This window comes from Ferruginibacter sp., from assembly GCF_028288465.1.
Classification (GTDB): domain Bacteria; phylum Bacteroidota; class Bacteroidia; order Chitinophagales; family Chitinophagaceae; genus Ferruginibacter.
Map to the genome: position 1 here is coordinate 1 of NZ_JAQBNR010000073.1, position 57671 is coordinate 57671.

Here is a 57671-nt window from a genome sequence, read left to right on the forward strand (position 1 = left end):
GGATGACAAGTCCATTACATGATTGGCGGTTGATGGGCATACCTATAGCCGTAGGTCCTGATGCAGTGATTAATCCTTTTCTTGGCATTATGTTTATGACTGCACAGCAGGCAAATCCAAAGGAAAACCTGACAAGAGAACAAGCAGTTATTGCGTATACAAAAGGGTCTGCTTATGCTGAATTTGCTGAAAACGATAAAGGAAGGCTTACTAAAGGAATGTTGGCAGACCTGGCTGTTTTATCACAGGATATATTCACTGTACCTGCTCAGCAGTTGGCAGCTACTTATAGTTTAATGACTATTATTGACGGAAAAATTAAGTACCAGCAAGCCAAAAGCACCGGTTCATTCAATGGCAAACCTTTGCACAATAACAAGGTTCTAATGAAGTGAAATCTTTGTTGGTGTAAGGGTGTTGGGTAGGAAAGGCTAATAGCCAGGAAACTTTGCTGCGTACAACAAAAGTCATCTGTCCTATTATTGCAGGTGAGCTTTTGGAAAAGGCTGTTTATAGTAGATGAAAATATTAACCCTTTCTGATATTGCCTGGCGGTATTTAAAACCATAGCAAAGCGGAAACAAGATGCTTATTCGCACAAAGATTAAATAATATAATTTCAAACCGGGCACCACCAACAATTTCATTCCGTATTTGCTAATATCACATAATTTTGTATGTCCTGCAGACCCGTTTAGCACCTGAACACTTTTTAAATTCCACTTTAAATATCTTAAAATGTCCGACAAAAACCAACTGATAAAAGAGCTGATAGAACACAATGATGAACTGGAAAATTATTTTAGAAATACCATCATTCCACAATTGTATATAGATGGCGAATTGAAACTGCAAAAGTTTACACCCCCTGCAATGAAGCAATTCAGCCTCACCGCCAGCGATATTGGCAAACCCATAGCGGATGTTAAGGATAATTTGCGGTTCCCATCCATTTTAGACAATATTGAGCAGGTTATTGAAAGCAATGAAATTCTTGAAAAAGAAATTCAAACTACCGACCTGCGCTGGTACCAGATGAATATTATCCCTTATGTAAAAAGAAGAGATAAGACAACGGATGGGGTTATTATAACTTTTGTTGAAATTACCAGGCGGATAAAAGATTTACAGGAACAGGAAAAACTGATAGCTGACCATGAAATTTTATTAGACACAATTTCTCATGACATAAGAAGTCCACTTACTAGTTTAGTAATGGCTATAGAATTATTTAAAGAAGTATCCCCGAATGAGGAAAAGCAATTTCAATCCCTTTTAAAAGTGGTTGACAGTGCGGTAACAACAATGCACAAACTTATTGGGGAATTAACAGAAATAAGAAAAGAGACCCATAAATACCAAACCCAGGAGGAATTGCTCAATTTTGAGCACATATTAGAAGATGTTCGCCTTACGCTGTACAATAACATAATTGCCGCAAACGCCATCCTTACCAGTGAAATTAATGTGTCTGAAATTGCTTTTTCTAGGAGGAAACTAAGAACCATCATTTATAACCTGGTAAACAACGCCGTAAAATTTAAATCTCCGGAAAGACAACCTGAAATTGTTATTACTACTAACAGGGAGGATGATTATATAATCATATCGGTAAAAGATAATGGTATTGGTGTTGACGAAAGAAAATTTGAAGCAATATTTTCAAAATATTACAGGGTAGAAAATGCCATTGAGGGTTCGGGCATAGGGTTATACCTGGTAAAAGAAATTGTTAACAATGCCGGCGGAAAGGTAGTATTAGAAAGCCAGTTGGGCAAGGGGTCGGAATTTAAGGTCTATTTAAAAATAGAATAGGTTGTTGGACAATATGCATCTGTAGAAGTTAATAAAACGAATAGTTTATTAAGCAAGGGATGAAGCAACTATCAATGTTGGGGATGCAGCCTCATACCAAACGAATAATAAATCAACTAAATTGGTACTTGATACCTTGATCCCTTTTCATTCTTTCCCCTTTTTCAATCCATATCACATTTACGTCGTCCCAAAGGCACGCCAAGGGCAATCAGAAGAATAAGCAAAAGAATTACAGTTGTGAGTTACGATTCAGCAGCAGATCAAACGTTTAGGCCTATGTGGTTTATTTTTAGCCTGAATTTTTAATTAACCCAAGTTGATAGGTATGTAAAAAAAGGAAGTGAACATAGATAAGAAGTATTTTTGAGTTGCCACACTTAAAATATAACCGCTATGCGCACTGAAGCTAAAGTTATAAGAATTTACTGTATAGTAAATGATATTTTAAAATCAATAGGTCCTACTGACGACAGCAGACGCAAAGTATGTGACAGTGAGATAATCACAAATGAATTGGCATCTGCTGCTTATTTCTGCGGCCATTTAGATAATGGCCGAGGTTTATGAAAATGACAAATTTGTTCCTGCGATGTTGGATAAAAGTCGCTTTAACCGGCGGCTCCGTCAGTTAAGCGACCTGCTTTTTTCTATGTTCTATCAAATTGGTCATTATCTTAAAAGCATGGCCAGGGCGTCACGATAGGTGATCGATTGTTTGCCGGTCGATGTTTGTGATAACATCCGGATCAGCCGCTGTAAAATATTAAAAAAAAGCAGTGGAGGGTAAACAATGTAGTATGCGGCGGTAATTTTATGGCGTCAAAGTAAAGGTGCTTGTCAATGGTTGTGGCATTCCTGTTGAGTTTGGTTGTGAAAGCGATGTGCAGGCATTAAAAAAATTAACGCTTGCTGTAGCAGCGGAAAGTAAAATTCATACAAATAAAACAACTGTCCTGTGAATGCGGTTGCAGATGATTACATTGAAAAACCCTTTGTTATAACAGATACGATGAATAAATTGTCTAAGTGGACCTGAATGTAGGTAAAAACTAACCAGTAGATTTCGGCTTTGCCATGGTCTTTTTGGGCTTGATATATATAAGTTTCAATACCCTGGTAACGGGCCGTGTTTTCTCATCCCCTTTAGCTGGCAATTGCATGGTATCAAAGATCCACTATAAAAGGCCTTCCATTTGTCGGGGGATGAACGTCAATACCAGGAAGCGACTGGTGGCATAGGGATTTCTAGTCGTCCTGAAACAGAACATTGCCACGAATATTTGCCGAAAGATCCGGCTGCCTATTGATATACAATTTTACCATCAATCATAGTCAGCACACTTGTAGTTGCAGGGAGTTGTTGAATTGGTACCGTGAATATGTCCTGCGATAAAACAGTTAAGTCTGCCAACATTCCCTTTACCAGCATACCTTTTTCTTTTTCTTTAAACTCGGCAAATGCATTGGTCTTTGTATAGGCAATAACAGCTTGCTCCATACTGAGATTTTCATCTGGGTTTGCCTGTTGGCTGGTAATTACCGTAATATCCCAAAAAGGATTTGTGGTGCCGTCGGGTGATATGCCGACTAATATTCCTTCGTCAAGCAAAGAACGTATCGGGCTGTTGAAGGCAAACTTAGGTGTATGCATAATCAGAATACCATAGTCTTTTATAATCTTTCGCTGCTCTTTTGTGGGATTGCCAGCGGTATTGTGTTCTACCCTAACTCTCAATGGCCGCCATTGCTCTGGTGTTCCGGATTCTTTAATCAGATGGAGAACAATTCCAAAACTACTGTCGGCAGTAATGTGCATCAACAACTGGCGTTTGCTTGTTAAGGCTTCCTTCAGCATTTGACGTATGGTATGAGCCGGATAGTTCAAACGCCCATTTCCATTCCCCCTGCTGTGATATGGCTTGCTGCTCAAGGCGTTTCCCTCTAAAGGCGTGCCATCAATACAATATTTAATTCCCGAAATGGTACTTGTTGGAGTTGGATGTGTTTGGGCAACTGGCCATTCAGAGATCTGCCTGCCCTCAGGTGTCGACCTTGGCCAGGCAACAATGCGTAAACGTTGTGGAATGTTTGCGTGCTGCAGCGTTGTTGTAGCCAATGAATGCGTAAATCCGGTACCCATAAAAAGGGTTGAAGTAATGCCTCCTCTTAATTGCTCCCGGGCAAAACTCTCAATTAGAGGAATGATTGCTTCAGGATAAGCCAAATTGATGGCTATTCTAAAAGGCTCTTCTGCATTTTGCTGAACACTAGAAATGTTCCCATCGCTGTTTCTATCGTACCAGCCGCCAACCGGATCTTTTGCGGCGTCACTTAACCCTGCTGCGTATAATGCATTCTTGTTAGTAACAACCCCGTGTCCCCACTGCACCTGGAGTAACACAGGATTGTCAGGAGCTATGCTGTCAAGCGATCTGCGCATACTGGTATCAAAAAAGACAGTTGTTCCTATTTTACCTTCAATCCACTCACCGGGCTTTGCATTGACCAATAATCTTGCAACAGAATCAAGTACGGCAGCTTTACCGAGTCCCGGTACGCTGAATTCAACATGGTCAAAAGTGAGCGGTGCGGCACTAAAAGCGAAAGCGAAATGGTCATGCTGATCATTGAAACCGGGTACCACAGTCTTTCCTTCCAGGTCAATTTTTTTTGTATTGCCAGCAGCAAGTTTTTCGATTGCCGCAGTGGTTCCGGTTGCCAAAATTTTATTGTCCCTGATGGCTAACGCCTGCACGTAAAGTTGCTGTTGATTAGCGGTAAATATTTTTCCGTTGGTTAAAATGATATCGGCTGATTGAGCAAATCCATATAACCCAATACATGTTACGAAAGCCAGCAAGAAAACGCGGCGGCAGATATTTTTAAGTCTCATTTTTTTTATTTAATGATTAGAAAATAGCGATACACTGCTAGCCGAAACCGAAGGCACATTCCCTGGTCAGGTTTTATGTAAATGATTACTCAGGTAAAGATATCTTGAAGAGAAGGCCAAAACATAGTACAAAACCGACATTTTGGGCCATTAAATTCCCTTCGATACCCCGATCCCCCATTTAACGTACAGGGTAGATCTAATGGGTTATCACCTGTTATACAATAACATCTGTGCTGATTCAATATCTGATTCAATATGCGAAGGATTAACACCAGCAAATTCCTGGAAATCGCGTATGAGATGCATCTGGTCGAAATACCCGCAGTCATGAGCAATTTTTATCCAACTGATGCCCGGCTGTTGTTCTTTAATTATCCAGGCCTGTGCAAATCTTACTAAACGTGAGAACAGTTTTGGCGGTAATCCTATACGTTGCTGGAATACCCGTTCAAATTGTCTTGCACTAAGGCAGGCATGAGATGCCAGTTGGTCTATTTTTATCAATCCACGTTCCTTTATAAGCAAGAGAAACACCTGGTCAATGGGTAAAGCCTCTTTTAATTTGCCTGAACGTTTAATCAAAAAATCTTCAATAATTGTTTTCATTTCCATAAAAGAAACGGCGTCTTTTAATTTATCATTTACTTCCTTTACCTCCTGTCCTAGGAGCTCTGTACAGTCAAACGAATTTTTACATAAAAGTTCGTTCATAGGTATTCCTAAAAGTCGATACAGCCCACCTGGCTGGAAGCCAACTTTAATCATTAAATGATTGAACCCGGGTGTCATGATATGCCTGTTCGTGTGTGGACCAACGATGATTGAAGATGAATGTGTTTCCTTATGATTTGTAGCCGTATTTTGTGCATCTATACTATCTCTTACATAAAAGAATAAGCTTTGTTCGGGAAGCGGGGGGACCGAGAAATTGAATTTAGGTTTCCCTGAATCAAATTCTATTTGATGTATCATAATATTGTTTACAAATCCTTTTAAGGCTGGATGCGGTTGGTAGATTTGTTGAAACATGAGACGTGTTTAGAATTAGTTTTAGGAGGCAAAGCATTACCGCCTCTTAATATTTACCAACCAAGGCCACCGGATTGACGATATTTAAAAATGGCCCGGTATGCAACCACTGCTGGGTAAAGCTACTCATTTTGGTAATACACCTGCATTTCGGGCATTTGCTAAAATTAAATAATCCGGAAGGATTTGTATTTCCGGTACTTGTTGTTACTGGATTCATAATCAATGATGACGAAGAGACTATCCATTTTCGACTATTAATACAATGCTGTGAATGTATGCAGCCAGAAAGAAGGTTTTTTATTTTCCACCGTTTGCTTTCAGATCGTTCATACAATGATCGTCCAGCAATGGTATGGGGTTATTCATTGATCCAGCATTGGTTTCAATGCCATAAAACATCAGGCAGGCGGGGTTGATGCAATGGGCGCCGTTATCCGGATCCTTGTGGGGCGACTGCATGGGTGATCCCTGGTTTACCAGTCCCAGCAAATGCCCCATTTCGTGCTGAAGCACTGTACTGAGCAGTTTTGACCTTGGTACCAGCCCTTGGCTGCCCGAGTTATCATTGATGGCCTGCCCAAAAATGCAGATAGAGGTGTTCCAGTAAGAAGTGGCAAAGGTGTTGGTTGAAGTGAAATATCCATCAGTAATTAAAATGTCTAAGGTTATTGTGTTAAGCCCGGTAAAAAAAATCCGGTTGTTCCGTTCGATTTTTACAATGTCTGTAAGGCTTAATGCCGCTTTGCCACTTGCCGCAATTGGTCGTTGCAATACCGTGATACCGCCGGGCTTATTGGTGTATGCATTTATAAAAGTAGTGAGATTGCCGATGACAGCATTATCCGGCGCAAAGCCGGGCATGTAATCTATTTGGATTTGTAATGTTGTGTACGGTGCCGCGGTTAATAAGTCCCGGGCCGAAACACCCAGTGTCCTGTATTCGTAATTGCCGCGGAGGTCTTCTTTTTGGCAGGCGCATAACAACAACAGGCAGGCAGCTAGTAAATACAAACCATTTTTTTTAACTGGCATATCGGTTTAGAACATTGAAGTATAAAAATAGCTTACTAACCGGTAGCAACCAATTTGTTTGGTGAACAAACCGTGCTCTGTGGGAAGCAGGAAGACAGAACCGCTGATCAAAGGGGTTGATACGGATGAAAGCCGGTGTTGATTTATCGCAGAAAAAATGCCCGGCGAATCCTGTTGATTTTGAAGTTCTTAAAACTTAGTTGCTCCACTTTTAGTGATGATAGTATACATAAAACAGCCTTTTTATCCTGCTTTCCTCTGCTATATCATCGTTTCTTTCTCTTATAAAAAACCTGCTCAGGCAGGTTTGGATAAATGATTACTTAGACAATTGAGTACTGTTTACGTCTTAAATCCCGCCTCTTATTGTTCTGTTTAATCTTTAGAGGCTTTTACCGACTTAGCTTAAACTGTTGGGAAAAAACGGGATTTAAAAGAATAAACGGGGAATAAGACACCACGGTATTTTTGAATATACCAATATTAAAAAGATGGTTTGCAATTTGTTAAATAATATTTAAAAAAAAATGTCAAAAAGTAAATCTTTCTGAATTAAAATTTCGTAAACATATATTATCCATCATTTAAAAAACAATGTTATGCCACATGATCAGTCAAAAGCATCCGCTTTAATTCAAACACCAGTCGAGGCACCCATGCCCCGGCGAAAATTTTTAACCTATGCAGGATTATCTGCAGGTGCAATGTTATTTGCAGCTTCCTGTAAAAAAGAATCCAGCCAGGATCCCTCTCTTACATCCGACATCCGCTCGCTGGGCGGCGGTAAGGATGGAGGGAAAGCCGTGGTAAGTCTGGGTTCGGGGGATATTGGCATTCTTAATTATGCCTATGCATTGGAACAACTGGAAGCGGCCTTTTATATCCGTGCGCTGCAAACGCCGTATGCAGGCATTTCGGATAAGGAAATGGAATATTTAAGCGATGTGAGAGATCATGAAATAGCACACCGGGAATGGTTTAAAAATGTACTGGGTGATAACCGTATTGGCGGTGTAATCGTAAATTTTAGTTCTATTAATTTTGACAGCCGGGAAAGTGTATTGGGTACGGCAAAGGCTTTGGAAGACGTGGGAGTATCCGCTTACAATGGTGCCGGCGAACTGCTGCAGAGTGCGACTTACCTGTTGTTTGCAGGTAAAATCGTTTCAGTGGAAGCCCGCCATGCAGCAGCCTTAAGGGACATGCTGAACTACGGAAGCTTTGCAGACAACACAGCAGTTGATATGAATGGCCTCGACCTTGTTCGTACGCCTGCTGAAGTACTGGCCATTGCCAGCGGTTTCATATCTACAAAAATTATTTCAAAAGATTTACCAACCTCTTAAAATTTATTCTCATGAATTTTTCAAATATAATAGAAGAAATAGAAAAAGTTGATCCGGAAGTGTACGAAAAACTGAACGGACGACGCAGTGCAATGAAAAATTTTCTGAACTTTTCAGGAAAGGTTACCGCCGCTGCTTTACCTGTTGCAATCGGCAGTATGTTTAACAAGGCATACGCGGGCAGCCCAACCAGCACCATTACTGACGTACTTAATTTTGCACTTACGCTGGAATACATTGAATGGGAATTTTACAAACAGGTCGTTGCATCGGGCATTATACCCAGCGCTGCAGCCATCGGCGCATTAACCACTATCCGGGATCATGAGGCGGAACACGTGGCGCTGTTGACTTCCGTCATCACTTCACTGGGTGCTACCCCTGTTTATTTTACAGCAGCCTCTTTTGATTATACCGCTAAAGGGTTGTTTCCAACCGTATTTACAGATTATGGTGTACTACTGGCAGTAGCGCAAACATTTGAAGACACTGGCGTAAGGGCCTATAAAGGACAGGCAGGCAACCTGATATCCAGCAACGAAATATTAAGGGCGGCTTTACAAATACATTCTGTTGAAGCCAGGCATGCGGCTCATGTACGCGAAATGCGCAGGCGCTATGGTGCTCTTGTACCACCGGGCGTATTGTTGCAACCGTGGATAACATTGAACCAAAGTGGTATTGCCACACCTGCCGTGGATGCAAGTTATGCAGGTGAAGAGCTAACCAACCAGGCTGGTGTAAACGTGGTGGGCATTAATGGTTTCGCCATTACAGCAGAAGATGCCAGTGAGGCGTTTGATGAGCCGCTTACCAAAGAGCAGGTGGTATCCATCGTTACACCCTTTTTTGCGTAAGTAAATTTAAAAAATAAAATTAAAAGCTTAAACCAGGAATTCCGGATACGGTGTTCCTGGTTTTTTAAATCAAAACACTTCTTCTCTCTGCGTTGGTATAACAAAATATGCAGCACATAAAAATTACAAACCTGGTTGATCAGCGCATGTTAGAATATCAGGCATGTATATTGGGAATATCATGGTAACCAAAAAAAATACAGTGCGCGTACATTACTCAATGCTTCAAAAAACAATCGCAGCGGGCATTTCTTTGCTGGTATTGCTTACCTCCTGCGGAAATAATGCTACTACCGATAAAAGTACCGCAACAGACAGCACTGTTTTACAAACTGAAAAAAATAATCCGGATAAAATGAGTAAAGCGGAAAAGCTTACACCAGCCGGAGCGAAACCAGCCTGGGGAAAAGATATGACCGATCCGATGACTGTGGTAATTGAAAAATTAAGCAGCTTTGGTGCGCCGCCTTTAACAACGCTTTCCGCTCCCGAAGCCCGCAAACAGCCTTCGGCCGCTGACGCAGCTATGGGTGTTATAAAGGACCATAACATTTTAGTACCTCCGGATAATACAGATACAACAGGTAAGGATATCGCTGTAGCCGGAGGAACCATACATGCAAGAATTTACACCCCTAAAACTGGCAAAAGCATCTACCCTGTGATTGTATATTATCATGGCGGTGGCTGGGTTATTGCCGATTTAAATACCTATGGTGCATCAGCGCAGGGTATGGCGGAGCAGGCAGATGCAGTAGTGGTGTCAGTAGCTTACAGGCAGGCACCCGAGCATAAATTTCCAACAGCACACAATGACTGCTATGCCGCATATGAATGGACTGTAAAAAACGCTGCCTCTATAAAAGGAGATTCAAAACGAATTGCTTTAGTGGGGGAAAGTGCAGGTGGTAATCTTGCAGCGGCGGTAAGTATGATGGCGAGGGATAAAAAATTCCAGATGCCGGTGCATGAAGTATTGGTATATCCGATTGCAGGATATGATTTTGCAACAGCATCCTATAAAGAAAGCGACAGTACAAAACCGTTGAGTTCAGGACTGATGAAATGGTTTTTTCAACAATACCTCAATACCCCGGCGGATGGTAAAAACCCAATGATCTCCCTGGTAACAGCCAACGTAACCGGGTTACCACCAACTACTATTATTGGTGCAGAATATGATCCATTAAGAAGCGAGGGTGAGTTACTGAGGGACAATTTTAAGAAGGCCGGCGTTACCACAAACTATAAAATGTACAGAGGTGTAACGCATGAGTTTTTCGGTATGGCGGCTGTTTTGCCAGAGGCAAAAGATGCACAGGAATTTGCCGCAGGCGAATTAAAAAAGGCTTTTTATAAATAAATTTTACAAGCGGAATTCGGTGCAGAAGGGATGTTGAAAGGTCGTTGTCAGACAGGTTGTTGCTACAGATCCCGATGGATTAAAACCTTTAACACAAATTTAAATAACCAGCAGTTGATGATTGCAACCCGGATATTTAGACTTTCGTATTTAACTGAGATATATTTTTGTTAACCGGTGATACCAGCTTCGCTGACAACACCACAAACTTGCATGTATGAAAAAATTGCTAATTATTGCTATTGCTTTTACTTTAGGAGGCACTGCCTTCGCACAGGAAAAAATGGACAAGATGGATCATAAGATGAGTCATAAAATGGGTTTGAAAAAAGACTGCGTGATGATGAAGGACGGAAAAATGATGATGATGAAAAACGGGAAAATGATGGCCATGGACAAAGACATGACCATGCATGATGGTACTGTCTGTATGATGGATGGCACCTGTAAAATGAAGGATGGAACAACCATGATGATGAAGGAAGGAGAAACCTGTGATATGGACGGAAAGATGAGCCACATGAAAATGGGTAAGGGAATGAAGCACAAAATGTAATTTCGATGCTGACAGCAAAAAACTCCCAAATTAATGGGAGTTTTTTAATATTTTTATTATAGGTGAACGCAATGCGAACCGTTGGGGTCAGCTGCTTTTAAAGCTTTCGGTAACTTTCCTTTATATACTGTATATTTTTTGTCGATAACTGGTTTCTTCGCTTTTTAAAACCCTTAGATTAATTCTCATAGAACAATCCTTGCCGACCAATGACGGCTTGGGGTTTATTTTAGACTTGAAATTGTTTTTCTTGATTAAAATTGTTTCAGTTCTTATTAAAAGGAATACAGATTTTAAAAGTTGAAACTGTATTTTTTTCAGAAGTAACCATTATTTTACCTCCGCATGTTTCCAATATGTTTTTTACCGATGCAAGACCAATACCTGTTCCAGTATTACCAAACCTGTCAATTTTATTAAGTGTTTGTCTTTCTTTAAAGATTTTAGCTAAATCCTGCTTTTCCATTCCTGAACCATTATCAGAAATTTGAAAATAATGGAAAGAATTATCACTCATACAAGTAATATTAATTTCACCCTTTTCTTTGTCATTGTATTTAATCGCATTAGTGATTAGATTTTGAAATACCTGTTGCAATGAAATTTTATTCATTGGCACTTTTGGAAATTCGCCTTTTAAATTTATTTCAATATCTGCTGGCGGAGCCACTAAATCAATTACTTTAATTAAGACGGAGTGAGAATCTATTAACGTTTCAGACCTTCGTGCATCTTTATTTATGTTCTCAGATTGGATTAGTATCTCATCAATAAATACTAAAAGTTCCTTTGCACTTTTATCAATTAGGTCAAAATACGGAACAGCATTTTCATCAAAATACTGTTCATAATTTTTTTTGAAAGAACGTGAAACTAATAAAATATTTGCCAGGGGAGTTTTCATGTCATGTGAAACGATATGAGCAAAGCTTTTTAGATTCTTATTTGCTTCCTTTAATTTCTTTTGTATGAGATTGAGTTCCTTTATTTTTTTTTGCAATTCTAGTCTGGTAACAACTTGTTGAGCTAAACCTTTTAAAGCATCAAATTGTTCATCAGTAAGATTATTAATTTTTCCATCTAATACGCAAATAGACCCTAAAACAAAACCATCTGGAGTAATAAGAGGGGCGCCAGCATAAAAAACTGCATTGGGCTCGCCTGTAACCAATGGGTTTTGGTAAAATCTCTCATCTACTCTTAAATCCGGAACTACAAGTACTTTATCAGGATCAATTATAGTATAATTACAAAATGAAAGTTCACGAGGGGTTTCTTTTATACTTATGCCTAAATGAGATTTAAACCACTGCCTGTCTTTATCCAAAAAAGTTATTAACGAAGCAGGTACATTGCATATTTGTGCGGCTATTTTCGTAATAGAGTCGTATTCTTTTTCAGAAAGCGTGTCAAGAATACCATAATCATACAAGGCTTGTAACCGTTGTTTTTCATTTTTAGGTAATGGATATAGTTGCATAATTTTTATTACAGCTAACGTATAAATCGTGTAAAAATTGCTATAAAATAAATTACAAACCAAGGCATACAAAGACAGTTTCTAAAATACCCCGCTCTAAATAAATGTAATGATTCATGCTATAGATTAATGTGTGGCGCTATTAAAAATATTTGTAGCCAGAACAGTTGCCTGCTATAAAAACCATACAAGAGCCGAAACCGCAGCTCTATAATCCCTTGCCACTACAGGGATGGGAAGAAACAGCAAAAAATATATTGGAATGCGTGGCGTAAAAAAGCAACTGCTATCTGCAGACTGCAGCAGCTATGGCGTAATAAAAAATTAAGTAAGCTTTTGAAGATGTTGTCAGCAGATATTTAAATAATCAACTACTAAAGAGTGTTCGTCGCAAAACCATGCTGTTATAATCCGGCTTACTTAAAAGCAACGCCACCAAAATAGCAAACGCTTTTCTACTCAAAAAACATAGCCTGAATAAAGGCATACCGGTTACGTACAACATGGGACTTCATCGCCGGCACTCCGTTTCGTACGAAGTCTTGATTGTTAGCTGCATTGTTTTATGCGATGTAAATCTGTAAAAATTAATTTAACTAATTTGTGTTTTGGTAAATTTGTTTTCTCTGAAGCAATACAAATAGTTATCCTTAGAAGTTGTATAAAAACAGTATGGTTATTTTCTGTCATTACATTTATTTGAAAATATGATCGGAATGTTTGTATCAGTATTTCTTCCGCTTGTTCAGTGTTGTGTGAGATCCCCCAGATGAGCCCATATAAAGGCGCACTATAATTATCATAGATGTTTTCAAAGAAGGATTCTTTTTTTTTATCGGGGAATGAAGTCATAAAAGTTTTTAACTTACTAATGACAACATTAGTTACAAAGTTTAACCCAATTGTTTTGTTTAACTTTAATTATTTATATCTCCTTATTCAATTCACAAAGCTTCATTTAATGTAATTTCAAAATAATTGCTGAGAATAGTAATCTACACAATGAGAATAAAATAGATGAAAAACTAAATTACCGGGTGACTATTTGCAGCTAACGGGAGGTTGTGAAAAAACTTTGCAGTAAAACCAATATAAAATGTAAATAGCTGAAATGGCGTATGGTTTTAACGCTTAACAGCATGCAGTTTATATAAGGAAACGACCGGCATCGAACTTGCTTAATTCCGCCGGATGGCCCGGGTATGTGCTTAAATTGCAATAACGCTGATGGACGCATTTATAGAGAAACTTGATTTTCAAAAATGAGGTTTTACGGGTATTCTTCACAAAAGCGAAGGCCGTCCATGGTAAGCACCCGGGGTGCTTTTAAAATTTTGTCTGTATATCTCAACAAAATCCGCACCAGCCGAAAGCTGGAAAAAGAATGCAGCCGCAACATTGAACCGCCTTCATCATTTTAGTTTTTTCATTTGACGGCAAATCTCGTTTAAATCAAGAAAGCAGCCTGAACCCAAAAGCATTAGATTTATGTACCAAAATAATAACTGGCTCAAAAGTGAATTATAAAAAACGATCAAAACATCAAAACATAAAAACACAACAGTAAAATTCGTCGCAATGTCCAGGGCTTTATAATCTTGGGATAAATACTTCATTCTTACCTCACTAATACTTTTGCTAGCTGAATACCATACAATGCAATAATTTTCGCAACATTTGTGAGTTTATACTCGTTCTTCTTTAAAAATCAATTATAATAAGCTCATTAACTAATTCCACTTTATTCTGTTTAGATGAAACTTTCGAGCTATTTTTTGTTACTATTGAAACTTTATTATTATGCGTTCAGTTTGCCTTAATCTTTAAATTGTTAAGGAGTGCATAATACACAATACCTTTTTATGTAAAATACTTTGTGAGCAAATCAATTTACAAAGTATTCGTACTGATAACAATATAACACGTTTAGAAGTTGGTAGAGTAATTAAGCAACAATTGGCTGTTAACCGGAGCGATTCTGAATAAGCATTTGATTTATTCAAAGTTGTTTAGCGGGTTTGTGTTACTGTATGATTTTGTTTAGAGGATACAAGTCATGATTTATCAGGGCAGGAGGCAGGTAATAAAATGTATTTTTTATTAGAAAAATTCCGGCACAATATTTAATATCTTTAATGTTATAAAGAACAATATCTTATTACGAACAAAGAAATTTAAAAGGGGGGAGTAGGAAAACCGCCCTGGAAGTTTTTACGAAGGTTTCCGTTTGCAAACCGGTTTCAATTTCAGCCTGCGCATAAAGCCAAATATGTAATCCAAGCTTAAACATATTATTTGAATGAGTATTAATACTACGGGACATTATTTTCTTATGGGCGGAGGAGAAATGGGGCAACTGATAAGGGCAAAGGATTGGAGCAAAACACCTTTGGGAGACCCTGCAACCTGGCCGCAAAGCCTTCGCACAATGGTTGCCGTAATGCTTGACAATCCTTTTGGCATGTATATAGCATGGGGAGATGAATATACCCAGTTATACAACGACGGATACCGCCCCATTCTTGGTGCTACCAAACATCCCGCCGCTTTGGGGATTGGCACACGCCAGACGTTTGAAGAAGTATGGTATATCATAGGGCCAATGTTTGACGGAGTAATGAAAGGAAAAGCGGTTGGCTTTCCGGATTTTATGTTACCGTTAAACAGGAACGGTTTTGTAGAAGAATGTTATTTCGATTTTTCATACAGCCCCATCAGAAAAGACAATGGAGAAGTAGGTGGGGTGCTGGTGACCGTTATTGAAACCACCAACAAAAAAAAAGCAGAAGAAGCTTTAACAGAAAGTGAACAACGTTTCAGGGACACAGTTAAACAAGCTCCTGTCGGCATAACTATTTTGAGGGGTAGAGAATTTACAGTGGAAATGGCAAATGATGCATACCTGCAATTGCTGGATAGAAATGAAAGGGAATTTGTAGGCAATCCTTTATTTCATTCATTGCCTGAAGTAAAAGAAGTTGTCCATCCTTTACTGGACAGTGTTCTGAATACAGGGGTGCCCTACCATGGTAATGAAGTTCCTATTCCCGTAAATCGGTACGGGAAGCACGAAATATCTTATTTCGATTTTTTATATCATCCGCTGAAAGAAAAAGATGGAACTATTTCGGGTATTATAGTTACTGTTACCGAGGTGAGTGAAAAAGTAACTTCAAGAAAAAATATAGAGGCAAGTGAAGAACAGTTCAGCACGCTGGCTGAAAATATGGAAAACCTTGCCTGGCTTGCTGATGGTGAGGGTTTCATTTACTGGTACAATAAACGTTGGTATGATTATACCGGAACCACGCTGGAAGACATTAAAGGCTGGGGATGGCAAAAAGTGCATCATCCGGATCATGTGGACAGGATACTGAATTTTGTAAAAGAAGCCTGGCATAAAAACGAACCGTTTGAACTTACTTTTCCCCTGCGTGGAAAGGATGGTGAATACAGATGGTTCCTCACCCGTGCCTACCCCATTGCTGATGAGCAGGGGAGAGTGATGCGATGGATTGGAACCAACACCAATATTGATGAACAGCAAAAGGCAGCAGAAGAAATAAAATACCGCAAAGCCCTTTTAGAAGCACACAATGAATCGAGCGCCGATGGTATTTTGCTCACCAATGATAAAGGGAAAATTATTTCTTTCAACAAGCGTTACACTGAAATATGGAACATGCCACATCATATTGCCGATACTTTAGATGATGAAGCCATTGTAAATTATACCTTATCGCAACTGGAAGATCCGGGTCCGTTAATTGAACTGAATAAATACATTTTTCAGCATCCGTTGGAACCCGGCAGCATACAACTAAAGTTTAAAGATGGCAAAATAGTAGAACAGCATAACTATGCAGTGATAGGTGAAGACGGAAGTTTTTACGGCGTATCACTTACCTACCGGGATATTACCGAACAGAAATCTGCACAATTGATGCTTGAATACCGCAAAGCATTGCTGGAAGCTCACAATGAGTCCAGTTTTGATGGACTTTTATTGGTAGATGCAAAGGGAAAAATAATTTCTTACAATCACCGCTTTGTTGAAATATGGGATATGCCCCAGTACATTGTGGAACAAAAAAATGATGAAGCTGCCCTTGCTTTTGCTATCACACAATTGGTAAAACCGCAGCAGTTTATTGAAAAAGTAAAATGGCTGTATAACCACCCTGATGAAACCAGTACGGACATACTTGAATTTAAGGATGGTAAAATGGTAGAGCGGCATGGTTACCCCGTTACAGCCAAAAATGGCAGTTATTATGCCTGGAGCTGGACCTTCAGGGATATAACAGAAATAAAAAAAGCGGAAATTATTTTAAAGGAAAGTGAAGCGCACTTCAGGCAACTGGCTGAATTGATGCCGGATAAAGTAATTTCTGCCGATCCTTCGGGCATGGTAACTTTTTACAGCAGGAACTGGGAATATTATACAGGTATTTCGAGGGAACGGTTGTATAGTGAAGGTTATAGTATGCTGATCCATCCTGATGAAGTTGATAGGTTAGCAAAACGCTGGCAGCAGTCCGTGGAAACGGGTGATGATTTTGAAATGGAATTGCGGATACGCAATAGTGCCGGCACCTATCAATGGCACCTTGGCCGTGCCAGTGCTGTAAAAGATGAACACGGTAATATTATTAAGTGGATTGGCAGCATGACGGATATACAAAAACTGAAAGAAGAAGAGCAAAGAAAAGGGGATTTTATAGGCATGGTAAGCCATGAATTAAAAACACCGGTTACCTCCATAAAAGGGTATGTACAAATGTTGATGAGTATGCTGGAAAATGTACCTGACACTCAGTTAGGAGGTTTACCGCTTGAGTCTTTTTTAAACAGGATAGACAGCCAGATAATAAGTTTAACCAGGTTAATTACAGAAATGCTGGACCTTACAAGGCTTGAAACAGGTAAACTGGAATTAAGAAAAGAATTGTTCAGCCTGGATCAACTCGTGAACAAAACAATTCAGGACATCATGTTCATTAATACTAAGTATGTTATTCGCCTGCAAGTAGATTTTATGGGAAACGTATACGGAGATGAAGACCGCATAGCACAGGTGCTGATCAATCTGATCAATAATGCTATTAAATATTCAGATGACATGAATCCGGTAGATGTATACATTCACCAATCCCCGCCTGACCAGATATCAGTAAGTATAAAGGACTACGGAATTGGGATCGGTAAGGCGGAACAGGAAAAAATATTTGAACGTTTTTACCGTGCGGTAGGCGAAAGCGAATACACTTATCCTGGTTTTGGTATAGGTTTATTTATCGCCAAAGAGATTATGGAACGGCATCATGGTTCTGTATCGGTTGAGAGTGAAAAAGGAAAAGGATCAGTATTTACCATTACATTGCCCTTGGCTACGGAAAATAAAATGTAAGAGCTGTATACTAAGTGAGCTACTGAACATTTGAATGAGTATAACCAAAAACAATCATTGTGTAAAGATAGATGTAACACTTCAACATTATTAATTGAGCTAGTCAATATTTAATCTGACAATTGCGATTAATTTTAAGTTGCCACGCTTGCATTCAGGCGCTTATAAAACATTTATTATCCCTGTCGAAGCCCAGGTTATTGCCATGGAAGCCAAGAAAGAAAAGAGACAAGCCTTCGGTAAAAGAGAAACCGGAAATCCAGGTTATCCTGGTTCACAAGACATTTACTGCTGGGCAATATCAAAGGAGTTGGCCGTATCTAGCAGCAGACGTTTATTGATACGTGTAGCCGTATTGCTTTGCCAAATTTTACCAAAATCAAGCATGCCATCACCTCAGCAGACGTGCTCAACGACCGGTTGTTACCTTTCTTGAAGAACAACAAATTCCACTGCTCAGAATCCTTATTGACCGCGGTGCCAGTGAAGATATTTTTTGTGTAAGTTTTTGAATTGTTTATTAAAAGAAACTATGTTGAGAATTAGATGGACCAAAATAAAAGATTTGAGGATGTTATCTATTAGCAGGTAAACACCCTGTTCAGCTTTCTTTCGTGCTGCTATATTAATCATGGTAGTGCAGCATATGGTTGACTGTTTCATTATGGAAAATCAGAGATGAAAGTTCAACGAGTATCCAATAATACCCTGACGGCCAAGTTGCTTCAGTTCATTTTCTTTATAGCAAATAGTTTACAGACGGCCTTATTGGCTTTGATAAAGGTGAAAATGGTTTTAGTTCTTAAACTGAATAACGCAAGATAAGTTTGAGGTTACTTGCTGAAATCGGTTTTTGCACGTTGCAATAAATCAATTTGCAAATTCATTACCAAAGGCTACTTTTGCTGCTAATTGGTTCCGATGCATTCACAATGCAAAGGATTAAAAGGGAATCCGGTGTAAATCCGGAGCTATCCCCGTAGCTGTAAGCTCCTTAAAAGGTTGTTCAATCTTCACGCCACTGTCCGAAAAAGACGGGAAGGCTTTGAACAATGGAGTAAGTCAGAAGACCTGCCGGTTAAATTAACAATCATTCAGCTTTCGGGTGAAAGGCAGGAGATGTAATAGCCGTGGGGCATTTATATTTCTATCTTTTTTATTTACCGGAAGCAGTCACAACAAAAACATTTTCTGTAAAATGAAAAGAAAATTTTTAGTTATGGCTGCTGTCATCATCAGCAGTCAACTACAGGCGCAGGATTCTACCTCCACCAAACAATTGGATGAGCTAATCGTAACCGCCACCAAATTTCAGCAAAAGCAACATACTACAGGCAAAGTAGTAACAGTCATTGACCAGGCCACATTGCAACGCAATGCCGGTAAAACAATTACTGAAATTATCAACTACCAAACAGGTGTTTTCATCAATGGTGCAAATAATAATTTAGGTACCAACCAGGATGTCTATTTCCGTGGGGCAGGTACGGGCAACACGTTGATATTAATAGATGGTGTACCTGTTGGAGATCCGTCACAAATAGACAACAGTTTCGATTTAAATAATATTGCTGTTGACGAGGTAGAACGCATTGAAGTTTTAAAGGGCGCTCAAAGTACCTTGTGGGGAAGCGATGCTGTAGCAGGTGTCATTAATATCATCACTAAGAAGGGAGGTAAAAATAAAATCTCACCTTCAGCAATGCTTGGTTATGGTAGTTACAATACGATTCGTGGTAATGCAGGTATTGGTGGTACCATTGAAAAATTCAGCTACAATTTGGGATATAATTTTACCAACAGCAAAGGCTTCTCTTCGGCTTATGACAGCACGGGAACGAAAGATTTTGAAAAAGATAAATTTGCCCAGCATAACATACAAGCCAACCTTGGCTATAAAATAAATAACCGTCTTTCAGCAAAAGGATACTATAGTTTTACAAAATATAAAGCCAGCATTGATGCCGGCCCGTTTCAGGATGACAAAGATGATGTGTTTGATAATAAAAATAGCATCAGCAACCTGGAGCTGGCATACACTGTTTCAAAACTGCAGCTACATTTATCGCAAAGCTTTGTAAAAGCGCAAAGGGTTTATACAGACGACAGCGCCAGTGTCGGCGGTTTCGCTAAATATTCAAAAGGTCATTTTAATGGCAATTCCAACATTACTGAATTATTTGACAACATCACATTGGCTAAAAAACTGTCCCTGGTGTCGGGTGTGCAATACATCAGCCAGAAAACCAGGCAGGATTATTTAAGTATCAGCGATTATGGCGTGTATAAAACAGCACTGGGAGACAGCACTAAAACAAACACTTTTTCTGCTTACAATTCTTTAGTATTAACGGATGTTAGCGGCTTTAATCTGGAAGCAGGTTTTCGTTACAATCACCATGACATCTATGGAAACAATACAACCTATACATTCAATCCTTCTTACAATATTGATGACAACACAAAACTGTTTATAAATATTTCTTCCGCCTATAAAATTCCATCGCTTTATCAATTATACAGTGAGTATGGCAACAAGGATTTAAAACCCGAAACAAGTAACAACTACGAGATGGGTGTGCAAACATTCAGTAACAATAAAAGAAACTCTTTCAGGATCGTTGGGTTTAAAAGGGATATTAAAGACCTGATTATTTTTTATACCGACCCAGCAACTTATGCAAGTCTATACATTAATCGTGATGAACAGCATGATTACGGGTTTGAACTGGAAAGTAGCATTGCCATTGGCAAAAAGGGGAACTGGACAAATAATTTTACTTATGTAGATGGTGAGGGAATGAACAATGCTGTGAAAGTAAAGAACCTTTACCGCCGCCCCAATTTTACCATGAATAGTTTGCTTACACTACAACCCACAAAAGGCTTTACATTAATGCCTTCTTTCCGTTTTATAGGTACAAGATTAAAAGGAGAATATGATTTAGGGCCGGCACAAATGCCACAGTATTATACCATTGATTGTTATTTGGGTTATCAATTTACAAAACAGTTCACGGTATTTGCTGACCTTCGAAATATTACCAATCAGCAATATTTTGACGTAGTTGGGTACAATAGCAAAAAGTTTAATGTAATGACAGGCTTAAGTTTTTCTTTATAATATTTACAGCAGGTGGCTAACTGCTGTCTGCTTCATTTTAAAAACGCTCATTATGACAACAGAAAAAATCAATCCCCGTTTTGCAGTGCTTGCAATATTTATGCTTGCAGTGGCAGCCATGCGTATTCCAAACGCGGCACAGCTTACACCGTGGGCAAACTTTACGCCGATCGGTGCAATGGGTTTGTTTGGCGGTACTTATTTTACCAAACAATGGAAAGCCATATTGTTTCCGTTACTTACACTTTTTGCAAGCGATTTAATGATCCAGGCATTTATATTCAACGGCAAATACGGCATTATGTACAGCGGATGGTACTGGATTTATGGCATCTTTATATTCATCACCTTTATTGGCAAATGGCTGATAAAAAAAGTAACTGTAAAAAATGTACTGCTTGCAGCGGTAACCGCTTCGCTTACCCATTGGCTTCTTGCCGACTTTACAGTCTGGGGCGGTGGTGGAACAGATTTAAGAACCATGCTGCCGCTAAGCAGAGATTGGGCGGGGCTTCAGCAGTGTTACATCCAGGGGTTCCCTTTTATGAGAAATTTTCTGGCAGGCACATTGGTATATAGTGGTATTATGTTCGGTGCATTTGAGTGGATGAAAGTGAAAAATACTTCGTTGCAGTTAAATGCAGTATAGTTTTTTTGAGTCAGACCGTTCGCTGCTATTAAGCATGGTGCCGCCTAACGATATGCTCTGGTATGTTCTGTTCTTTCTGAGCAGGAAGGCAATAAAAGTTTTATTTCATATAATTTAAGATATGCAACCGACTGTAAACAATCTTAATGAATCCCTTTCTGGGGATGGGGATATGATTGCTTGTTCCTTTCTTCCCGCTGCCACCCAAATGATATACGATATGGGCTTGCAGCATTTGCTGCAGGGTGTTACATTTGAATGCCCATCGACAGCATTAACAGAAAAACAAAAAGTGGTACGCTGTGTAATGGAAGGGAAAAACTACAGCAGTGCGGAAATTGATAAAATATTTACTGCCAGCAAAGCGCAAGGTAAGAGTTTGTATTATGTGGATGAAGCATTACTGGAGCAAATACAACCCGATATTATTTTTACACAAGATACCTGCGAGGTTTGCCAGATAGACACAAAATGTACCACAGCAGCCGTGGCTAAATTAAAAAGGCAGCCACAGATTATTCCGCTTACGCCAGGTAATTTACAAGACGTATACCAAACAGCCGTAATCATCGCTACTGCGCTAGGGCATGAAGCGGCAGCCTATACCTATTTAGCTGCTTTACAAAAAAGAACGGCAGCTATTTTAAATACACTCCGCCTTCATCAAATGCCACTCAAAAGAGTAATGCTGATGGAATGGATTGAACCCATTTATAATTGCGGTCACTGGATACCATTTCAAATAGCACAGGCAGGCGGTATAGATATGCTTAGTAATCCTGCAGGCTACAGCATTGTAACGCCATGGGAAAAAATTGTACAATACAATCCTGAAATACTGGTAATTGCGCCATGCGGTTTCCATATTGAAAGAGCGAAAGAAGAAATGCACCTGCTTACCCAAAAAGATAATTGGGATACCATTGAAGCAGTAAAAACAAAACAGGTGTACCTGGCTGACTTTGACTTATTCACGCAACCATCAGCTTCCACACTGGTGGATGGGGTAGAATTACTGGCCGCATTGTTTCACCCGTCTTTGTTTTCGGTACCGAAGCATTTGGAAGATAAAGCGCAACAATTTTTTACACAATATTCCTTTGCCAGTTAAGCGTAATGATAACCAATAAAACATGCAGCAGGTGCAACACCGTGTTTCAATGCGGAGCAACGGAAGCCAATGGTCACTGCTGGTGCAATAATTATCCGCCATTATTCAAACCTGATCCGCTTATCAACTGTATGTGTAAAGACTGTTTGCACAATGCTACACTCGAAAAGGTGAATAATTATGTGGCAGAAATGACAACAGAAAAAGCGCTGAATAATAACATTGCGAAAGATTTACCTAAAACAAATTATTTTATTGAGGGTATTGATTTTTATTTGGAAAAGACGTTCTCTGTATTCACTGCCTGGTATCATTTAAAAAGGGGCTATTGTTGTAACAACGGATGCAGGCATTGTCCTTACGGATTTAAAAAAGATACGCTATGATAACATTTGTAACAGGTGGTGCGAGGAGTGGTAAAAGCAGCTATGCACAGCAAATGGCGTTGTCGCTTAGTGATAACCCCGTGTATGTTGCTACCGCAAAAGTATGGGATGATGATTTTGAAATGCGGGTGAAACGGCACCAAAATGAAAGAGATGAACGATGGACAAATTATGAAGAACAAAGAAATGTAGGCCAGCTCCCCATCCAAAACAAAGTTTGCGTTATTGATTGTGTAACACTCTGGCTCACCAATTTTTTTATTGACTGTAAAAATGACATCGGGGCTTCACTTATTTTGTTTAAAGAACAAATTAACGCGTTGGATAAAATGCCGGGAACTTTTATCATCATCAGTAACGAAATCGGAATGGGAGTACATGCTGAAACGGAAGTCGGCAGAAAGTTTACCGACCTGCAGGGATGGGCCAATCAGTATGCAGCAGCAAAAGCAACTAAAGTAATACTAATGGTGAGCGGTATACCTCTTACAATAAAAGAAAATAACAATGGATAAAATACCAGCCATATTCAGTTGGAGCGGAGGCAAAGACAGCAGCTATGCATTGCACAAAATATTAAAAGAGGGATTGTATGATGTAAAATATTTGCTAAGTACCATCAATGGAAATTTTAAACGCCTTAGCATGCATGGTGTAAAGGAAGAACTGATAGAAGCCCAGGCTGACAGTATTGGCATCCCTTTGCTGAAAGCTTATGTGTATGAAGCAAGTAATGCCGAATATGAAAAACAAATGCAGGAAATACTGTTGCAGGCAAGAGCTGAAAATATTCATCATGTAATTTTTGGTGATATATTTTTAGAAGACCTGAGGCAATACCGGGAGCAAAAAATGGCAGCGTTAGATATGCAATGCGTTTTTCCAATCTGGAAAACAGATACCAAATGGATGGTACATGACTTTATTAGCAAAGGATTTAAAACAATTACCTGCTGTATCAATGACGGTTACTTAAATGAAAGCTGGTGCGGCAGACTGATTGATGAATCTTTTATTGATGACCTTCCGCAAACTGTTGACCCTTGTGGTGAAAACGGTGAGTTTCATAGTTATTGTTTTGAAGCGCCCATTTTTAAAAAGAAAATAAATATTGTTACGGGCGCCAAAACTTACAAAGCATTAGAAATAAAATTTGCTGATCACCCCACACTTATAAAAGAAACAGATACTAAAGGTTTTTGGTTTTGTGATTTATTAAATCAAGAAGCGTAATATGCAGTTGCAGGAAGTAATTGATAAGCGAAGGGATACCCGGCATTTTCTGTCCGATGAGGAAGTGCCGGCGCATGTTCTACAGGCCGCACTGGAAGCCGCACACAAGGCGCCATCCGTAGGTTTGACAGAAGCTGCGAGGTTTTATATCATCCGTAAAAAAGAATTAAGGCAGCAGATTTATGAACTATTTGTAAAAAAACAACAAGATAATTTTACGGAAATAGACGATAATGAAAAATTAAATAAATACAAACAATTAAAATTAGAAGGAATACTGGAAGCTCCAATAGGGCTTATTATGACGACTGATTTTAGTGTATTGAAGGACTTTGCTATTGGTGTAACAGGCACAGCCAGCACACTGGAATGGAGCAGTGTTTGTGCATTACAGAATTTATGGCTTTCCCTTACCGAAAACGGCTATTCGCTTGGTTGGGTTTCTATTATGGATTACAACGGGCTTTCCGGTTTACTTAATTTGCCATCCCATGAAAAGGCACTTGGTTATTTTTGTATTGGCAAACCTGCTACTGATTACAATAACCAACCGATGTTGCAGCAGCAAAACTGGAAACAAAAAAATAGCGGGCCTGCAATAAAAGAAATAGCCGCTTTTTATCCCTTACCCGCCATGCCAATTGAAATAGACAAGGATGAAACTGCATCGATACCAATAACTGACCTAAAAGATGCTATACAATTTGCCATTGATAATAAAACAAAGCCCAGAGGCTCCCTGGGATTGCTGGAGCAGGTAGCATTTAGAGTTGCTGAAGTACAAAACACCATTTCTCCCGTTATTAATAACCCGCATATTATTGTATTTGCGGCGGACCATGGCATAGCTAAAACAGGCTTGGTTAATCCTTACCCGCAGGAAGTAACTGCTCAAATGGTAACCAATTTTTTAAATGGTGGCGCTGCCATCAATGTATTTTGTAACCAAAACAATATTAAAATTAAAATCGTAGATGCGGGCGTATGCACTTACTGGCAAAATAATGACAGGTATAAAGATTTGATAAATGCAAAAGTTGGATACGGAACGAAAAATTATATGGAAGAAGATGCCATGACAGATCGGGAAGCTATTTATGCTATAGAAAAGGGAAAAGAAATTTTGCTGCAAGTAGTTGCAACGGGTTGCAATAGCATTGGCTTTGGTGAAATGGGTATTGGCAATACTTCCTCAGCTGCTTTAATAATGAGCTGCGTGCTAAAAGTACCAATAACAGAATGCACGGGCAAAGGAACGGGGGCCAGCAGTGAGCAATTAAAAACAAAAACAGCAATTTTAGAAAAAGTATTTCAGCTTCATCAGCTACATACACTAAGCGATAACCCTATTGGACTCTTGCAAAAAATTGGTGGTTTTGAAATAGCCATGATGACTGGTGCATACCTTGAAGCTGCAAAGCGGAAAATGATTATAGTGGTAGATGGTTTTATCGCAACGGCCGCTTTACTAATTGCACATAAAATGAACGATGCAGTTTTATCTAATTGCATATTCGCACACACCAGTGGTGAACAGGGGCACGAAAAAATGCTGCATTACCTGCAGGCAAAACCGCTGTTGCAATTGGGAATGCGTTTGGGTGAGGGTACAGGGGCGGCAATTGCTATTCCCTTAATCAGGAGTGCAGTAAATTTTCTAAATGAGATGGCAAGTTTTGAAACCGCTGGTGTAACCAATAAAGTCTGATGAAAAAAGAATTGCAGATATTTTTAACTGCTATCATGTTTTATACCCGTATCCCCGTTCCACGCTGGGTAAACCATGATGCGCAGTATTTAAACAAAGCCACTAAATATTTTCCGTTAATTGGTTGGATAGCTGGTACATTGGCTGCGCTGGTTTTTATGGGAGCCAATTATTTATTCAGCCCCTCAGTTGCCATTATACTTTCGATGGTAGTTTCAGTATTATTGACAGGCGCTTTTCATGAAGATGGTTTTGCGGATGTATGTGATGGCTTTGGTGGTGGATGGACAAAGGAAAAAATATTACTGATCATGAAAGACAGCAGGGTAGGGGCTTATGGCGTAATCGGATTGATATTTATGCTGTCGACAAAATTTTATTTGCTGTCCTCATTTGCCGGAACAAAATTACCTTTTGTTTTACTAGCAGCTCATGCAATATCCAGATGGGCAGCAGCTTCTTTCATACTTACCCACCAGTATGTAAGAGAGAATGAAGACAGTAAAGCAAAGCCTGTCGCTAAACAATTTTTAGTTTCTCATTTTTTAATCGCTTCACTTTTTGGTATCCTTCCTTTGTTGTTATTTAAAAATGTGTATGTCTTCTTACTGATCATTCCAGTTTATACAATGAAAATATATTTAGGCTGGTATTTTAAAAAATGGATTGGAGGTTATACGGGCGACTGCCTGGGAGCAACACAGCAATTGTGTGAAATTATTTTTTATTTATCCCTGTTGGCATTATGGAAATTTATTTAGTACGTCATACCAAACCGTTAATAGACAAAGATATTTGTTATGGACAAACTGATATAGTTGTTGATGATGCAGGATTTCCAGAGTCAGCTAAACTCATAACAAGTTTATTGCCTGAAAAAATTGACGCCATTTACAGCAGTCCTTTAATTCGCTGCGGTGTTCTCGCAGAATTTATTAAGCAGGAGAAATATCCTTCCCTGGATATTGCTTACAGCCATTTATTGAAAGAGATTAATTTTGGAGAATGGGAAAATAAAAAATGGGATGATATTAATCAAATTCATTTAAGTAAATGGATGAATGATTTTGTAAATGAACCTGTACCTGGCGGAGAAAGTTTTAACCAGCTTTATCAGCGAGTAAAACTGTTTATTACAGCTGTAATTAATTCAAGTCATTCGGCTGCATTAATTATAACACATGCAGGGGTTATCCGGGCCGCAACCACCTATATTCAGCAAAGTGGACTTAAAGATGCTTTCGCGATCAGTTGCGAATATGGCTGTGTAACAAAATTTGAATTGAATGATCTGGCGGAACAGGTGAATATTCTTCGTTAAGAAAAAATATTGTACGCCTTGAAAATCAATATTGCAGTTTTTATTTTTACAATAAGTACCGGATAAAATATTTCCCCCTCCCGCAAATAGATCTAAGCAGCTATATTTATTTTAATCATACTGAATTCAAGAAAGTTAAAAAGTAATAAACCATCATTGCTATACTTATCTAATATAATTTGAATGGTGGTGCCAGCCATGTAAATACCAATTATGCCGGGAACAAAACCCAGCACACCAATTTCACTGCAGCTTGGTACATCTTCAGGGTTGGGTGGTTCGGGATAAATATCCCTTAAGTTTTTACTATCCTTGTAATTAAACACCGCCAACTGTCCTTCAAATTTTAAAATGCTTCCATATACCAGGAGCTTGTTCAGTTGTAAGCAAACATCGTTTACCAGGTAGCGGGTCAAAAAATTATCCGAACCATCCACTACAATATCAAACTGTGCAATAATATTTGCTGCATTTGATTCCTCTAAGCGTTCTTTAAAAACAATGCAGGACACATTTGGATTGGAAGCATTGATTTTTTGTGCTGCTGCTGGCGCTTTGTATTTACCAATATCTTCAGCAGTATATAATATCTGGCGATGAAGGTTATGTATCTCTACCTTATCAAAGTCAATGATACCAATGGTTCCAACGCCTGCCGCTGCCAGGTATTGCAGCACAGGGCAGCCCAGTCCGCCTGCTCCTATTACCAACACCTTTGCCTGTTTGATTTTTATTTGCCCTTCAGCGCCAACCTCCTCCAGCATCAATTGCCTGCTGTACCTTTTTATTTCTTCTATTGTGAAATCTGCCATTATTAAAATATTTTATCCCAGTCTTTCCAAACAGGTTGGTATCCATTTGCTGTAATAACAGCGGCTACTTCGGCAGGGGTACGTTCATCACTTATTTCAAATTGTTCTAACGAATCTTCATCCACGCTATAACCACCGGGATTTGTCTTAGAACCTGCGCTCATAGTAGTAGTCCCGAGTTTCATAATATTATTCCGGAATATTTCAGTTTCCCGGGTAGATATTGATATCTCTACATCCTCATTCAATAACCGGTAGGCACTTAATAACTGCACCAGTTCTTTATCATTGATATGGTAGTTAGCAATATCCACTCCTTCTGCCGGACGTATGCGTGGAAATGCAATCGAGTATTTTGTTTGCCAGTATGTTTTTTGTAAATAATCTAAATGCAAGGCACAAAAAAACGAGTCGGTGCGCCAGTCTTCCAACCCTAACAAAACGGCCAGTCCAATTTTGTGCATACCTGCCAACCCAATTCTGTCGGGGGTTTCAAGGCGGTAATAAAAATTTGATTTTTTACCCTTCACATGATAGTCCTTGTATTTTTCTTTGTGATAAGTTTCCTGGTACACTAAAACAGAATATACACCGGCACCCTGCAATTGTGCATATTCATCCTGCGACAACGGTTGCACTTCAATGGAAATATTTGCAAAATGTGGTTTAATAATTTCAATGGCTTTCAAAAAGTAATCAACATGCACGGTATGGTTCGACTCGCCGGTGACCAGTAAAATATGGTTAAACCCATGTTGTTTGATAACGTTGATCTCCTGTAAAATTTCGGCAGCCGTTAATGTTTTGCGTTTTATTTTATTATCCAGGCTAAAACCGCAATAGGTACAAATATTATTGCACTCGTTGCTCAAATACATGGGGGCAAATAGCTGGATGGTTTTACCAAAACGTTTTTGTGTAATCCGGTGACTTAGCTGTGCCATCTCTTCTACATAAGGTGTCGCTGCAGGTGAAATCAATGCTTTAAAATCTTCCAGTGTTCTGTGGGTGGAAGCCAATGCAGCTTCTACATCTTTGGAAGTTTTTGCGAGGATAGAAGCCTTCACTTCATCCCAGGAATATTGATCGTAAATGTCTCTAAACTGTTTCATGTGTTCCTATTAATTGTTTTTTGCCACATGTAATTCGCCATTAAAAATGATAACAGTCTCTGTAAAAGTTACCTATCGTTTATTGGCTCATTTCATGTAAAAATTGTGTTAACGGGCTTGATGCAATGGCATGATTAACTTTAGCTCCAAGCCTGCTTTCAAAGGCTATACGGCCCGCCTCCACAGCGAGTTTAAAGGCAATGGCCATTTGTAAAGGATTGCCGGCAATGGCGATGGCTGTATTTACCAACACTGCATCGGCACCCATTTCCATAGCAACGGCGGCATCAGAAGGAGCACCAATGCCTGCATCAATAATTACGGGTACATTGCTTTGCTCGATGATGATTTGTAAAAAATCGAATGTCTTTAATCCTTTGTTGCTTCCTATCGGAGAACCTAAAGGCATTACAGCGGCGGTGCCTGCTTCTTCCAGTCGTTTGCATAAAACAGGGTCGGCATGAATGTAGGGCAATACAATAAACCCAAGCTTTGCCAGTTCTTCTGTAGCCTTCAATGTTTCAATAGCGTCGGGCATCAGGTATTTTGGATCAGGATGAATTTCTAATTTCACCCAGTTTGTTTCCAATGCCTCTCTTGCCAGTTGCGCCGCCAGCACTGCTTCTTTGGCGGTACGAACACCGGAAGTGTTGGGCAATAAATTGATGTGGGGATGTTGCAGGTGTGTCAGCAACAAATCAGTATCTGTTTCCAGGTCGACCCGTTTTAATGCTACCGTTACCATCTCTGATCCGGATGCCAACACGGCTTCTTCCATTTGCAAAGAAGAACCAAATTTTCCGGTTCCCAAAAACAGACGGGATTGAAATAGCTTATTCGCTATCGTTAACTGTTTCATATAAAAGGGTGTTTAATTGTTGCAGTAATAATTTTTTATCAGAATGATGTGTAATGATGCCAGACAGCGCCACACCATAAGCACCTGTTTGCATGATGGCTGCTATGTCTTCCAACACAATACCTCCAATGGCATAAACAGGAACCTTCATTTGACGCTGGTTCAATCCTTCCATAATTTTACTATATCCTTCCAAACCCAATACCGGGCTTAATTTTTCTTTGGTTGTTGTAAAACGAAAAGGTCCCAGTCCAATGTAGCTGCAGCCTTCATCAATACGTTTCAACACATCGTCCAACGTGTTGGCAGTACCGCCAATTATTTTATCGCCTGTAATTTTCCTTGCATCAGTAACGGGCATATCCTGTAAGCCAAGATGTACACCATCAGCGGATATTTCCTTTGCAATCTGCGGATGGTCGTTGATGATAAACGTTGCGTTACAGGAAGCGCAAATTTCTTTCACTTGTGCTGCCAACGCGTTTATTGCTGCCGGTGTGGCGTTTTTAAAACGAAGTTGTATCCAGTTGCAACCTGCATCCAGCGCCTGTTGAATATTATTTAATTGTTTAACTTCGGTAGTGCCTTGTGATATGTATTGTAGTTTGCTAAACATGGTGGTACCCTAATAGTGTTTTATTACTTGATAAAAATTGTTCAATGTATTTTTTTGCTTTGCTACAGGAAGTCAATAAATCAACACTCAGGGCAAGGTTGGCAGTAATGGCTGCGGACAATACACAACCGGAACCATGCTTGGCATACATTTCGTCATTATTGCCTTCCAGTCTTTCTATATCGTTTTGCGTGTATAAATAATCAATGCCCAATTCTTCTTTGTTGTGGCCACCTTTCAATAATACATTGCAATAAGCGGATAATTTCTTTGCTGATTCTTTTGCATTGGATGAAGGCATCAGTTGTAACACTTCATTGTAATTGGGTGTTATTAAAAATATTTTAGACAAAATTTCAATCAATGATGCTTCCTGCATTTGCTCATTCCAAAAGTTAAACCCGCTGCTCGATTTTATAACTGTATCCACCACAATTTTTATAGTAGTATCTTTTTGATGGACATATGAAATAATACTGTTCAATACGCTTATATTTTCTATAATTCCAATTTTTAAAGCCTTTACATTGTACTGTGACAGCATGGTTTCAAGCGATTGTAAAATACTGTTTTCATCCTCCCAACGGATGGAAATAAAATCATTTTCTGTTTGTAAAGTCCGGGCAGTGTTAATGCCTACACCATATACTTTGTGCTGTTCAAATGTTTTGATATCTGCCAGTATCCCTGCACCGGCACAGGGATCAAACCCCGCTATGCTTAACACTACCGGTCTGTTTGCTTCCATGCTTTTTGTATTGCTTTAAATTGCTGAATACTTTCTCCGGGCTTTTGCCAGATTGCACCCAATATCGCTGCACCATTGAATTGCATCTGCTTTACTTGCTGAATATTTGTTACATCAATACCACCAATGGCAATCACTTTTGAAAGGTTTTTTTTAACAGGAAATAGGAAATCAGCTGGCATCGATGATGTATATTCCTGCTTGGAAATGCTGTTGAACACCGGACCGAAAAAAGTATACATAAAAGAAGCCGGCAAATCTTTATACGCCTCCTCCTGGTGAATGGAAGTGGATAAAATATGATTTGCCATTTTCAACCGTATCAATGCTTCTTCACTCATTTGTTTTCTGCCCGCTTCTGTAAAATGTAGCCGTTTTATTCCATACCCAGTTGCAATTTCATGATGTTGATGCAAGGCAATTTGGTGGTGATATTTTGAGTCTATCTTTTCAATTAAGCTGCTAATCTCATCAACAGTAGCGCCGGGTTTTCTCATATGCAATATTTCCAATCCTTCTTCAAACAATACATTGATGATATCGGTTTCACCGACTACAGCAGTTGAATTAGAAATTAGCACTAACATTTATTGATAAATTTCTTTTCCGCTATCAATAAATTCTTCACTTTTTTCCTGCATACCTTTTTCCGCAAAATCACGTATCTGTTGAGTTATTTCCATGGAACAAAATTTTGGTCCGCACATGCTGCAGAAGTGTGCAATTTTTGCTCCATCCGCCGGCAACGTTTCATCGTGAAATTCACGGGCTGTGTCTGGGTCGAGCGATAAATTAAACTGGTCATCCCAGCGAAATTCAAATCTTGCTTTACTCAATGCATTATCCCTGTATTGTGCGCCGGGATGGCCTTTCGCAAGGTCGGCCGCATGTGCCGCGATCTTGTAGGTAATTACCCCATCCTTTACATCTTTTTTATTGGGCAGTCCCAAATGCTCTTTGGGTGTTACGTAACAAAGCATTGCAGTACCATACCAGCCAATCATGGCGGCTCCAATTGCAGAAGTGATATGATCGTAGCCAGGGGCAATATCGGTTGTTAAGGGACCTAAAGTATAAAAAGGCGCCTCTTTACAATATTCCAGTTGCTTTTCCATATTCTCTTTTATCAGGTGCATGGGTACGTGGCCCGGGCCTTCGTTCATTACCTGCACATCATGTTTCCAGGCAATTCTATTAAGTTCACCCTGTGTTTGTAATTCAGCAAACTGCGCTTCATCATTTGCATCCGCAATACTTCCCGGGCGCAATCCATCGCCCAGAGAAAATGATACGTCATACTGCTTCATGATCTGGCATATGTCTTCAAAATGGGTGTACAGAAAATTCTCTTTATGATGTGCCAGGCACCATTTGGCCATAATGGAACCGCCACGGCTAACAATGCCGGTCATACGCTTTGCAGTCATAGGAATGTACCGCAACAATACACCGGCATGAATGGTAAAATAATCAACGCCCTGCTCTGCCTGCTCAATTAATGTATCCCGGTAAATTTCCCAGGTTAGGTTTTCCGGACGGCCATCTACTTTTTCCAATGCCTGGTAAATAGGTACCGTTCCAATAGGCACAGGAGAGTTACGGATGATCCATTCCCTGGTTTCGTGAATGTTTTTACCGGTAGAAAGATCCATGATATTATCAGCGCCCCAACGGCAGGCCCACACTGCTTTTTCCACTTCTTCTTCAATGCTGCTGCTAACAGCACTGTTTCCAATGTTGGCATTAATTTTTACCAAAAAATTTCTGCCAATAATCATCGGTTCCAGCTCAGGGTGATTGATATTAGCAGGAATGATGGCACGGCAGGCAGCCACTTCATCCTTAACAAACTCAGGCGTAATAATGCCTTTGGGGGTATTGGCTCCAAAACTATTACCAGCATGTTGCTGCGTCAGTAATTCGTACTGCCCGTTCAGTTTATGTTTAAGGCCATCAATGCGCTGGTTTTCACGTATGGCAATGTATTCCATCTCCGGGGTGATGATGCCTTTTTTGGCATAGTGCAACTGGGAAACATTGCCGCCTGATTTTGCACGCAAAGGCGCTTTGATGTGTTCAAAACGAAGTGCATTTAGGGAGGCATCTTCTTTACGTTCCCTGCCATAGGTAGAAGATACTTCTTTCAATTGCTCCACATCCTGTCTGTCCAGTATCCATTGCTCACGCAAACGGGGCAGGCCTTTTTTTATATCAATCCTTGCCTGTTCATCTGTGTAAGGGCCGCTGGTATCGTACACAATCACGGGGGCATTATCCTCCATTTTTCCACTGGTCAATTTGGTGGGAGAAAGGGTTATTTCCCTCATAGCCACTTTAATATTTTTATGCAGTGAACCTGCTACATAAATTTTTTTTGAACCTGCAAACGGTGTACAGGAAATGGTTTCCTGTACAGGTGCATTATCTGGTTTTTTCATACAAGTATTTTTAAATGAATTAATTTTTTTGACCAAAAGGCAGCTGCCTATTCAATAGCACCCTGATACTATTGATTGCTCTTTAAGGGTAGGGGATTATCCACCCTGCGTTGCTTTTATTACCAATACTTTATCACCAGTCTGCAGTACATAACTATCCCATTGCGTTTTTGGAACAACGGTTTCATTAACTGCTACGGCAATACCTTTTTGCTTTTCGCCAATCAAATCATTTAATATAATTTGAATGGAAGAACGCTCCTGAATTTGCTGTGTGTGATTGTTGAAAGTGATTTCCATTCCTTTTATAGATTTAATAACAAACTTTAGGAATGGCAGAATGTGGAAGTATATTTCTACTTTTCCCTTCGGCAGCATTATCTGCATCAGGTTCGCAGGGTATAATCTCAGCCTTAACGGCACCCCTAAAGTCAGTGTAAAGGTAAATTTTAAAAACAAACGGAAATGCACTACTTACTAACATAGTTTATTTTAGTCATTAATAAGGAGCTAGCTTTCTAATTACTTTGCATTGACCAGCTTATAATTATTGATTGGGTGCTCATTGTTCCCAGCCTGCGCCTGCCGCGTGACTTTTATAAGATCCATTTTAAAAGCGAAAGTTCAGGTCCGTTTCTGCCTGCCACCTGTCAATTATAGCAACTGAACGATGAAATAACTGGAAAAGTAAACTACATATTACACGGAATGTTATACTAAGTATACGTATGGAGCCATATCAAAGGACAGTTATTTTGTGAAATGAACCAGCCACAAGTTTAATGAAGCCGGATACTAAAAATTTGAATCTGCTTAAAATTTTATGTTTATATTCATAAATAATTAACGATTCCCAATAATTAGCAGCTTTTATCCGTCCCTATCTAATCTCTTGCACTTTTATTCCGAAGAAAATCAAGTCAAATTTTTTAACTTCAAAAAAGTAAACATGAAAAAAGTAAACCGTTTGCATTGCCTTGTGGTGATGCTGTCTCTTCTGAGTTTTACAGCTTGCCAAAAAGAAAAGAAAGATCCGGGCGTACAACAACAAATCGATCTAAACCCTTCAGAAAAAGTAACACTGCCCTCTGCCAATACACTTAGCAGCCGGGAAATCCCGAATGACTACAATACATTTTATGGTGCGGAAGTGCAGATGGGCAGCGGGCATGCCCGTACATGGATAAACATTAGCAGAACCGGTGATGTTCCACTGGCCATGGGAATTGAATTCATTGCAACGGCATTAGACAAACTGCCAACCGATGCGCTTGATTTTTCAGCCAGTACATTTAATTTAAAACTGCATCCAAAAGCAAAGGAGGTGACACCTTTTGATCACATCACTGTCAACTGGGAACCCGCAGGGCATGAGCCTGCCGGAGTTTATGATGTACCACATTTTGACATGCACTTTTATAAAATTTCTGTCGCGGAGCAAATGCAAATCACAGGAATGCCCACTGCTGCGCCTTCCCCAGGCTATCTGCCAGCGTCCTATGTTATCCAGGGAGCTACAGTACCACAAATGGGAACACACTGGTTAGATCCTGCTTCGCCTGAACTTCCGCCCACATTTACACCGTTTACGCATACATTGATTTACGGTTCAAATAACGGACAGGTCATCTTCCTGGAGCCCATGATAACAAGAGCATTTTTGTTAAGTGGTAATTTATTTAGTACATCTTTTCCCCAGCCAACACATTTTTCGCCATCCGGAACAAACTATCCGACAGGATATAAAATATGGAAGAATGCAGACAACGGCAGGCATTATGTTGCTTTAACTGATTTCGTGTTGAGATAACCCATCATTTATAAAAAGAAGCTCTTAATTAATTTAAGGGCTTCTTTCATTTAGCCGGGTTGATCAATTCTATTCAATTGCATTTAGTTGACCGTCTACAACCTGATTTTGAGGCCGCCGTTTGCAACAAAACCTTCCAGGGGCGCATAGCTATCTTTAAAAACCGGATTGGTAAGTGTACCATTGAAAATGCTTTCAAATTTTGTTTGCCTTACGTCTCCAAAGTTTTCAAAATTGATGAAAAGAGAAAATGGCTTCCATAATTTTTCAACAACCAATCCAGTAAGCCAGTAATCCCTCCCGGTGGTACCATCACTTAACTTTTGTTTGCTGAAATAATAGAACTCTGAACCAAACTTCCATTTATCTTCGATTTCATACACCAAAGCCCCATTAAATCGGTGTTTGGGCGTAAGCCGGTTTTCCGTTATTGTACTATTATTATAAATTTTAGCATTGGTATAAGTGTACCCCAGGTACAATGCCAGATCCTGGTAGCCCAGCCGGATATTTGTTTCGGCTCCCCTGGATACAATTTGCCCCGGAATATTTTGCAGCTGGGAGAAGCCACCAGCAACAGTTTCGATAAATAAGGGGTTTTTCAGGAGGGTATAAAAGAAAAATTGGTTGAGACTAAAGGATATTTTTTGAAAGGATGTTTTGTAATTAAGATCCCAGTTTGCGCCAACGCTTTTTTCCAGTTTATTAATAGCAGCATTAACCGGCATCACATTTTTGTACAACAACTTTTCGCTTTCCTCTGTAAAAATAGTAGGCGTTTTATAACCCAGCCCTCCACCAATGCGGCTTGTTAACTGAGGTGTAATAGTAAATAATGCAGAAATCCTTGGTAATAAAACAGCCCCATAATCATTTACATAATCTCCTCTTAAGCCTGTTTCTACAATAAGCCAACTGTAAGTATTCCAGGTATTTTGAATAAAAATACCCAGCGTAGTTTGATTGTAATTTCTAAGAATTCCGGGTGTTGTTTGGTTTTCTTTAAAATGATCTGTTAATACATTTAATCCAGCTACCCAATCGCTTGCCTTCCGCTTGTTTACAAAGGTGGCTTCTGTGAAACTGCTGTATTGAGTACCGTTAAACGAATAGTCCCTGCTGTTAATGATACGGTTAAAGTAACCGGCACTATTCTTTAATTTAAAACTGCTTTTATCGTTGAACTGGTGATCTAAAGTAAACTGAGTTGACAAACGTTTTGTTTTATTGCGCTCAAAGTAACTGTGCGTGCTGTCGCCCCTGCCTTCAATCAATTGCATATCTCCACCCAAACGATTTTCAAATGTGGTATTAACGCCAAAGTTGAATTTGGTTTTATCGGTGAAGTAAAAAAATAATTTAGGGTTAAGGGTATAGCGTTCAAATTTAGGAATGGCGGAAAAAGAGATGTTGGCCGGGTCATAAGCCATATTGGTGTTCCTTGAAACAAAAAATGTTACTCCTGCTTTTTTAAAACGTTGTCCATAAAAACTGTTTATATCCAGTCCGCCTGCGGATGTTGCATTGAAGTGGAAATTCAGTTCCATTTTATCTGCCGGTACTTTAGTAATCAGGTTGATTAGTCCCGCAATTGCCCCACCTCCATAGAGCGTAGAAGAAGAACCTTTGATTATTTCCACCTGTCGTAAATCCAAAGGAGGCGTTTGCAGCAATCCCAATCCGCCTGCCGCGCCTGAAAAGACAGGAAATCCGTCTTTAAGGATTTGCGTATAGCGGCCATCCATGCCCTGGATGCGAATGCCCGCATTGCCCGTTGTGGGGGAGGTTTGCTGTGTCTGTATGCCCGTGCTTTCTGCCAGTAACATTCTGATATCACCCGGCCGCATGGTGGCTTCTTCATGCACTTCTTCCTCTGCAATAAATTCTACCCTTGTAGGCGTATTCCTGATGCTTCTGTTGGAACGGGTTGAATTTACGGTTACTTCCTCCAGTTCCCCCGGTAATGGTTCAAGAAAAATTTGAATAATACCGGGAGCTTTTACTGGAAAAACAAACTCCATCTCCAGCTCCTTATAACCAATGCTGCTTATTACAACTTCCCATGTTCCATCCGGTACGTTATTGAATTGCATTTTACCCGTGCTATCTGAAATACCTGCCAGCTTTAATTTTTTAAATGTAATAGTAACGCCCGCTAATGTCTCCTGTTTCCCTTCAGTTCTGATAACAGCCATCAATGAATTTTGCGCTTTGGAAAAGAAAGGTAATAGTAACAATGCTATGATTAGTTTTTTCACTTAAAATTTGATTTGCAATTAAATAATATAAGATTCGACTTTCAATGAGGAATATCGCAAGAAATAACGCAGGCATCAAATTCTTAAACTATGTATAATCAGGTACTTATTTAGTCGAGAAGTTGAAGTTATGATGGAGGGATGAAGATTGCTTTGAAACGCAGGATATTCTTCAGTTAAATGGGTATGTTTTGAGCAACATATACTTTGCTCATTTTCACTTTTTGTTATTTTTTTTACAACGGGCGCCGGAAGTTGCGCTCTGTCGGTACCGATATCAGAGATAGTAGCTACTTGTTGGCTGGTCCATTCAAAAGATGACAGGAGAAATAATACACCAACAATGATAATAAGCGTCTGTTTTACATACCGCTGTTTAAATACAGCAGCCATACTAAAAAACCCATGTTCAAATTGGTAGAACCTTTCTACAATTTCAAGAAAAAAAATAAACAGGGACGACAAGATATTGCCTTTAGATTTTCCATTGGGTAAAATGATTTGCTTTATTATCCTGTAACCAAAAAGGAATATATCAAGAACAAGGGCCCATACTTTACTACTTATTTGTTTTATTTCAGACCCCATAACTACAAGCGGTAAAAATAATTGTTTTAAATTAAATGCAAAATTTGGTTTAGCCGACTGGCTGTTACAGCTGTTGCATTGCGAGTAATTTCTCCCATAAACTGGGATAAAGAAAGTTTTGTTTTAATGAGTAATATTTTCTGCTGATCCGTGAAATTTAATTTACTCTTCAGCAGCATTTTTAATTTTCACTAAAAGAGTGCAACAAAGCTTATTTTTCCGCATTGCGTCATTTTTTTCCCGAATGTAAAACATCTCTTCGCCCACATGTTTCACTTTTGCCGTCAATATAAACAGCAATACTATCATGCATAAAATTGTTACAGCGCTATTTGCTACACTATGTTTTAGAGCGGTAATTGCTCAACAGGTTAAAATATCAGACAGTGCCAAAATTTTAAAAGAAGTCATCCTGACCGGATATAAAACTGTAAACGGTGTTGGGCATTTTTTGGAATCCAAAGACGGTATCATCTATGCCGGAAAGAAAAATGAAGTGATACTTGTTGACAGCCTGGATGCGAATAAGGCGGTTAACAATACCCGGCAAATACTGGGTCGGATACCGGGTTTGAATATCGTTGAAACTGAAAGCGGCGGTTTTACGGCCAATGGAATTGCTACAAGAGGGTTGAATCCGATACAGAGTATTGAAATGAATACCCGTCAAAACGGCTATAACATCAGCGCCGATATTTTCGGGTACAACGAAGCCTATTACATTCCTCCAATGGAAGGAGTAAGTCGTATTGAAATGGTAAGAGGCGCATCCTCTTTACAATTCGGTTCTCAATTTGGCGGGCTGGTAAACTATGTGACAAAAGATGCACCGGTAAACAAACCATTTGAATTTACCACGTCACAAACTGTTGGAAGTTTCGGGTTGTTTAACTCTTTCAATTCAATTGGTGGCAATTATAAAAAGATAAGCTATTACGGGTTTCTCCAATACCGCTATATTGACGGCTACCGGCCCAACAGCAGGCAGTGGCAGCTGTCAGGTTTTGGTAAGTTTCAATATAAACCATCATCCAAAACCAATGTGGGTGTTGAGTACTCCGTACTTCGTAATAAAATAAAAATGCCTGGTGGTTTAACAGACAGTATGTTTGAAGCCAATCCAAAAGCATCCACCCGGGCAAGAAACTGGCTAAAGAGCCCATGGAATGTAGTAACTGCGTATGCAAACTTTACACCGTCTGTTAATACAACGATAAGCATAAAAACAACTTATCTTTTCAGTAACCGTTCGCTTGTGTGGCGGAATGAAGATGGTGGTCCGGAAGCATTTGATGAGATAGATCCGGCCACGGGTACTTATGTTCCGCGGGAAGTTGGCAGAGAGGACATGCACAACTCAACAACTGAACTGCGTTTTTCAAATATCTATTCGTTGGGAAAACAAAAATCGACCATTGGAGGTGGTATCAGGTATAGCTACGCATGGTTCAAACGGCAAGGAGGTGGTGAAGGAACAACCAACAGTGATTTTGATTTATCCATTGCAGGCAATTGGGGATATGATTTAGATTTCACAACTACTAACATAGCTCCATTTGTTGAAAATATTTTCAGAATCGGAGACAAGTTTACAATTACTCCGGGATTTAGATTCGAATATCTAAAAAGTACAGCAAAAGGATATAAAATTGTAGATAACGCAAAGCAAACACCAGATGAAAACCGCACGAGAACTTTCCCTCTTTTCGGCACCGGGTTAGAATTTAAGCCAACTCATAACACCAGTATCTATGGTAATTTCAGCCAGGCATACCGGCCCATTGATTATAGCCAGTTGGAGCCATTTGGTATCACATCCAGAATAGACCCCAATTTAAAAGATGCTTACGGGTTCAATGCTGATGTAGGTTACAGGGGAACTGTCAAAAACTTTCTAAACTTTGATATAGGTGGCTTTTACATGGGGTACAATAACCGCACTGGTGTATTGGTTAAAACAGATACGGTAACGGGGACTAATTACTCCATTAGAAAAAATATTGCCAACAGCGTTCATAAGGGTATTGAAAGTTATGTTGAGTTTAATTTGCTAAAGTACCTGAATACAAAATCGAAATATGGCTTGAGTATCTTTAATTCGTTTGCTTACATTAATGCAAAATATACAACCGGAGAATTTAAGGGAAACAGGGTTGAAGCTGCAGCCAAAACCATCAACAGAGTTGGTTTAATATTCAGCGATAAATATTTTTCTACAACCTTTCAGGTCAACTACGTGGGAGATGCGTATGGCGATGCCTCGAACATAAAAACAAGTCAGGACCCGATAGCAGGATATATACCGGCATATACTGTTCTTGATTTAAGCGCCACCTACAAGTATAAAAATTATGCACTAAAGATTGGGTCTAATAATTTAACTGACAAAGCATATTTCACCCGCAGGACAGATGAGTATCCCGGTCCGGGAATTATTCCTTCTATTGGAAGGAGCTTTTATGTGGGTATCAGTGCTAAGTTTTAGCTAGGAAAAGTGGTGATATTAGTGCAGGCATACTCTTTTCAGCCCTAAGAACAACAAGAGTTATTCATCTGTATGGGCGGGCACTTTATAGTACCATAAGTGCAAAATACACAACAATCTCCTTCTTTAGGTTTTAGTGTTGTTTCGCAATTGGTACATTTATAAAAGTATTGACATGCATACGTTGGCATTGTTTCCTCTTTTTGAAAACCGCAGTGAGGGCAGGTAATGATTGATTGCAATAAGATTGTTTTTTCCATTTGTTATTTCTTTTTTTCGCAGCATGATTCCGACGAATCGTTACATGATTTTTCTTTTTCGTTTTTATCACCAAGGATATTTATATAGTCATAGCCCTTTACTTTATAGCCTGTTTTACTGATTGCCGCTTCAATAGTTTTTACGTTAACTTTAGATTTATCGAAAGTGACCAGGCTGCTATGGTTGGCATAAGAAGTTTGATAGCCTAACACGCCATTTACTTTAGCTATTTCATTGTTTACTTCCGCTTCACAACTTTCGCAACTTATACCTTGTATGGTAAACTTTACCTGTTGCCTGTTATCAACTAATGCGGCTGTTGTTAATTGCAGTTTGGGTTTGGGGTAAAATATTTTTGCATACAGAGGAAAAGTCATCATCAGCAAAGCAAAACCAGTTACAATAGCTAAAAAGCTTTTTGATTGAAGGAATAAAGCCTTCTTTGTTGTATCACAATTGCAATCGATATCGTTTGTTGCAACTTGTCTTAATTTGAGATACCAGGCAAAGGCTAATACAGCAATTGATAGTCCTATCAGATAAGGTCTTGCATTTTCTATCCACGAAAAGTTTGCAGCAATGCTGCTACTCCCGGCAAGTAGTGCAATAGCAGGAGTTATACAGCATAGTGAAGCTGCAATTGCTGACAGAACGCCAGCACCAGTAAATGTGCCAGATGATTTTAAACTTATCATGCTGTTTCCAGTTTTAGCGTTTGTGCCTTAATATGCCTAAAGAAAGGCTTTAATATTTCATGTTTTCATTAGCAAGAGAATAATAAATTGTCTGGCCTTTTTTCCCGGTTGCAACTATGTTTCCATCTTTCAACTTTCATAGGTGTTGCGATACCGCGGGAATACTCATACCCAATATATCAGCAAGATCGCAGGGGCATAATTCTTTTTCTTCTTCCAAGTAAATAAATAATCTTCAGCCTGACTTCATTGCCGGCTAGAGCGAGTACAGCAGATAAATTACCAAAGGACTTTTTAGCAGCTTTCAGCTTTATTTTACAATCCTTTATTTGTTCATAGTCTGCAAATTGCTTGATGCAGGTGTTATTTTCCATGACATGAAGGTATGGGAAAGAATTATTTAAGCAAATACTTAAATGTAACCGGAAATTTTTTTCAGTAGCCGGCCTTCTGTATCCAATAGACGCCACCATTACAATTGCAGATAATATTTAGAAGAATATGAATAACAAATAATTTATTATTCAGGTTGCTTGAAACAAACAAAGAACTAAGGCAGGCAAGCATTCCAACATCTTTTTTGTAGCCTTATTTATAAGTATATCCGAATGACTGAAAAGTGAAATTTTTAATTTACCTACGACCTGTGGCTATAATCTTCCCCATGTACAATGGGTGCATGATAACCTGCCTGAAACTTTTCAAAATGAAGAATCAATTAAAAATGTCTTCCAATTCCTAATGTTGCAAAAACTCAGCTTAGACAGCTTACATCCCATAGTTGTAAACTTTTGTAGCCGGGCTTTTTTGTCTTTGTAGCACCTAAAGAGCACGAATATAACTATTTTCTAATTTCCACAATCCTTTAGGATTGGCGACCAGGTTCGAGATAATCCATCAGGAGATTATGCACAACTTTAGACTAATTTCATAAGTAAATAAATCTTATTCCTGTTTGCTTTGAGACAGGTAGAACCATGCGATCACATTGAATATCGAAATAGGAATTATCGTTCTCAATAGTCTTTAGTATCACTGTGAAAAGCAAAAATTATAATGGTTGAGGCAATTGTGCATTACTCCAATAAGCAACTATGGTGGCAATTTGATGCTTTAAGTCTTCATAACTATTGGGCTTTGTAAAATAACCTTGTATAGATCTTGAGTATGCGTCAACAATTGTTTGTGGATCGAAAGAGGTTGAAAGAAATATGTATGGAATGCACCTAAGCCTTAGTTCGTCACTGGAATGCACTTTGTCGCGCAATTCGAAACCTGACATTTTAGGCATGTTAATATCGGAAATTATAAGAAAAAAAATTTCTTTAGATGCGTTAAAAAATTCCAATGCTGCTTTTGCTTCTGAAAAGAGAATCAATCGATTTGGGATATTGAGTTCGCTAAAAACCGTCTGCAAAAAATCTTGGTCATCAGGGTCATCTTCAATAATAACGATTGGTCCGTTCTTGTTCATCTTTTCCAGGAGGTTAGGGTTAAAGGTGAATATATTTGAGTAAAAAAAATGTTTTTCTTTTAACTTTATTTTCATAATAGCAACCATGAGTGCTTATTTAAAACCATTATTAATGACAGTAACTCATGGAGCCAGTGCTTTCTAAACGAATCTTTTGATAATAGTTTAAAATTGATTTATAAGAAACTAAAATCGTTTGAATCCTTCGTCCTGAAAACTGACGGATAGAAATCTACGACTACTAAATATTCTGAGTAAGAGGGTTTATGATTTAATGATTACACGTTAGATCGCTGGTTATTCGTACTTAGCCTGCTGGAAAATTCCTGTGTTAAAACTTGAAAGTTTTTTTAAGCATTATAATACTCCCAGACCAAAAGGCTAAGTTTCGTAACAGATTAGTAACTATTATAACCATTCCCCACTTGCCTGATGTAACTCCATCAAAATTGGTTCATACCGATTCCGGGCAATTTTCAAATTCTATTCGTGTCATTTTCAGATTCTTCAGGGAGGTTGTCCTACCTCGTTTACCCATTATCACACCTCTTTTGGAAAAGTATTTGCAACTAATTTACTGACGACTTCTTTGAAGTGAAATTGATTTGTGAACAAGAAAAATTAAGTGTCATGCTAAGTTCAATTACCTGGGGGCAGTATCTAAGCAGTATTGCTCTCCTTTTACTTTTCTATTACGGTTTTGTTGCCTTTCGGTATTTTAAGTGGGAAATACTTGGAGTCATAGGTATCAAAAAGATCGATGGCAGTTCAGTTGCCATACCCTCGATGGCCGAATTTAAATCTTCGATGGAAGGTGAAAGCCACGAAAGCTATCTTCCCAAACCTGCAACAGATATTGATATTTCCCCGCTGGTGCAATCTTTCACAGATGAAATAACAGCGTACATACGGGAAGCTGAAAGAAACATCAGTAAAGATGAATTATTGTATTCAATTAAACTAGTAGCTATGAAATATCCAGCGCTTAAAAACGCAGATTGCAACGATGAAATGCGTCAGTTCATCATCTGGGAAGCAAACAATAAATATCCAAATATCATGCAGTCAAATGATGCGCTGCATCTTTGGCAATGATCTGAAAACTATGCTTCATTGTGCGGTGTGGATGGGTTAGTAAGTGAGTTTTGGCACAATGGAGCATTCTTTTAAATCTTCATAATTTAAAATAGAGCGTATGAAATGTGTGAGAGAAAAAAACAAAACCAGGCGACAACTGCTGAGTTTGGGAGTAACCGGCATATTGATGCTGATGTCATTTTGTGCAATTGCACAGGACGGTAACGCTGGCATTAACGAAGCCAATACCAAAGTGCGAAGCTATTTCGCTTCAGGGACCAATTTGATGTATGCGGTTGGTGCTATTGTCGGGCTAATTGGGGCGGTTAAGGTTTACCAAAAGTGGAACAGTGGTGATCATGACACCGGAAAAGTTGCTGCTGCCTGGTTTGGCAGTTGCGTCTTTTTGGTAATTGTTGCAACGGTTATCCGGTCATTTTTTGGCGTGTAAAAAAATTATTATGAGCAACAGTGTCTATCAAATCAACAAGGGCATCAACAAGTCCATCGAATTTAAAGGGCTGAAAGCGCAATACATTTGGTACCTCGGCGGTGGGCTTGTTGTGTTGCTCATTTTTTTTGCAATCATCTATATTATTGGACTGAATATTTTCTTTTGCCTGGCCCTCATTGTAAGCCTGGCAACTGGCCTGTTTATGTATGTATATAAACTAAGCCGAACTTATGGCGAACATGGTTTAATGAAGAAAGTGGCAAAGAAAGCTGTTCCGAACGTCATTAAAAGCTATTCTATTAATCTTTTCAAAAAGCAATTGCACCGTGAAAAATCTTTTTGACATATTGCCTTTGTATGGCGTAGAACATAGGTCCATCTTGTCGAAGATGGGCGACATTACTGTGGGCTTTAAAGTAGAATTGCCGGAGTTATTTACCATGAGCAATGACGAGTATGAAGCTTTTCATCATGCATGGATAAAAGCAATTAAGGTACTGCCGGTAAATGCACTACTTCATAAGCAAGATTGGTTTACAGAAACAAAATACAAAGCTGATTTTTCAAACGATGATACCAGTTTTTTAACCAGGAGCAGTGAACGTTTTTTTAATGAGAGGCCTTATCTTAATCATGAATGCTTTATATTTTTGACTAAGAAGCCCTATAACAGAAAGGCCTCGTCTTCCGTTTTTTCAAGTTTGCTAAGAAAAACAATAGTACCTGAAGAAACATTGCAGCCAAAGCACTTTCATGACTTCTTAAACCATGTCGGGCAATTTGAAAAAATATTATCTGACAGTGGATTTATCTCATTAAAAAGATTGAATGATGCAGAGTTGATTAATGTAGTAATTCAGTATCTCAACCTGCAAACCGACGGTGAAGTGATTCGTGATATTGAATTTAAACCAGAATGGATGATCGGCGAAAACCATTGCCAGTTGTACACAATGGCCGATGCAGAATTTGTACCCGGCTTATGCGGTTCAAGAATCAACTACGACAAGTATTCAACTGACAAGACAAAGTTCAGCGTTGGCTTTGCTTCACCCATTGGTCAGTTGCTTTCCTGCAATCATATTTACAACCAATATGTATTTATCGAGGACGTTCAAAAAACCATGCAAAAGCTGGAAGGAAAAAGATTGAGGCTTCAATCCCTATCAGCATATAGCAGGGAAAATGCCATTGCAAAAGATGCTACAGATAATTTTCTGAATGAAGCAATAGCTGAACAGCGGCTTACGGTTAAAGCACATTTTAATTTATTAGCCTGGACAGATAACAGGGAGGATTTGAAAAATATCAGGAACCTCTGTTCTTCGGCGCTTACACAAATGGATGCTACTCCAAAATTAGAAACTGAGGGATCTGCACAAATTTATTGGGCTGGTATTCCGGGTAACGCTGCCGACTTTCCGATGAATGATACTTTTGATTCCTTCTCTCCACAAGCATGTTGCTTTTTTAATTTGGAAACAAACTATCGTTCCTCGGTAAGTCCTATTGGCATACGGCTGGGTGATCGTTTGAGCGGCAGGCCAGTACATGTCGATATTTCTGACGAGCCAATGGATAAGGGAATCTGTACGAATCGCAATAAATTTATCCTCGGTCCTTCTGGCTCCGGCAAGTCCTTTTTCACCAACCATATGGTGAGGAGCTACTATGAAAAAGGCACACATATTGTGCTGGTTGACGTAGGCCATTCCTACAAAGGGTTGTGTGATATGGTGAATGGCTACTATTTTACGTATTCCGAAACCAATCCGATAAAGTTCAACCCGTTTTATATTGGTGAAGCTGATATACTGGATACAGAGAAAAAGGAAAGCATCAAAACCCTATTGCTTGCCCTTTGGAAGAAAGACAATGAAACCTTTAACCGAAGTGAATATGTTGCCCTTTCAAATGCCTTACAACTGTATTTCGATAAAGTGAGTGTAAACAAAAATTTGTTTCCCTGCTTTGACAGCTTTTATGAATTTTTAAAGGATGAGTTTGTTGAAGTGTTGAAAGGCGATAATGTAAAGGATAAGGATTTTGACGTTTCAAATTTCCTGTACGTGCTGAGGCCTTATTATAAAGGTGGCGAATTCGATTACCTCTTGAATGCAAGAGAAAACTTGGATTTGTTACAGCAACGCTTTATTGTATTTGAATTGGACAATATCAAAGATCATCCAATACTATTTCCGGTGGTAACAATTATCATCATGGAAGTGTTCATCAGTAAAATGAGAAAGCTGAAAGGAATACGTAAAATGATCTTGATTGAGGAGGCATGGAAAGCAATTGCAAAAGAAGGAATGGCTGAATACATCAAGTACTTATTTAAAACAGTACGAAAGTTCTTTGGTGAGGCCATTGTCGTAACCCAGGAAGTGGAAGATATAATTTCCTCACCAGTGGTAAAACAGGCAATCATCAACAATAGTGATTGCAAGATCTTATTAGACCAAAGTAAGTATCAGAATAAGTTTGACCAGATACAGGAATTGTTAGGATTGACAGATAAGGAAAAGGCGTTGGTATTGTCTATTAATAAAGCCAATGACCCAACAAAAAAGTACAAAGAGGTATTTATTTCGCTTGGTGGCGTATTAAGTAAAGTGTACAGGACAGAAGTATCGCCGCAAGAATATTTGGCTTACACAACAGAGGAAAAAGAAAAAGTGAAAGTGCAGGCTGCCGCCCAGAAGTTTGGCAGTATTGAAAAAGGAATCGCATCGTTAACAACATAAAACACACGTTATGAAATATCTCTTTTTGAGCGTTTTGATCTTTGCCTTTGGCTGTAATAGCAAAACTGAAGAATCTCAACTCGATGGCGTTTTTACAACGGCGTATGAAAACGAATTTAGCAAGGGCGATGATACATTGATAGTAAGAAAGGCAAATTCAGGGGAGGGTATTTATCAGATTGCAAGACATATCGGCGTAGTCAAAGTGTTGGATGGGAAAGAGTTTCCTAAAGAAGTAATCTCGGAAACCTGGACTTTGGAGTATGATCCTAACAAGCAAACACTGTTCGATTTAAAGAAGGGAAAAACGGTAATCTGGAACAGTGGAAAACTTACACTCCAACTAGGAAACAGGGAGTACAAGAAAGTTAGCAAGTAGTATAGAAGATAAAAATAATTGTGAACTAGAAATCGTGTGGTATGAAAAAGTTATTTACCGTGGCCGGTATCATCTTGTGCTTTATTGTTGCTCCAATGCAACAAATTCAAGCCCAGATTCCCATTTTGGAAATTATTAAAGCGGGTGTAAAAAAAGTAATCAAAGCGATTGATTTAAAAATTCAACGTTTACAAAATAAAACGATTTGGCTACAGAATGCCCAAAAGACATTGGAAAATGAAATGTCCAAACTCAAACTAAAAGAAATTGAGGATTGGGCGGATAAGCAAAAACAACTGTATGCCAAATATTTTGATGAATTATCAAAAGTGAAAAGTGCGATTGGTACCTACCAGGCTTTGAAAGACATTATTAGTAAACAGCGCCAGATCGTAAAAGAATATTCCAGGGCTTATAATCTTTCTAAGCAGGATAAGAATTTTTCAGCGCAGGAAATTGAGTACATGGGACAGGTCTATTCCGGCATCCTGGAAGAAAGTCTGAAAAATATTGAACAGGTACAAATAGTTGTAACGGCATTTGCAACTCAAATGACGGACGAAAAGCGATTATATATTATCCATACGGCTTCGGATAACATTGATCGCAACCTGGGCGACTTACGCCAATTTAACCAACAAAATATCAGGATAAGTTTACAGCGTTCCAAAGAGAAGCATGATGTTGATGTAGTGAAGAAACTCTATGGAATAGAGTAGTAATTATTTGTGTGAAAGTGAAAATGTGAAGTATGAAAACAATAATTGCGATAGCAATGCTGCTGTCATTAACAAAACCTGTGTCTGCCCAAACCTTTGCTGAATGGTTCAGGCAAAAATCAACACAGAAAAAATACTTGATTCAGCAAATGGCTGCATTGCAAGTTTATATGGGGTATGTGTCAAAAGGATATTCGATCGCAAAGAATGGTCTTAACACCATCCAGAATATCAAGCATGGAGATTTTGACCTGCACAAGAACTATTTTAGTTCCTTAACATCTGTAAATCCAACAATAAAGCGATATATCAGGGTAGCAGACATTATTTCGCTCGAAATAAATATTATCAGGCAAACTGCATCCGTTATCCGGTATTGCAGGCAATCAAATCAACTCACGATTTCGGAATTGACCTATTTCCAAAATGTTTTCGATCAACTGTTAAGTGATTGTTCCAAATCACTCGATAAACTTTTTGCAGTTATTACAGATGGAAGCCGCACGATGAAAGATGACGAGCGAATCGAAGCTATTGATAAAATTTATGATGATATGGTTGATAAGCAATTGTTCTGCAGATCGTTTGGAAATACAACAAAAGGTCTGTGCATACAACGAATGAATGAACAAAATGCAATTCTATTCTCAAAGAAATTAAATAACGTAAAATGAAAAGCTTACTTATCTTATTACTGCTGACTGCCCAAATTCCCAGTAATGTACTCTATGCACAGTCAACCGAAGCGCAACAACTACTTCTTAACGTAGAAAAATTAGCCCAGCTTAAAAAGATTCTCAGCCACATGAAAAAAGGTTATGAGATCGTAAGCACGGGCTACAATACCATCAAGGACATTTCCAAAGGAAATTTCAGCCTGCACAATGCATTTTTAAATGCATTGTTACAGGTAAGTCCAACAGTGAGAAAGTACAAACGGGTTGCAGATATTATAACCTGCCAGTCCCAGATAGTTAAGGAATACCGATCTGCATTTAATCGTTTCAAATCCACCAACCTGTTTAATTCTTCTGAAATAACATACATGGAGGATGTTTATAAAAATCTCTTTAATAAAAGTCTTCAGAATCTTGATGAATTGGGCATCGTAATCACAGCCGGGAAGTTAAGAATGAGTGATGATGAAAGAATCGCTGCCATCGATAGAATTTATGAAGACATTTCTGACAAGCTGGTTTTCTTGAGAGGCTTTAATAACGAAAGCTCTGTGCTGGCAATTCAAAGAGGAAGAGAATTGGTTGACACAAAGTTGTCAGAAAAGTTGAATGGCCTTTAGTTTTTGAATCGATTAAAAATGTGTGTATGAAAAAGTGCGTAAGAGTAATCGCTTTAGTTGCAGTAGCATTAGTGCCTAAATTATTATTTGCACAAAATGGCGGTTTTGCAGATGAAGTTAAAAGCCTGCATACGGTTTTGGAGCAACTATATACAGAAATGTTGCCGCTGTGCAGCAAGTTGATCGGTGTAGGCCGTGGTATTGCCGGCTTTGCGGCCACCTGGTATATAGCAAGCAGAGTTTGGCGGCATATCGCCAATGCTGAACCCATTGATTTTTACCCGCTGTTCCGCCCATTTGTTTTGGGCTTTGCTGTTATTATTTTCCCGTCTGTAATTGCCATGATTAATGGAGTAATGAACCCAACTGTTACTGGTACTGCAGCGATGGTGGATAATTCTAATAAGGCCATAGCTGTGTTACTTCAGAAGAAAGAAGAAGCTATTAAGAAAACTGACGTTTGGAAAATGTTTGTGGGCGAAACTGGAAGCGGTGATAGGGATAAATGGTATAAATACACTCATGTTGGTACAGACCCATCGGATGAAGGATTTTTTGAGGGGATCGGCAATGACATCAAGTTTGCCATGGCAAAAGCCTCCTATAATTTCAGAAATTCTATTAAACAATGGATGAGTGAAGTTTTGCGGGTGCTGTTTGAAGCCGCTTCGCTCTGCATAAATACCATAAGGACATTTTATTTGATTGTCATCGCCATTCTCGGACCACTTGTTTTTGGAATAGCCGTCTTTGATGGATTCCAGCATACACTGACGGTTTGGATAGCCCGTTACATCAATATATTTCTTTGGCTACCGGTGGCCAATATCTTCGGCAGTATCATCGGCAAAATTCAGGAGAATATGTTGAAGGTTGATATTGCCCAGGTAAAAGATTACGGAGACAGCTTCTTTTCTCCAACGGATACAGCTTATCTCATTTTCATGATCATTGGAATCGTTGGATACTTTACTGTACCAAGTGTAGCCAACTATATCGTTCATGCAGGTGGTGGAAATACATTACTGTATAAAGTCACAAGTCTTACATCAAGTAGCTCACGGAGTATTGTGAATTCTGCATCATCCGGTGCAGGCATGGTTGCTGATGCTTTCGGCAATGCAAAATCAAACATGAGCGGCAGTGTAGCATCAAACAGTGTAAGCGGAGGCTATTTAAAGGAAAATGGAGGTAACAAATCAAATGGTTACATGCAGGATAAATTATCTGGTAAATCTTAAGCTATGTTCAAACAAACAAAAAATATCGATACCTCATTCAGGCATATAAAGTTCTTTACTTTATTACTAGTGCTTGGGTGCTTTATCCTTTGTGGATTTGTATTGTATAAAAGTTATGAGTTATCTGCAAAGGTTCAGGACAGGATTTATATTCTTTCGGGGGATAAAGCGATGGAGGCTTTTGCATCAAAAAGGAAAGACAATATTGAAGTAGAAGCCCGAAGTCATGTTACCATGTTTCATACAGATTTCTTTACCCTTGACCCCGACGAAAAAGTGATTGAATCGAATATCAAGAAGGCTCTGTACCTGGCTGATGGCTCAGCTAAACGACAGTATGATAATCTTAAAGAGACTTCTTACTATTCGGGTATTATCTCCGGCAATATTAGCCAGCAAATTTCTGTAGATAGTATTTCATTAAGCATGAATGCAGAACCGTATTTATTTCATTGCTACGCTACAATTAAAATCATCAGGCCCAATAGCATCGTTACACGCAATTTAATAACACAAGGCTATTTAAGAAACATTTCCCGTTCTGACCATAATCCTCACGGATTCTTAATCGAAAGATGGGAGACCATTGAAAACAGGGATATTAAAACAGAAACAAGATGAAACTCTTGAATAAACAAATTAGCAAGGAAGAGATAACGGATAAAGCTGCCAGTGGCATAGCGAAAGGTATTTTAAAATCTCAAAATGGTTTTGCTAACTATATGCAGTCGTTATCAAAAAACTGGAAGGGCAAACAGCAATGGATCTTTTTGTATATCGTGTGCTTGAGTTTTGGGGGATTTAGCATTGTCGCTATTGTCAATCCCTTTAGAGCTAAGGACACTAACAGCAGCCTGATTCCAAAGCCCATTGCTGTTCCAAGAAGTATCCATCGACAAAGAAATGGTTTTGCAATTACAGAAAACGAGTTTCAGCAAGTGCAGGAGTATAAAGCAAAGCATCCAAACCTGCAGAAAGAACGGCCAGGCCTTTTTGATAGTTTAAGCATGATTGAAGAAGTCTATTATTCACAAAAAAAAATAACACAATGGAAAACAAACATTCAGTAAAGTTTTTGAGGCAGCGAAAAATGATGGTGGTATTACCCTTGTTGGTGCTTCCATTTATCACAATGGCTTTTTGGGCATTGGGAGGCGGTAAGGGAACTGGCAATGATGCCGATAAAAATAAAGTTGCAGGTCTTAATCTTCAACTGCCCAATGCGAATCTTAAGTCTGATAAAAATGAAGATAAGTTGTCGTTTTATATGGAAGCAGATGCGGATTCTTTGAAACGAGCAGAGCTGCTTAGAAGTGACCCTTTCTTCAAGGACTCATTGCAGACAAAAGTTTCTTTGATGGATGCTACACAGCATTTAAATAATCCATCAACATCAAGGAATGGGTTAAACACTTCAGTTTATCAATCCGGAGCCGATGCCAATGAACAAAAGATATATCAAAAGATAAATGAGATCAATAAGCAAATTAATGTTCCGGAAACTACTGCATCTTCTTTAAACAATATGGGTGCACCTTACCAAAAGAATGAGCAGTTTGCAAACGATGTAGACAGGATGCAGGAGATGATGCAAATGATGGATGAAAAACAGGAAACTGACCCGGAAATGCAACAATTAAATGGAACGCTGGATAAAATTTTAGACATCCAGCATCCGCAAAGAGTAAAGGACAAACTGAAAGAAAAATCGTTGAAGCAAAAAGAAGTTGTTTTTGCAATTTCAAAAATTCCAACCCAGGATAATATCAGTTTGTTAGATACAATAAAGCATAGATCAACATCGACGGTAGGCTTCTATGGAACAAGTGAAACTTCCAATCAGTCAAATAATGACCCAGCTGTAGAGGCCGTTGTTCATGCCAACCAAACCCTGGTCAATGGTGCTATCATCAAACTTCGCCTGTCTACCGATATCTACATCAACGGCACATTAATTCCAAAGGGAAATTTTGTGTATGGTTCCGCTTCGCTAAATGATGAACGGCTTGAAATAGAAATCAATTCTATCCGATTTGGCAATTCTCTTTTTCCTGTGAAGCTGGAAGTTTACGATATGGATGGACTACCCGGCATTCATATTCCCGGTGCCATTACCCGTGACGTTGCCAAACAATCCGCAGACAACAGTTTGCAATTAATGGAACTTTCTTCTGTTGATCCATCATTCAAAGCACAAGCCGCCGCCGCTGGCATCAGTGCTGCCAAAGGATTGCTAAGCAGAAAAGTAAAGCAGGTAAAAGTACTGGTTAAAGAAGGCTATAGAGTACTCCTTAAAAGCAAGAGCAATCAATAATATTTTTCAACTATAAAATAAAAACGTATGAAACGATTAGTGTGGTTGGCAATGATGAGTTTGTTTTTCGTTTCTCTTAAAGCACAAACGTCACTTTGCATTTCAACTGAAAAAACGACCAGCCTGGTATTTCCGTTTTCGATACTTCATGTAGACCGGGGTACACAGGCAATACTTGCACAGCAGGTAAAAGAATCACCAACAATATTGCTTGTGAAAGCAGCAGAAAAGGGTTTTCCTGAAACGAATCTTAGTGTCGTAACAGATGATGGAAGTGTATACTCTTTTGTTGTATGCTATGACAACAACCCGTCAACTTGGGTGTATCACCTGCCAACAAACAAGTTTGCGACGTTGGCAACTTATGCAAATGGAATCTTAGACAATCCCAGGACAATGCACGGCATCAAAGACGAACAATGGGATATTAAAGCGGTGGTCTCTGGTATTTACATAAAAAATGAAATCATGTATTACCAACTTAACATTACAAATAGCAGTCCCGTTGACTATGACATTGATGTTCTCCGCTTTTTTATCCGTGACAAAAAGAAAGGTAAAAGAACCGCCATTCAGGAAACAGATTTAAAGCCGCTTCATATTTCAGGAAACGTCAACCAGATAAAAGCTAATACTACGTCCTCTATAGTTTTCGCATTGGATAAGTTTACTATTCCGGATGCCAAATATTTAACCGTGCAGATTATGGAGAAAAATGGGGGAAGGCATTTGTCCATGAAAGTGAGTAACAAGAAAATCATGCAGGCAATCATCTTACCTGATCTGAAATGACCAACGAACATGCTATATCTGACGAAGTACTTGAATTGGTGCAGCTGGCCCTTAGTAGAGGCGATCGTTGGATGGCTTATAATCAATCACTTTATTTTATCGATAAAAGTGATGTGCATTTTTTTACATCTCAACAAGAAGCTAATGAATTTGCAAATGACAATTTCAGTGACAGGGATAGTTTTCATGTCCTTCATTTCAATTCTATGCTGGACATTTTTAAAGAGATTCCTTATAGCGAAAAAATAGTTAATGACCCAGATGCCAACGGACTGTATAATCATGAAGGCAACAATTTCACAGACGCTCTGATAGATCATATTGAGCAAAACCAATCATTATTTACATCACAATTAAAAACAAATGTTATGAACAATGAGAATTTTCAGTACCTGAGTGACAACCTCAAGTACATGGGTTTCGGTGAGAACCTGAAGCCGGAATTGGAAAAGAACCTGAAAGAAGGCAAGGGCGAATTTCAGCTGCATTACAAAGCAGAGATTAACAAAAAGCCTTTTGAAGTGACAATGAATTTCCGCAAGTCTGATTCTTCAGACATGTATTTTTTTAATAACTATCATGCTTCACTTGAAAAAGGTAATGGGGAAAAAGCTGAGCAAACTTTTTACCTGAATAAGGGTAAAGGCGTTACAGGGAAGGAAGCGTTCAATCTATTGGATGGCCGGTCAGTGCATAAAGACCTTGTAACAAAAGAAGGTCAGCCATACAAAGCCTGGATGCAGCTTGACTTTGAAAACAAAGACAAGAACAACAATTTTGAAGTAAAACAATTCCACGAAAAGTATGGCTTTGATTTGAAAGCAGCGGTTGAGAAATTCGCCATAACGGATTTGAAAGAGCTTGATAAAGAGAAGGCTTTAATGCAATTGCTTCAAAAAGGGAATGTGCAATCTGTTACTATCGAAAAAGATGGCAGCAGCCATAAAATGTTTATTGAAGCCGATCCTCAGTTCAAAAAAGTAAATCTATATGATTCCAATATGAAGCTGGTGGCAAAAGAATCAATAGAGAAATATCAATCGTTTGGACAGACAGAAGCTGGAAAGGCGGTTAAGGAAGAAATGGGAAATGATAAAAAAAAAGAGTTGAAACAGGAGCTTAAACCGGAGAAAGAAAAGGTAGAAAAGAAAAATGATAAAACGCTTTTACCTAAGAAAAGGGAAAGCAGTAAAAAAGGTTTAGGGGTATCTTAACAGAAACCCTAAACCCATTTTTTATTTTAAAAATTACAAAATGAATATCGAAAATATTTCAGCTTTAATGGGACAGTTGCAATCGTTAGGCTTTGAAAATGCAGGCTATTCACTCTTAAAGCGAATCAGTTTTAAGCCTGAAAATTTTATCCTTTCTCAAAAAATAGAGAGGGCCAAAGACAGGTTAAGCTTTCAACTATTTTTTGAAAAGGATATCAAGCAAGACATTTATGTTTTGTCACATTATGATGCTATTCTTCAAAAGGAAACGCCTTTAATTGATGCTGCCATTAATGGCATTAATACCACTAACCTGGAAAAATCAATGATAGAAATTGATTGGAAAAATGCTTTCGATTTTGTTACAAAAAAGCAATTGAATTTGGAAGATAAAACAGGCTGGGAAAAAGAACTGAAAGTTGAATCGGTGATAGAAGGCCTTTCCGAGTTAGAAAAATCGGAAGCTGGTAAAGTCGTTTCCGTAGGACTTAAACTAAAATATTGGGCTGGTATTTCATACCAGGAGTTATTTGGGAATATCAGCCCTTTAAAAAACAAGTCCGAAGTAAGCCAGCGGTTTTATGTTTTTGAAGGCCAAACAGGCATATCAGTAGATGAGGCATATCGGTTTTTACAAATCCGTTGGCTGGAAAAACAGATGCAGGCAAAAAGAAAGCATACGGATAGTGCAGAAATTGGCGAAACAGAAAAAGACAGCCACACTTCATCTGGAAGCGGACTGCTAAAAAAGAAACGTTTGGGAAGGTCCAATACCTTTAAGTCCAAAAAGCAAGTGCAGCAATAAATAAAAGATATGGAACTTTTTAATCCTATGACGGGATTTTATATGGTAATAGACAATGACCCCAGAATTGGCACTACCCATATCAGTCTTTATAGTTGCAGCAATGGAACTTGAATGGCGGGTTAAATCCCGTAATAATTACGAGAGCCGCAATTATGAAGGTTGCAAAGGTAAATGCTAGTTGTACCTATAACAATTGCATGAATAATTTGGAACAATGCTGATACATCATCTATGCACTGAAAACAAATCAATTTGATCATAACTCTATAATGCTTAAGAACCTTTCAAAATAAAAACTTATGGAAACTTTATTTATCCCGAGCGAGAATGATTTTAAAAAGTGGATTAGGGAAGCGGTGAATGACTGCCTTCGGGACTACGTAGAAAAATCCAGGCAGGGCGAAGAGCCGGAGGATGGCTTACTAAGTAGAAAGGAAATTGCTAAATTTCTTAAGGTATCTTTAGTGACTTTGACAGATTGGATGAAGCGTGGTCTTCCATCACATAAGCAAAGGGGTAGGGTTTATTTTATGAAGTCCGAAGTCCTGAATTATATCAAAGAAAGTAAGATAAATCAACTGAAGTTTGGAAATCGATTCCAAGATATAAAAAGAGAAATAGCGTAGACAAAATATAGAAAGCCCTGACCTTTGATGTTGAAGGTTTTTCTTTTTTAGGTCTTTGAAATCGTCGAATAGCATTGGCTATAATGTCGAAAAAAATTACCTTTACAATTATTAATAAGTTCTTTATTTCGTCAGAAATTTGATGCGTTCGCTTTTATCATTTGTTTGCAAATTGTGTTCTTTGTTTGCAAATTGTTTGCAAATTTGAAAAAAGGCTCTTTTTGAACTTATGTTATACTGCGAATCATCAAACAAAACACGGGACAAACAGGTAATAGACAAGTAGACATTTTTTCATCTAATGTCTATATTAAATTGAAAATCAGTTTCAATTCAGTAAGTTTTAAAAACAGGTCATAAAAAAAGCCCACTTAAAAAGTGAGCTTCTAACAGTGACCCCTCAGGGACTCGAACCCTGGACCTACTGATTAAGAGTCAGTAGCTCTAACCAGCTGAGCTAAGGAGTCTTTATCTTACCGATAAAAAAAGCAAAACTGCTGTTTTGCTTTTGGGTGCCCACGAAAG

At 38.9% G+C, this 57671-nt stretch carries 52 protein-coding genes, 1 tRNA gene and 2 riboswitches; of the genes, 34 read left to right on the forward strand and 19 right to left on the reverse strand.

Annotated elements, in window-relative coordinates; all coding sequences use genetic code 11:
• On the forward strand, positions 1-395 hold a 395-nt coding region (locus JWR61_RS26865; protein WP_301930729.1), incomplete at its 5' end, for an amidohydrolase family protein.
• A gap of 343 nt (positions 396-738) precedes the next feature.
• Positions 739-1815 carry an ATP-binding protein gene (locus tag JWR61_RS26870; protein WP_301930730.1) on the forward strand — a complete coding sequence of 359 codons (1077 nt, stop codon included), beginning with the start codon at positions 739-741 and terminating at the stop codon, positions 1813-1815.
• A gap of 1303 nt (positions 1816-3118) precedes the next feature.
• Here the strand turns inward: JWR61_RS26870 and JWR61_RS26875 are convergent.
• The 3 genes from JWR61_RS26875 to JWR61_RS26885 all read right to left on the reverse strand — a co-directional run bounded on the left by JWR61_RS26875 (position 3119) and on the right by JWR61_RS26885 (position 6778).
• Positions 3119-4711, reverse strand: coding sequence for an amidohydrolase (locus JWR61_RS26875; protein WP_301930731.1), 1593 nt, complete (start codon positions 4709-4711; stop codon positions 3119-3121).
• A gap of 210 nt (positions 4712-4921) precedes the next feature.
• Positions 4922-5743, reverse strand: a complete 822-nt coding sequence (locus JWR61_RS26880; RefSeq protein ID WP_301930732.1) for a helix-turn-helix domain-containing protein — start codon at positions 5741-5743, stop codon at positions 4922-4924.
• A gap of 300 nt (positions 5744-6043) precedes the next feature.
• Complete coding sequence (locus tag JWR61_RS26885; protein WP_301930733.1) at positions 6044-6778, reverse strand: hypothetical protein; 735 nt, start codon at positions 6776-6778, stop codon at positions 6044-6046.
• Between the two features lie 599 nt (positions 6779-7377).
• Between JWR61_RS26885 and JWR61_RS26890 the strand changes: the two genes are divergently transcribed.
• From JWR61_RS26890 to JWR61_RS26905, 4 genes are all read left to right on the forward strand, one after another.
• On the forward strand, positions 7378-8124 hold the full coding sequence (locus JWR61_RS26890) for a ferritin-like domain-containing protein (protein ID WP_301930734.1): 747 nt from the start codon (positions 7378-7380) through the stop codon (positions 8122-8124).
• Positions 8125-8135: 11 nt separating this feature from the next.
• Positions 8136-8981 carry a ferritin-like domain-containing protein gene (locus JWR61_RS26895; protein ID WP_301930735.1) on the forward strand — a complete coding sequence of 282 codons (846 nt, stop codon included), beginning with the start codon at positions 8136-8138 and terminating at the stop codon, positions 8979-8981.
• Between the two features lie 220 nt (positions 8982-9201).
• Positions 9202-10344, forward strand: coding sequence for an alpha/beta hydrolase (locus JWR61_RS26900; protein ID WP_301930736.1), 1143 nt, complete (start codon positions 9202-9204; stop codon positions 10342-10344).
• A gap of 217 nt (positions 10345-10561) precedes the next feature.
• Positions 10562-10900 (forward strand): DUF6799 domain-containing protein, encoded by a 339-nt coding sequence (locus JWR61_RS26905; protein WP_301930737.1) that lies wholly within the window; start codon positions 10562-10564, stop codon positions 10898-10900.
• A gap of 265 nt (positions 10901-11165) precedes the next feature.
• On the opposite strand, the gene JWR61_RS26910 is transcribed toward JWR61_RS26905, so the two are convergent.
• Complete coding sequence (locus tag JWR61_RS26910) at positions 11166-12380, reverse strand: GAF domain-containing sensor histidine kinase (protein ID WP_301930738.1); 1215 nt, start codon at positions 12378-12380, stop codon at positions 11166-11168.
• A 2299-nt stretch (positions 12381-14679) separates the two neighbouring features.
• On the opposite strand from JWR61_RS26910, the gene JWR61_RS26915 reads away from it, so the two are divergent.
• The 10 genes from JWR61_RS26915 to cobC all read left to right on the forward strand — a co-directional run bounded on the left by JWR61_RS26915 (position 14680) and on the right by cobC (position 27322).
• Complete coding sequence (locus JWR61_RS26915; RefSeq protein ID WP_301930739.1) at positions 14680-17790, forward strand: PAS domain S-box protein; 3111 nt, start codon at positions 14680-14682, stop codon at positions 17788-17790.
• Between the two features lie 896 nt (positions 17791-18686).
• A riboswitch (cobalamin riboswitch) is annotated at positions 18687-18884 on the forward strand.
• Between the two features lie 104 nt (positions 18885-18988).
• Positions 18989-20914 (forward strand): TonB-dependent siderophore receptor, encoded by a 1926-nt coding sequence (locus JWR61_RS26920; RefSeq protein WP_301930740.1) that lies wholly within the window; start codon positions 18989-18991, stop codon positions 20912-20914.
• Between the two features lie 52 nt (positions 20915-20966).
• Positions 20967-21563 carry a DUF6580 family putative transport protein gene (locus JWR61_RS26925; protein ID WP_301930741.1) on the forward strand — a complete coding sequence of 199 codons (597 nt, stop codon included), beginning with the start codon at positions 20967-20969 and terminating at the stop codon, positions 21561-21563.
• A 121-nt stretch (positions 21564-21684) separates the two neighbouring features.
• A complete protein-coding gene (locus tag JWR61_RS26930) occupies positions 21685-22674 on the forward strand; it encodes an ABC transporter substrate-binding protein (protein WP_301930742.1) in 990 nt (329 codons plus the stop codon).
• A 131-nt stretch (positions 22675-22805) separates the two neighbouring features.
• Positions 22806-23060: a DUF5522 domain-containing protein gene (locus JWR61_RS26935; RefSeq protein ID WP_301930743.1), complete on the forward strand. Its 255-nt coding sequence runs from the start codon at positions 22806-22808 to the stop codon at positions 23058-23060.
• Positions 23057-23575: a bifunctional adenosylcobinamide kinase/adenosylcobinamide-phosphate guanylyltransferase gene (locus tag JWR61_RS26940; protein WP_301930744.1), complete on the forward strand. Its 519-nt coding sequence runs from the start codon at positions 23057-23059 to the stop codon at positions 23573-23575. Before JWR61_RS26935 ends, JWR61_RS26940 begins: the two co-directional genes overlap by 4 nt.
• A complete protein-coding gene (locus JWR61_RS26945; RefSeq protein ID WP_301930745.1) occupies positions 23568-24293 on the forward strand; it encodes a diphthine--ammonia ligase in 726 nt (241 codons plus the stop codon). Before JWR61_RS26940 ends, JWR61_RS26945 begins: the two co-directional genes overlap by 8 nt.
• A gap of 1 nt (position 24294) precedes the next feature.
• Positions 24295-26001 carry a nicotinate-nucleotide--dimethylbenzimidazole phosphoribosyltransferase gene (cobT, locus tag JWR61_RS26950; protein ID WP_301930746.1) on the forward strand — a complete coding sequence of 569 codons (1707 nt, stop codon included), beginning with the start codon at positions 24295-24297 and terminating at the stop codon, positions 25999-26001.
• On the forward strand, positions 26001-26762 hold the full coding sequence (locus tag JWR61_RS26955) for an adenosylcobinamide-GDP ribazoletransferase (protein ID WP_301930747.1): 762 nt from the start codon (positions 26001-26003) through the stop codon (positions 26760-26762). The genes cobT and JWR61_RS26955 overlap by 1 nt, the downstream gene beginning before the upstream one ends.
• A complete protein-coding gene (gene cobC / locus JWR61_RS26960) occupies positions 26747-27322 on the forward strand; it encodes an alpha-ribazole phosphatase (protein ID WP_301930748.1) in 576 nt (191 codons plus the stop codon). Before JWR61_RS26955 ends, cobC begins: the two co-directional genes overlap by 16 nt.
• Positions 27323-27414: 92 nt before the next feature.
• On the opposite strand, the gene JWR61_RS26965 is transcribed toward cobC, so the two are convergent.
• From JWR61_RS26965 to thiS, 8 genes are all read right to left on the reverse strand, one after another.
• Positions 27415-28134, reverse strand: coding sequence for a HesA/MoeB/ThiF family protein (locus tag JWR61_RS26965; protein WP_301930749.1), 720 nt, complete (start codon positions 28132-28134; stop codon positions 27415-27417).
• 2 nt (positions 28135-28136) lie between these two features.
• Entirely contained in the window at positions 28137-29246 is a 1110-nt protein-coding gene (gene thiH, locus JWR61_RS26970; protein WP_301930750.1) for a 2-iminoacetate synthase ThiH, read from the reverse strand.
• Positions 29247-29325: 79 nt separating this feature from the next.
• Positions 29326-30105: a thiazole synthase gene (locus JWR61_RS26975; RefSeq protein WP_301930751.1), complete on the reverse strand. Its 780-nt coding sequence runs from the start codon at positions 30103-30105 to the stop codon at positions 29326-29328.
• On the reverse strand, positions 30080-30721 hold the full coding sequence (locus JWR61_RS26980) for a thiamine phosphate synthase (protein ID WP_301930752.1): 642 nt from the start codon (positions 30719-30721) through the stop codon (positions 30080-30082). The genes JWR61_RS26975 and JWR61_RS26980 overlap by 26 nt, the downstream gene beginning before the upstream one ends.
• Positions 30714-31469, reverse strand: a complete 756-nt coding sequence (locus tag JWR61_RS26985) for a hydroxymethylpyrimidine/phosphomethylpyrimidine kinase (protein WP_301930753.1) — start codon at positions 31467-31469, stop codon at positions 30714-30716. The genes JWR61_RS26980 and JWR61_RS26985 overlap by 8 nt, the downstream gene beginning before the upstream one ends.
• A complete protein-coding gene (locus JWR61_RS26990) occupies positions 31448-32056 on the reverse strand; it encodes a thiamine phosphate synthase (protein WP_301930754.1) in 609 nt (202 codons plus the stop codon). The genes JWR61_RS26985 and JWR61_RS26990 overlap by 22 nt, the downstream gene beginning before the upstream one ends.
• Positions 32057-33907: a phosphomethylpyrimidine synthase ThiC gene (gene thiC, locus JWR61_RS26995; protein WP_301930755.1), complete on the reverse strand. Its 1851-nt coding sequence runs from the start codon at positions 33905-33907 to the stop codon at positions 32057-32059.
• A gap of 96 nt (positions 33908-34003) precedes the next feature.
• A complete protein-coding gene (gene thiS, locus JWR61_RS27000; protein WP_301930756.1) occupies positions 34004-34207 on the reverse strand; it encodes a sulfur carrier protein ThiS in 204 nt (67 codons plus the stop codon).
• A 46-nt stretch (positions 34208-34253) separates the two neighbouring features.
• Positions 34254-34344, reverse strand: a riboswitch (TPP riboswitch).
• 512 nt (positions 34345-34856) lie between these two features.
• Between thiS and JWR61_RS27005 the strand changes: the two genes are divergently transcribed.
• Positions 34857-35717: a DUF5602 domain-containing protein gene (locus JWR61_RS27005; RefSeq protein ID WP_301930757.1), complete on the forward strand. Its 861-nt coding sequence runs from the start codon at positions 34857-34859 to the stop codon at positions 35715-35717.
• Positions 35718-35812: 95 nt separating this feature from the next.
• Here the strand turns inward: JWR61_RS27005 and JWR61_RS27010 are convergent, their stop codons facing one another.
• Positions 35813-37975: a TonB-dependent receptor plug domain-containing protein gene (locus JWR61_RS27010; protein WP_301930758.1), complete on the reverse strand. Its 2163-nt coding sequence runs from the start codon at positions 37973-37975 to the stop codon at positions 35813-35815.
• 895 nt (positions 37976-38870) lie between these two features.
• On the opposite strand from JWR61_RS27010, the gene JWR61_RS27015 reads away from it, so the two are divergent.
• Positions 38871-41048 carry a TonB-dependent receptor gene (locus JWR61_RS27015; RefSeq protein WP_301930759.1) on the forward strand — a complete coding sequence of 726 codons (2178 nt, stop codon included), beginning with the start codon at positions 38871-38873 and terminating at the stop codon, positions 41046-41048.
• A 44-nt stretch (positions 41049-41092) separates the two neighbouring features.
• Here JWR61_RS27015 and JWR61_RS27020 read toward each other — a convergent pair whose 3' ends face one another.
• From JWR61_RS27020 to JWR61_RS27040, 5 genes are all read right to left on the reverse strand, one after another.
• Positions 41093-41308 carry a GDCCVxC domain-containing (seleno)protein gene (locus tag JWR61_RS27020; protein ID WP_301930760.1) on the reverse strand — a complete coding sequence of 72 codons (216 nt, stop codon included), beginning with the start codon at positions 41306-41308 and terminating at the stop codon, positions 41093-41095.
• A 3-nt stretch (positions 41309-41311) separates the two neighbouring features.
• Entirely contained in the window at positions 41312-42004 is a 693-nt protein-coding gene (gene merTP / locus JWR61_RS27025; RefSeq protein ID WP_301930761.1) for a mercuric transport protein MerTP, read from the reverse strand.
• A gap of 136 nt (positions 42005-42140) precedes the next feature.
• Positions 42141-42224, reverse strand: coding sequence for an ArsR family transcriptional regulator (locus JWR61_RS27030; protein ID WP_301930812.1), 84 nt, complete (start codon positions 42222-42224; stop codon positions 42141-42143).
• Positions 42184-42378, reverse strand: coding sequence for a hypothetical protein (locus JWR61_RS27035; RefSeq protein WP_301930762.1), 195 nt, complete (start codon positions 42376-42378; stop codon positions 42184-42186). Before JWR61_RS27035 ends, JWR61_RS27030 begins: the two co-directional genes overlap by 41 nt.
• A 677-nt stretch (positions 42379-43055) precedes the next feature.
• Positions 43056-43565: a response regulator gene (locus JWR61_RS27040; protein WP_301930763.1), complete on the reverse strand. Its 510-nt coding sequence runs from the start codon at positions 43563-43565 to the stop codon at positions 43056-43058.
• 543 nt (positions 43566-44108) lie between these two features.
• Here JWR61_RS27040 and JWR61_RS27045 point away from each other — a divergent pair.
• The 16 genes from JWR61_RS27045 to JWR61_RS27120 all read left to right on the forward strand — a co-directional run bounded on the left by JWR61_RS27045 (position 44109) and on the right by JWR61_RS27120 (position 57146).
• Positions 44109-44573: a hypothetical protein gene (locus JWR61_RS27045; RefSeq protein ID WP_301930764.1), complete on the forward strand. Its 465-nt coding sequence runs from the start codon at positions 44109-44111 to the stop codon at positions 44571-44573.
• Between the two features lie 169 nt (positions 44574-44742).
• The gene (locus JWR61_RS27050; RefSeq protein ID WP_301930813.1) at positions 44743-45006 is read left to right on the forward strand and encodes a DUF4134 domain-containing protein; all 264 of its coding nucleotides are present in this window, start codon (positions 44743-44745) and stop codon (positions 45004-45006) included.
• A gap of 10 nt (positions 45007-45016) precedes the next feature.
• On the forward strand, positions 45017-45352 hold the full coding sequence (locus JWR61_RS27055) for a DUF4133 domain-containing protein (protein ID WP_301930765.1): 336 nt from the start codon (positions 45017-45019) through the stop codon (positions 45350-45352).
• A gap of 46 nt (positions 45353-45398) precedes the next feature.
• Entirely contained in the window at positions 45399-47756 is a 2358-nt protein-coding gene (locus JWR61_RS27060) for a TraG family conjugative transposon ATPase (RefSeq protein WP_301930814.1), read from the forward strand.
• Positions 47757-47781: 25 nt separating this feature from the next.
• Entirely contained in the window at positions 47782-48135 is a 354-nt protein-coding gene (locus tag JWR61_RS27065) for a hypothetical protein (RefSeq protein ID WP_301930766.1), read from the forward strand.
• Positions 48136-48176: 41 nt separating this feature from the next.
• Positions 48177-48854: a conjugal transfer protein TraI gene (locus JWR61_RS27070; protein WP_301930767.1), complete on the forward strand. Its 678-nt coding sequence runs from the start codon at positions 48177-48179 to the stop codon at positions 48852-48854.
• A gap of 32 nt (positions 48855-48886) precedes the next feature.
• Positions 48887-49528, forward strand: coding sequence for a hypothetical protein (locus JWR61_RS27075; protein ID WP_301930768.1), 642 nt, complete (start codon positions 48887-48889; stop codon positions 49526-49528).
• Positions 49525-50151 carry a TerB family tellurite resistance protein gene (locus JWR61_RS27080; RefSeq protein WP_301930769.1) on the forward strand — a complete coding sequence of 209 codons (627 nt, stop codon included), beginning with the start codon at positions 49525-49527 and terminating at the stop codon, positions 50149-50151. Before JWR61_RS27075 ends, JWR61_RS27080 begins: the two co-directional genes overlap by 4 nt.
• A 26-nt stretch (positions 50152-50177) precedes the next feature.
• Positions 50178-51392, forward strand: coding sequence for a conjugative transposon protein TraJ (traJ, locus tag JWR61_RS27085; protein WP_301930770.1), 1215 nt, complete (start codon positions 50178-50180; stop codon positions 51390-51392).
• A gap of 3 nt (positions 51393-51395) precedes the next feature.
• On the forward strand, positions 51396-52013 hold the full coding sequence (traK, locus tag JWR61_RS27090; RefSeq protein ID WP_301930771.1) for a conjugative transposon protein TraK: 618 nt from the start codon (positions 51396-51398) through the stop codon (positions 52011-52013).
• Positions 52010-52462: a hypothetical protein gene (locus JWR61_RS27095; protein ID WP_301930772.1), complete on the forward strand. Its 453-nt coding sequence runs from the start codon at positions 52010-52012 to the stop codon at positions 52460-52462. The genes traK and JWR61_RS27095 overlap by 4 nt, the downstream gene beginning before the upstream one ends.
• Positions 52441-53706 (forward strand): conjugative transposon protein TraM, encoded by a 1266-nt coding sequence (gene traM, locus JWR61_RS27100; RefSeq protein WP_301930773.1) that lies wholly within the window; start codon positions 52441-52443, stop codon positions 53704-53706. Before JWR61_RS27095 ends, traM begins: the two co-directional genes overlap by 22 nt.
• A gap of 27 nt (positions 53707-53733) precedes the next feature.
• On the forward strand, positions 53734-54498 hold the full coding sequence (locus JWR61_RS27105; protein WP_301930774.1) for a DUF4138 domain-containing protein: 765 nt from the start codon (positions 53734-53736) through the stop codon (positions 54496-54498).
• On the forward strand, positions 54495-55712 hold the full coding sequence (locus tag JWR61_RS27110; protein ID WP_301930775.1) for a hypothetical protein: 1218 nt from the start codon (positions 54495-54497) through the stop codon (positions 55710-55712). The genes JWR61_RS27105 and JWR61_RS27110 overlap by 4 nt, the downstream gene beginning before the upstream one ends.
• A gap of 40 nt (positions 55713-55752) precedes the next feature.
• Positions 55753-56517, forward strand: a complete 765-nt coding sequence (locus JWR61_RS27115; protein WP_301930776.1) for a hypothetical protein — start codon at positions 55753-55755, stop codon at positions 56515-56517.
• A gap of 302 nt (positions 56518-56819) precedes the next feature.
• Positions 56820-57146 (forward strand): helix-turn-helix domain-containing protein, encoded by a 327-nt coding sequence (locus tag JWR61_RS27120; RefSeq protein ID WP_301930777.1) that lies wholly within the window; start codon positions 56820-56822, stop codon positions 57144-57146.
• A 393-nt stretch (positions 57147-57539) separates the two neighbouring features.
• On the opposite strand, the gene JWR61_RS27125 is transcribed toward JWR61_RS27120, so the two are convergent.
• A tRNA-Lys gene (locus JWR61_RS27125) sits at positions 57540-57613 on the reverse strand.
• Positions 57614-57671: the final 58 nt, after the last annotated feature.

Excerpts from the sequence above, each read along its gene's own strand:
- cobC (WP_301930748.1), top strand. The coding sequence starts at position 26,747 with ATGGAAATTTATTTAGTACGTCATACCAAACCGTTAATAGACAAAGAT.
- JWR61_RS26915 (WP_301930739.1), top strand. The coding sequence starts at position 14,680 with ATGAGTATTAATACTACGGGACATTATTTTCTTATGGGCGGAGGAGAA.
- JWR61_RS27115 (WP_301930776.1), top strand. The coding sequence starts at position 55,753 with ATGAATATCGAAAATATTTCAGCTTTAATGGGACAGTTGCAATCGTTA.
- thiH (WP_301930750.1), bottom strand. The coding sequence starts at position 29,246 with ATGAAACAGTTTAGAGACATTTACGATCAATATTCCTGGGATGAAGTG.
- JWR61_RS26930 (WP_301930742.1), top strand. The coding sequence starts at position 21,685 with ATGCAACCGACTGTAAACAATCTTAATGAATCCCTTTCTGGGGATGGG.
- traJ (WP_301930770.1), top strand. The coding sequence starts at position 50,178 with ATGAAAAAGTGCGTAAGAGTAATCGCTTTAGTTGCAGTAGCATTAGTG.
- JWR61_RS27075 (WP_301930768.1), top strand. The coding sequence starts at position 48,887 with ATGAAAACAATAATTGCGATAGCAATGCTGCTGTCATTAACAAAACCT.
- JWR61_RS26940 (WP_301930744.1), top strand. The coding sequence starts at position 23,057 with ATGATAACATTTGTAACAGGTGGTGCGAGGAGTGGTAAAAGCAGCTAT.
- traM (WP_301930773.1), top strand. The coding sequence starts at position 52,441 with ATGGAAAACAAACATTCAGTAAAGTTTTTGAGGCAGCGAAAAATGATG.
- JWR61_RS26890 (WP_301930734.1), top strand. The coding sequence starts at position 7,378 with ATGCCACATGATCAGTCAAAAGCATCCGCTTTAATTCAAACACCAGTC.
- JWR61_RS26925 (WP_301930741.1), top strand. The coding sequence starts at position 20,967 with ATGACAACAGAAAAAATCAATCCCCGTTTTGCAGTGCTTGCAATATTT.
- JWR61_RS26885 (WP_301930733.1), bottom strand. The coding sequence starts at position 6,778 with ATGCCAGTTAAAAAAAATGGTTTGTATTTACTAGCTGCCTGCCTGTTG.
- JWR61_RS27055 (WP_301930765.1), top strand. The coding sequence starts at position 45,017 with ATGAGCAACAGTGTCTATCAAATCAACAAGGGCATCAACAAGTCCATC.
- merTP (WP_301930761.1), bottom strand. The coding sequence starts at position 42,004 with ATGATAAGTTTAAAATCATCTGGCACATTTACTGGTGCTGGCGTTCTG.
- traK (WP_301930771.1), top strand. The coding sequence starts at position 51,396 with ATGTTCAAACAAACAAAAAATATCGATACCTCATTCAGGCATATAAAG.
- JWR61_RS26935 (WP_301930743.1), top strand. The coding sequence starts at position 22,806 with ATGTGTAAAGACTGTTTGCACAATGCTACACTCGAAAAGGTGAATAAT.
- JWR61_RS26955 (WP_301930747.1), top strand. The coding sequence starts at position 26,001 with ATGAAAAAAGAATTGCAGATATTTTTAACTGCTATCATGTTTTATACC.
- JWR61_RS26910 (WP_301930738.1), bottom strand. The coding sequence starts at position 12,380 with ATGCAACTATATCCATTACCTAAAAATGAAAAACAACGGTTACAAGCC.
- JWR61_RS27080 (WP_301930769.1), top strand. The coding sequence starts at position 49,525 with ATGAAAAGCTTACTTATCTTATTACTGCTGACTGCCCAAATTCCCAGT.
- JWR61_RS27005 (WP_301930757.1), top strand. The coding sequence starts at position 34,857 with ATGAAAAAAGTAAACCGTTTGCATTGCCTTGTGGTGATGCTGTCTCTT.
- JWR61_RS26870 (WP_301930730.1), top strand. The coding sequence starts at position 739 with ATGTCCGACAAAAACCAACTGATAAAAGAGCTGATAGAACACAATGAT.
- JWR61_RS27050 (WP_301930813.1), top strand. The coding sequence starts at position 44,743 with ATGCTGATGTCATTTTGTGCAATTGCACAGGACGGTAACGCTGGCATT.
- JWR61_RS26875 (WP_301930731.1), bottom strand. The coding sequence starts at position 4,711 with ATGAGACTTAAAAATATCTGCCGCCGCGTTTTCTTGCTGGCTTTCGTA.
- JWR61_RS26920 (WP_301930740.1), top strand. The coding sequence starts at position 18,989 with ATGAAAAGAAAATTTTTAGTTATGGCTGCTGTCATCATCAGCAGTCAA.
- JWR61_RS27120 (WP_301930777.1), top strand. The coding sequence starts at position 56,820 with ATGGAAACTTTATTTATCCCGAGCGAGAATGATTTTAAAAAGTGGATT.
- JWR61_RS27020 (WP_301930760.1), bottom strand. The coding sequence starts at position 41,308 with ATGGAAAAAACAATCTTATTGCAATCAATCATTACCTGCCCTCACTGC.
- cobT (WP_301930746.1), top strand. The coding sequence starts at position 24,295 with ATGCAGTTGCAGGAAGTAATTGATAAGCGAAGGGATACCCGGCATTTT.
- JWR61_RS27060 (WP_301930814.1), top strand. The coding sequence starts at position 45,399 with ATGGGCGACATTACTGTGGGCTTTAAAGTAGAATTGCCGGAGTTATTT.
- JWR61_RS26990 (WP_301930754.1), bottom strand. The coding sequence starts at position 32,056 with ATGTTAGTGCTAATTTCTAATTCAACTGCTGTAGTCGGTGAAACCGAT.
- JWR61_RS26945 (WP_301930745.1), top strand. The coding sequence starts at position 23,568 with ATGGATAAAATACCAGCCATATTCAGTTGGAGCGGAGGCAAAGACAGC.
- JWR61_RS26880 (WP_301930732.1), bottom strand. The coding sequence starts at position 5,743 with ATGTTTCAACAAATCTACCAACCGCATCCAGCCTTAAAAGGATTTGTA.
- JWR61_RS26980 (WP_301930752.1), bottom strand. The coding sequence starts at position 30,721 with ATGTTTAGCAAACTACAATACATATCACAAGGCACTACCGAAGTTAAA.
- JWR61_RS27110 (WP_301930775.1), top strand. The coding sequence starts at position 54,495 with ATGACCAACGAACATGCTATATCTGACGAAGTACTTGAATTGGTGCAG.
- thiS (WP_301930756.1), bottom strand. The coding sequence starts at position 34,207 with ATGGAAATCACTTTCAACAATCACACACAGCAAATTCAGGAGCGTTCT.
- thiC (WP_301930755.1), bottom strand. The coding sequence starts at position 33,907 with ATGAAAAAACCAGATAATGCACCTGTACAGGAAACCATTTCCTGTACA.
- JWR61_RS27045 (WP_301930764.1), top strand. The coding sequence starts at position 44,109 with ATGCTAAGTTCAATTACCTGGGGGCAGTATCTAAGCAGTATTGCTCTC.
- JWR61_RS26900 (WP_301930736.1), top strand. The coding sequence starts at position 9,202 with ATGCTTCAAAAAACAATCGCAGCGGGCATTTCTTTGCTGGTATTGCTT.
- JWR61_RS27035 (WP_301930762.1), bottom strand. The coding sequence starts at position 42,378 with ATGGAAAATAACACCTGCATCAAGCAATTTGCAGACTATGAACAAATA.
- JWR61_RS27105 (WP_301930774.1), top strand. The coding sequence starts at position 53,734 with ATGAAACGATTAGTGTGGTTGGCAATGATGAGTTTGTTTTTCGTTTCT.
- JWR61_RS27015 (WP_301930759.1), top strand. The coding sequence starts at position 38,871 with ATGCATAAAATTGTTACAGCGCTATTTGCTACACTATGTTTTAGAGCG.
- JWR61_RS27040 (WP_301930763.1), bottom strand. The coding sequence starts at position 43,565 with ATGGTTGCTATTATGAAAATAAAGTTAAAAGAAAAACATTTTTTTTAC.
- JWR61_RS26895 (WP_301930735.1), top strand. The coding sequence starts at position 8,136 with ATGAATTTTTCAAATATAATAGAAGAAATAGAAAAAGTTGATCCGGAA.
- JWR61_RS27070 (WP_301930767.1), top strand. The coding sequence starts at position 48,177 with ATGAAAAAGTTATTTACCGTGGCCGGTATCATCTTGTGCTTTATTGTT.
- JWR61_RS27095 (WP_301930772.1), top strand. The coding sequence starts at position 52,010 with ATGAAACTCTTGAATAAACAAATTAGCAAGGAAGAGATAACGGATAAA.
- JWR61_RS26965 (WP_301930749.1), bottom strand. The coding sequence starts at position 28,134 with ATGGCAGATTTCACAATAGAAGAAATAAAAAGGTACAGCAGGCAATTG.
- JWR61_RS26975 (WP_301930751.1), bottom strand. The coding sequence starts at position 30,105 with ATGAAACAGTTAACGATAGCGAATAAGCTATTTCAATCCCGTCTGTTT.
- JWR61_RS26985 (WP_301930753.1), bottom strand. The coding sequence starts at position 31,469 with ATGGAAGCAAACAGACCGGTAGTGTTAAGCATAGCGGGGTTTGATCCC.
- JWR61_RS26905 (WP_301930737.1), top strand. The coding sequence starts at position 10,562 with ATGAAAAAATTGCTAATTATTGCTATTGCTTTTACTTTAGGAGGCACT.